Raw genomic sequence first — 54,211 nt, forward strand, 5'->3', positions numbered from 1 at the left:
GAAGCGGTCGGTCACCATGCCGAAGCCTTCGACCCAGAAGGTCTTCTCGAAGGGCATGCCGACCGAGCCGCCGTCGGCGAAGGCGTCGAAGATGCGCCGCGCCTCGGCCACGGTGTCGAGCGTGAGCGCCACGCCGAAGCCCTTCATGCCTTCATAGGACTGGCCGGGCATGCTGTCGGAGGCCATGAGCAGGCCCTCGCCGTAGGCCAGCGACGCATGCATGATCCGCTTCTTGGCGTCGGCCGGCATCTGCTCGGTGCCGGGCGCTTCGCCGACGGTCATCATCATCTGCATCGTGCCGCGCAGCGTCTTCTCGTAGAAGCGCATGGCCTCGGCGGCGTTGCCGTCGAACGTGAGGTAAGCGTTGATGGGGGACATGAGAGTTCCTTGGATGTGAGAGGGTGAGTCAACAAAAAAAGCAGGCGCGCACGTCACGCGACGGCCGGGTCTGCCACCAGCAGCCAGCCCACGCCGAAGCGGTCGCTGAGCATGCCGAAGCTGGTCGTGAAGAAGGTCGGCGTCAGCGGCTGGATCACCTGACCACCGTCGGCCAGCGCGTCGAACCACTTGCGGACGTCGGCGTCGTTGCCGGCCGACAGCGACAACATGATTCCCTTGAACTCCGCGTCGCCCGAGCAGCTGCCGTCGGACAGCATGAGTTCGGTTTGGCCGACGCGCAAGACCGAATGCATCACTTTGTCAGGGCTGGGCATGCCGCCGGCGCAACCGGCTTCGGCGTTGCCCTCGGGGTCGCCGGCCGGCGCCTCGCTGTAGCGCATCAGCTGCACGACTTCGGCGCCGAGCGCCTTTTTGTAGAAGGCAATCGCTTCGTCGCAACGACCTTCGAAGGACAGGTAAGACTGGACTTTCATGGCGTTTCCTTTTGGGTGGGTTACGGGCACAACGGGTCTGCGCGAAAACAATGGAATTACTTTGTGTACACCGTCCACAAAGAATAGCAGAGATAATGGACAGTGTCCACATGGAGTCGCGATGAAGCTCAACAACGTTCCCGAAAGCCTGCCGCCCGCGCGCAGCACCTACCGCCACGGCGACTTGCGCCGCGCGCTGCTGGATGCCGGCATCGAACTGGCGCGGGACGGCGGCCCCAGTGCCGTGGTGCTGCGCGAGGCCACGCGCCGCGTGGGCGTGGTGCCGAATGCGGCCTACCGCCACTTCGCGAGCCGACACGACCTGCTGCTGGCGGTGCGCGCCGCGGCGTTGTCGGAGGCGGCCAAGGCGATGGAAGGCGAACTCGCCGTGCTGCCCTGCGACCAGCCGCCCGCCGACTTCGCACGCGCCCAGGTGCGCGCCATCGGCACCGCCTACCTGCGCTTTGCGCAGGCGCAGCCGGGGCTGTTTCGCACGGCCTTCGTGGTGTCGGAAGACGCGCAGGGCGACGTCGGTCCCGACGGCGCGGGCGCCAGCGGCATGAACCCGTTCGAGCTGCTGGGCGCGGCCGTCGATCGGCTCGTGGACGCGGGCCTGCTCGACCCGGAGCGGCGTCCGGGCGCCGAGTACCTCGCCTGGTCGGCGGTGCACGGGCTGGCGCTGCTCATCATCGACGGCCCGCTGCGCGGGGTCGACGCGGCGGCCACGCATGCGCTCGGACAGCGCCTCATCGACATGGTGGAACGCGGCCTGTAATCGCCGCGTTCAAAGCTCAGAGATAGATCTTCTGCAGCAGCTTGATCAGCGTCTCACGCTCGCGCGCGCTGAGGCGGCTGCTGGCTTCGGTCTCGAGCTGCACCACGGCCTGCTCGGCCTCGCGAATGAGCGTCTCGCCGGTCGGCGTGAGGTGCAGGCCGACGGCGCGGCCGTCGTGCGGATGCGGCCGGCGCTCGATGAGGCCGCGGCTGTCCAGCGCGGCCACCAGGCTCACGAGGTTGGGCGGCAGGATGTCCAGCGTGTTGCACAGCTGCCGCGAGGTGGCGCCGGGGTTGTGCGCCAGCAGCGAGAGCACCGAGAAGTCGATCTGCTTGAGGCCGTAGGGCGCCATGCGGTCGGCGAACACGGTGCTCACGATCAGCCAGGCGCGGCGGGCGTTGTAGCCGACCAGTCCTTCGAGCACGCGGGCGTCGAGCCGATCCGACCGGGGGGGCGGCGCGGCGGCAGTGTCGGTCCTGGCGGACGTTTTTTTCGCGGGAGAAGGAGGCATGCGGCGAGCGTAACCGCGCGTTGCTTTCTCGGACAACTAGCGTGACGCCTCTTGTGCGGAATGCGCCAGTGCGACACCCTCACAAGCCCGTTTCACGATGCCCAGCCGCATCTCGAATTCGGGCAGCACCCAGCGCCGGAAGGCCGCCGCGGCGCGAACGCGATCCGCATCAGCTGGCGCGGCCACTTCGATGCGGGCCCAGGCCCACGCCATCAGCGTGAGCATCACCACGCGCAGGAAGTCGTCGGCCACCTCGTACGGCAGCACGGGGTTGGCATGCGCCGCCATCGCCACCGTGGTGCCGAGGTAACGCAGCTGCGCCAGCCGGCGCTGCACATCGGCATCAGCCTCGCGCGAGGCATCGAGCGTGTCGCGCAATTCGAGCAGCACGGCCGACAGGGCCGCGCCGCCGTCGGGCAGCACCTTGCGCACCAGCAGGTCGATGGCCTGGATCTCATTGGTGCCTTCGTAGATCATGGTCACGCGCGCGTCGCGCACCACTTGCTCCACGCCCCATTCGCGCACGTAGCCGTGGCCGCCGAACACCTGCAGGCATTCGCTCGCGCCGTGGAAAGCCTGGTGCGTGCAGGCGGCCTTGAGCACCGGCGTGACGAGCGAGCACCAGCGCTGCGCGCGTTCGTGCGCCTTGGGGTCGGCGTCGTGCGTGGCGATGTCGAGCATCAGCGCGCTGCGGTAGGCCAGCGTGCGCGCGCCGTCGATCCAGGCGCGCTGCGTGTCGAGGATGCGGCGCACGGCCGGGTGCTCGGCGATCAGGTCGGCCACTTCGCTGCCGCGGCTCGCGGGCATGGCGCCGGGCGCGCGCATCTGGCGGCGCTCGGCGGCGTAGGCGTCGGCCTTCTGCCACGCGGCGTCGAGCAGGCCGATGCCTTGCAGCGCGACATGCAGGCGCGCCGCGTTCATCATCACGAACATCGCGGCCAGCCCGCGCCCGGGCTCGCCGACCAGCCAACCGGTGGCGTCGTCGAAGCGCATCGTGCAGGTCGGGCTGCCGTGCAGGCCCATCTTTTCCTCGATGCGCTCGCAGTGCACCGCGTTGCGTGCGCCGTCGGGCAGCACCTTGGGCACGAGCGCCAGCGACAGGCCCTTGGGCCCAGCCGGTGCGTCAGGCAAACGGCACAGCAGGAGGTGCACGATGTTCGGCGTGAGGTCGTGCTCACCGCCCGAAATGAAGATCTTGCTGCCGTTCACGCGCACGCTGCCGTCGGCCTGCGCCGTGGCGCGCGTGCGCACTTGGCCGAGGTCGCTGCCGGCGTGGGCTTCGGTGAGGCACATGGTCGCGAGCCATTCGCCGGTCGCGATCTTCTGCAGATAGCGACCTTTCAATTCGTCGCTGCCGTGGTGCTTGAGGCAGGCGTAGGCGCCGTGCAGCAGCCCCGGCGCCATGGTGAAGCCGTGGTTCGCGGCGCTGAGCCATTCGTAAAGGACGGCTTCGAGCACCGCCGGCAGGCCCTGGCCGCCGTCTTCGGGTGCGGCCGATAGCGCAGGCCAGCCGCCATCCACGAAGGCCTGGTAGGCCGCGCGAAAGCCCGGTGGCGTGACGACTTCGCCGTTGTCGAAACGACAGCCGACTTCATCGCCCTCGCGATTGATCGGCGCGATCACCTCGCCGACGAAGCGCGCGGCTTCTTCGAGCACCTGTGACTGCAGCGCCTCGTCGACCTCCGAAAAGGGCGCGAGTGCACGCAGGCGCGTGGGCGCATCGAGCACCGCGTTCAAAAGAAAGCGGACGTCTTCGGGGCGGGGCTGGTAGTGCATCGGTCTCAGGACTCGGCAGTGAAGCCGATCTTCTTGACCAGCGGACCCCAGCGCTCGTATTCGGACTGCAGCGACTTCTTCATCTCCTCGGGCGAAGAGCCATGCGCGATGAGACCGACCGACAGCAGGCCGTCGGCCACGGCCTTGTCCTTCAGCGCGGCCTGGATCGCGGTGCTCGCGACAGCGATGGTCGCGGCCGGCGTCTTGGCCGGTGCGAAGAAACCGAACCACTCGTCGGCCACGATCTCGGGGAAGCCCTGCTCGGTGAAGGTGGGCACGTCGGGCAGGTAGGCGGGGCGCTGCGCACCCGAGGTGGCGAGCACGCGCAGCTTGCCGGCCTTGGCGAACGGCAGGCAGTCGCCGGCGGGTGTGAGGCAGGAGGCGATCTGGCCGCCCACCACGTCGTTGATGCCGGGCAGTGAACCGCGGTAGGGCACGTGGCGCAGATCGGCGCCGGTGCTCAGGCCCAGCAGCGCGCCCAGGAAGTGCGGCGTGGAGCCCGCACCCGGCGAGCCGTAGCTGGCCTGGCCAGGGTTGGCCTTGGCCCAGGTGATGTAGTCCTTGAGCGTCTTCACGCTGGCCGGCACCATCGGGCCGACGGCCAGGCCGTGCGTCATCACGGCGCCGATCGAGATGGGCGCGAAGTCGGCGATGCCGTAGCTGAGCTTGGTGTAGATGTGCGGATAGGTCGACAGCGCCGAAGCCTGCGCGAGACACAGCACCGAGCCGTCGGCCGGCGAGGTCTTGAGCGTGTCGAGCGCGATGCGCCCGCCCGCGCCGGGCTTGTTCTCGACCACCGGGTTGGTGGCGGTGAAGGGCGTGTTGCCCAGCTTGTCGGCCACGCGGCGGGCCACGCTGTCGCCCGCGCTGCCGGCCGGGAAGCCGTAATAGATCTTCACCTGCTGCTGCACCGCCTGGGCGAGTGCGGCAAGGGGATGCAATGCGGCGAGCGCGGCGGTGCCGCCGAGCGCCGTCATGAGTTGGCGTCGAGTGGTCATGGTCTTGTCTCCTGGTTTTTAGGTGCGGACGGGAATCAGCGCGGCGCCATGCGCAAGGCGCCGTCGAGGCGAATCACTTCGCCGTTGAGATGGCCGTTCGTCACGATGTGGCAGGCCAGCTCGGCAAATTCCGACGGCTTGCCCAGGCGCGGCGGGAACGGGATCGACGCGGCCAATGAGTGCTGCACGGCCTCGGGCAGCTCCAGCAGCAGCGGCGTGGCAAAGAGGCCGGGCGCCACGGTGCACACGCGGATGGCGTGCTGCGCGAGGTCGCGCGCCATCGGCAGGGTCATGCCGACCAGGCCGCCCTTCGACGCGCTGTAGGCCTGCTGCCCGACCTGCCCGTCGAAGGCTGCGACGGAAGCGGTGAAGAGCATCACGCCCTTCTCGCCGTTGTCGAGCGCGTCGAGCTTCGCGCAGCGCGCGGCGAACAGGCGCGCCATGTTGTAGCCACCGATCAGGTTGATGTTGACCACGCGCACGAAGTCTTCGAGGGGCGCGGGGTTGCCGTCCTTGCCGACGATGCGCTTGGCGCTTCCGATGCCGGCGACGTTCATCAAGATGCGCGCAGGGCCGTGTGCGGCGGCTGCCTTGTCGAGCGCGGCGTTCACGCTGTCGGTGTCGGTGATGTCGCAGACGCAGGCGACGCCGCCGATCTCCGCGGCCACCTTCTCCGCCAACGCGGCATTGCGGTCGAGCACGGCGACCTTGGCGCCCAGGCGCGCGAGTTCGCGCGCGGTGGCCTCACCGAGGCCCGAGGCCCCGCCGGTGACGAGTGCGGCTTGTCCTTCGATCTTCATGGGTGTGTCTCCTGACTGGGGTTAGCGGGGCTTGAGCGTGAAAGGCAGCGTGTCGGCGTGCAGCGCATCGGCCAGCGCGGCGCGGTGCTTGAGCACGGCGCGCTGGTTGATGGAGCCCTTGTCGGTCACTTCGCCCTTGTCGATCGACGGCGGCTCGGCCATCAGATGCAGCCGCGCGATGCGGTTGGCGCTGCCGGTGCCCATGGCGGCCAGGTCGTTGGCCACCTGCTGGAAGTGCGCCTGCACGGGCGCGCTTTCGAGCACCTGCTGCATCGTCGCGTCGGCGCTCAGCCCGGCGAGCTGGCGCACCTTCTGCGTCGGGAAGATCAGCGCGCCGACTTCCTTCAGGTTGATGCCCGTGAGCACCGCGTCCTGCACATAGGGCGAGCCGGCCGCGATGATCTTTGCGCGCAGCGGGCCCACGCTCACGAAGGTGCCGGTGGCGAGCTTGAAGTCTTCGGCGATGCGGCCGTCGAAGCGCAGGCCGCGGTGGATGTCGTCGTCGGCGATCCACTTCACCGCATCGCCGGTCGAGAAGAAGCCTTCCTCGTCGAAGGCCTCCGCCGTGGCCTCGGGCGCGCGCCAGTAGCCGGGCGTGATGTTGGGGCCGCGGTAGCGCACCTCGGTCTTGCCGTCGACCTCGATCAGCTTGAGCTCGATGCCGGGCGCGGGCAGGCCCACGTCGCCCGACTTCACATCGGGGCCGGTCACGTACAGCGCGAAGGGGCCCGACTCGGTCATGCCCAGGCCGGTGCCCATGACGATGCGCTCGCCGACTTCCGCTTCCTGCGTGCGGTGCAGGCTGTCCCACACGGGCTGCGCGAGTGCGGCACCCGAGTAAAAGAACATCTTCACGCGCGACAGCAGGTTGCGGCGCAGCACGCCGTCGGTTTCCATCGCGTTCGCGATCGCCTCGAAGCCGGTGGGCACGTTGAAGTAGATGGTGGGCGCGATCTCGCGCAGGTTGCGCAGCGTCTCGGCCATGCCGGCGGGCGTGGGCTTGCCGTCGTCGATGTACAGCGTGCCGCCGTTGTCCAGCACGATGCCCACGTTGTGGTTGCCGCCGAAGGTGTGGTTCCAGGGCAGCCAGTCGACCAGCACCGGCGGCTCGTCGCCCAAAGCGGGAATCGACTGGCGCAGCTGCTGCTGGTTGGCGCACCACATGCGGTGCGTGTTGATCACCGCCTTGGGCATCTTGGTCGAGCCCGAGGTGAAGAGGAACTTGGTGATGGTGTCAGGGCCGGTGGCCTGCATCGCCGCATCGATGGCGGGCGTGGCCGGCGTGGAAGCGAGCACGTCGAAGCGCGTGGTGGCGCGGCCCGCGAGCGTGCCTTCGGCGAGCACGACCTCGGTGCCGGCGGGCACGGTGGCTTCGATGGCGCGGGCGAAGCGTGCGGCGTCAGAAGCGAACACCAGGCCGGGCGTGAGCGTGTCGAACACGTGGCGCAGCTTGTCGAAGTCCTGGCTCACGATCGAGTAGGGCGGCGACACCGGGCAGTAGGGCACGCCGGCGTAGAGGCAGCCCAGCGCAAGCAGCGCGTGCTCGATGCCGTTCTCGCTGAGGATCGCAACCGGGCGCTCGGCGTTCAGGCCGCGATCGAGCAGGGCTTGTCCGATACCGCGCGCTTCTTCCAGCGCCTGCGCATAGCTCACGCGCAGCCAGTCGCCGGTGCGGCCGTCGGCCAGCCGTTCGCGGCGCGCGATGAAGGTGCGTTCGGGCGCGACCTGCGCCCAGTGCGCGAGCCGGTCGGTCATGCGTTCGCGGTAGGCCTGCAGCGGCGTCTCGGCCGTGAGGTAGCGCGTGCCCGGCGCGCCGTCGCGCAGCAGCGCGCGCGTCACGCCGAAGGCCAGCGGGCGGTAGCGGACGGCGGTCATCCCTTGCTCACCTTCGCGCCGCGGCCTTCGAGGAAATCGCGCACGCGTTCCTTGGCCTCGGGCGCGGCCTGGACGATGCCCGACATCAGCGCCTCGGTGAAGAAGCCGTGGTCGGCCGATTGCTCGGCGATGCGCGGCAGGGCGTGCATCAGCGCGTAGTTGGTGAGCGGCGCGTTGGTGGCGATGCGCTTGGCGAGCTCGAAGGCCTTGTCGAAGGCGGTGCCTTCGTCAACCAGGTACTGCGCGAAGTTGGCGCGCTCGCCGTCTTCGGCGTTGTAGACGCGGCCCGTCATCATCATGTCGGTCATGCGGGCCACGCCGATCAGCTTGGGGATGCGCACCGAGCCACCACCGCCCACGAAGATGCCGCGCGAGCCTTCGGGCAGCGCGTAGAAGGTCGAGCGGTCGGCCACGCGGATGTGGCAGGCGGTCGCCAGTTCGAGCCCGCCGCCCACCACCGCGCCGTGCAGCGCCGCCACCACCGGCACCGGGCCGTGCTGGATCAGGTCGAGCGCGCTGTGCCACAGGCGCGAGTGCTGCATGCCCTGGCCGGCGTCGCGCTCCTTGAGCTCGCTCAGGTCGAGGCCGGCGCAGAAATGCGGGCCCTCGCCGTCGAGCACGGCCGCGCGCACGGTGGCGGGCAGCGTCTCGAAGGTGTTGCGCAGCGCGAGGATCAGGCCGTCGGACAGCGCGTTGCGTTTGGCGCCGCGCGTGAGGCGAACGATGGCGACGTCGTCGCGGATGTCGAGGTGGAGGTCTGGATGGGTCATGAGGGTGTCCGGGGTTGCGTTGGATTATGGTTATGAGAAATAATCAATTCAAGGCATTGGAGCCTCCCGAATCCTAGGGATTTACCCGAACCGGAGACAACGACATGGACCCACGGAACCTGATTGCGATCGACATCCACACCCACGCCGAAGTGAGCTGCTGGAACCCTTTCGACAACTACGGCGAGGAATACGACCGCGCCGCCGACAAGTACTTCGGCTCGAGCGGGCGCCCCACCATCGCCGAGAGCGTGGCGTACTACCGTGAAAGAAAGATCGGGCTGGTGATGTTCATGGTCGACGCGGAATCGAACATGGGCCGCCGGCGCATCCCGAACGAAGAGATCGCCGAGGCCGCGGCGCAGAACAGCGACATCATGATTGCCTTCGGCAGCATCGATCCGCACAAGGGAAAGATGGGCGCGCGCGAGGCGCGGCGGCTCATCGAGGAGCACGGCGTGAAGGGCTTCAAGTTCCACCCGACCGTGCAGGGCTTTCATCCCTACGACCGCATGGCCTGGCCGATCTACGAGGTGATTGCCGAATACACGCTGCCGGCCATCTTCCACACCGGCCACAGCGGCATCGGCTCGGGCATGCGCTGCGGCGGCGGCCTGCGGCTGGAGTACAGCAACCCGATGCACCTGGACGACGTGGCCATCGACTTCCCCGACATGCAGATCGTCATGGCGCACCCCAGCTTTCCCTGGCAGGACGAGGCACTGAGCGTGGCCACGCACAAGCCGAACGTGTGGATCGACCTGTCGGGCTGGAGCCCCAAGTACTTTCCGAAGCAGCTGGTGCAGTACGCCAACACGCTGCTGAAAGACCGCATCCTGTTCGGCAGCGACTACCCGCTGATCACGCCCGACCGCTGGATGCGCGACTTCGAAGCGGCCGGCTTCAAGCCCGAGGTGATGCCCGGCATCCTCAAGGACAACGCGGTGCGGCTGTTGAAGCTCGAAACCCCGGCGGCCTGACGCTCAGGCGGCGCGGGGCGCCGCGTCGTTCCACTGCGGCTCCCACAGCGGCGCGCCGCGTTCGAACGCAACGGCCAGCTCTTTCTTGCGCCGTTGCGCCACCGCGGTGATCAACGCATTGCAGACCGACAGCGCCGCCGTGTACGAATCGAACGGCGACGCGCTGGAGGTGCGCACCAGCAGCAAATGATCGGCCGAGGTCGCGGCGGGCGCCGTGGGGCTGTCGGTGACCATGACGACCTTCGCGCCCCGCGCGCGAAAGTACGCCGCCGTGCGCGCGATGGTGAGCGAATGGCGGCGAAAGGTGGGCGTGAGCAGCAGGTCTTGTTCGTCGATGCGCAGCAGCTGGTCTTCGAGCGGCAGCGGGCCCGCGCCACCCAGCAGCCGCACGTCGGGCAGGCACAGGTTCAGGTGCAGCGCCAGGTGGCTGGCCAGTGGCACGCCATGCCGCTGCCCGAGCACATGCACGCGCACCTTGCGCTGCGTGAGCAGCTTCACCGCGGCCTCGAACGCGCCCACGTCGAGCGCCGCGAAGGTGGCGGCCAGGTTGTGCTGGTCGTGCAGCAGCGCGTTGTCCAGGCAGCTGCGCACGGAGGTGTCGTCGCCGATGACCGCGTCGGCGCGCGTGGCGGGCGAGGCGAGCAGGGCGGTGACTTCGGCGCGTGCTTCCATCTGCGCCTGCGCGTAGCTCGTGTAGCCCAGCTTGGCGAGCAGCCGCACCACGGTCGATGCGCTGGTGCCCACTTTCCTTGCAAGGCTCGTTGCAGATTCGAGCAGCCCCTGCGGGTGGTGCGCCTGCAACTCCTCGATGAGGCGTTGTTCGCTCTTCGTGAGCTTCTTGCCGTAGCCCGAGATGCGCTGGTTCAGGCTGGGGGCGGCGGGGGTGTCTGCGTGCGGCATCGGAGAAACCTCATGTTTGCAACGAGTATTGCAAAAATAGAGCCTCCTTGCAAGAATGAATGCACGATTTCGGCCGGACCTGTCCGCCCGATTGCCCGCTTCTTCTGCAGAAAGACCTTGCCATGCGCTCCATCACCCCCGCTGTGCCCGCCCTCCGCCGGCGCGAGATCCTCGGCGCCGGCCTGACGGCGGCGCTGCTGCCGCTGTCCGCGCGTGCGCAGGCCTTTCCGGCACGCCCCATCACGCTGGTGGTGCCGTTCCCGGCCGGCGGCTCCGTCGACCTGATCGCGCGGCTGTACGCCGAGCCGCTGTCGAAGGCGCTGGGCACGCCGGTGGTCATCGACAACCGCGCCGGTGCCGGCGGCTCCATCGCCAGCGCGCAGGTGGCGCGTGCCAAGCCCGACGGCTACACGCTCGTGGTGTCGTCGCAGAGCTCGCACCTGGCCAACCCGCTGACGCAGGCCAACCCGGGCTACGACCCGATCAAGGATTTCCTGTCGATCAGCCAGCTCGCACGCTCCATCAACGTGCTGCTGGTGAACCCGGCCGTGCCTGCCAAGACCTTCAAGGAGTTCGTGGCGCTGGTGAAGTCGCGCCCCGGTGAGCTCAACTTCTGCAGCGCCGGGCCGGGCAGCATGGGCCAGCTCAACGTCGAGCTGATGAAGTCGCAGCTGCAGCTCAACGCCACGCACGTGCCCTACCGCGGCGGCGGTCCGTTGGTGACCGCGCTGATCTCGAACGAAGTGCAGTTCGGCCTGGACAACCTCGCGCCCTTCCTGCCGCACATCCAGGCCGGCAAGCTGCGCGCGCTGGCCGTGGCCTCGCCCACGCGTGTCGCGGCATTGCCCGACGTGCCGACCTTCGCTGAACTGGGCTACCCGGTGCTGAACACCACGTCGTGGATCGGCCTGGCCGCGCCCGCGAAGACGCCGCCCGACGTCATCGCCGCGTTGCACAAGGCCGTGCGCACGGTGGCCGAGCAGCCGGCGATGGTCGAGGGGCTGGTGGCGCGTGGTTCGCTCGCGCCCGAGGCGCAGTCGCCCGCGCAGTTCACGGCCATGATGTCGGAGCGGCTCGCGCTGTACGGCGAGATGGTCAAGCGCGCCGGCATCCGCGGCGAGTGAGCGGGCGGCTGGTTTCATGACGCAGACATTGCAGGCCTTCGCGCCCGACTTTGCACCGGACACCGCACCGGTCGAGGTGCTGCCGCGCGACCTCTCGGCCTACCGGCAGGGCAACACCGGCATCGACTACGTGCACCGTTTCGCATCGGGCAAGCCCGGCCCGCACGTGCTCATCAACGCACTCACGCATGGCAACGAGATCTGCGGCATGGTCGCGGCCACGCACCTGCTCGACAGCGGCGTGCGCCCGAAGATCGGCACGCTCACCGTGAGCTTCGCGAACGTCGAGGCCTACGAGGCCTTCGACATCGAACGGCCCTACGAGAACCGCCAGCTGGTGCACAACCTGAACCGCATCTGGTCGCCCGAACTGCTCGACGGCACCGAGCAAAGCCCCGAGCTGCGCCGCGCGCGCGAGCTGCGGCCGGTGCTCGACGCGGCCGACTACGTGCTGGACATCCATTCCACGCGCGCCCCCGTGCAGCCTTTCTGGGTCTACCCGGAGTTCGAACGCAATGCAGGGTTGGCGCAGGCCGTCGGCGGTCCGCCGGTGCACCTCGTGATGCCTGTCGGCGCCGCGCCCGGCACGGGTGTCACCGCATACGGCCGCCACGGCGAGCCGGGCATCGACGGCGGTGCGGTGGTGGTCGAGTGCGGCCAGCACTTCGCGCAGTCGGCCGCCGACCTGGCCACCGACGTGTCGCTGCGCTTCCTGGCGCACCTCGGGCTCATCGACCCGGTGCCGCGCGTGGCGGTGTCCGCGCGCCGCTTCCGGCTGCTCGAGGTCCACATGGTGACTTCGGACGACTTCGCCTTCGTGCGGCCCGTGCTCGGCTTCGAGACCTTCGACCAGGGCGCGCTGATCGCGGTGCAGGCCGGGCGCGAGATCCGCTCGCCCTGCGACGGCTGCACGATCTTCATGCCGACCCGCGCGCCGGTGATCGGCCGCGAGGGCGTGTACCTGACCGTGCCGGTCTGACGCGGCCGGGAGGCGGGCCTCAGGGCGCCTTCGCGTCGCCCGGCTCGTCTTCGCCGAGCCGGTCCCAGTCCTGCCCCGAGCGCAGCTTGCGCTCTTCGCGCTCGCGCGCCATCTGCTCCTCGAACTGCTGGCGGCCCGCTTTGTTGGCGGCGATCAGCTTGGCGCGGTCTTTGTAGTGCGGATAGATCTCGTCACTGAGCTTGAGGTTTCGCTGGCGGAAACGCATCGACGCTTCGCGCGCCTCGGCCGCCGGCCAGCCCAGTGCTTCCAGCGTCGAACGTCCGCTGCGCAGCGACGACTCGAACACCTCGCGCTCGATGTCCTGCACGCCGCGGTCGCGCAGCTGGAACAGGTGCGTCACGTTGCGCGCGCGGGCCACGATGCGCGCCTGCGGGAAGTTCTCGCGCACCAGGTCGACGATGTCGAGCGACTGCTCGATGTCGTCCACCGCCACCACGATGGCGCGCGCCGTGCCCGCGCCCGCGGTGCGCAGCAGGTCGAGCCGCGTGGCGTCGCCGTAGAACACGCGAAAGCCGAACTGGCGCAGGCCCTCGACGGTGTCGGCGTCGTGGTCGAGCACCGTCACCTGCAGGCCTTGCGACATCAGCAGGCGACCGACGATCTGGCCGTAGCGGCCGAAGCCGCAGATCAGCACCTTGGCGTCCTGCTGCTCCGAGATTTCGTCGAGCTGCGGCCCGCCCGTGCGGCTGTAGCGCGGCAGCACGAACTTGTCGAGCAGCACCAGCAGCAGCGGCGACAGCAGCATCGACAGCGCCACCGCGCCGATCAGCAGCGAGGTGGTCTGCGGCGGCAGCACGTCGGGCCCGGCGGCCTGGAACACCACGAAGGCGAATTCGCCGCCCTGCGCCAGCAGCAGCGTGAACACCGGCCGCTCCTGGTAGGCCAGGCCCATGGCCTTGGCCAGCGCGTAGATCACGACCAGCTTGATCGCCAGGAAGCTCAGCACCAGCGCCGCCATGACCCAGGGGTTGGCCACCAGCACGCCGAAGTTGATCGACATGCCCACCGCGATGAAGAACAGGCCCAGCAGCAGGCCCTTGAAGGGCTCGATGTCGGTCTCGAGTTCGCGCCGGTATTCGCTCTCGGCCAGCAGCACGCCGGCCAGGAAGGCGCCCAGCGCCATCGACAGGCCGACGAACTGCATCAGCGCGGCGATGGCCACCACCAGCAGCAGCGCGGCGGCGGTGAAGATCTCGGGCGTGTCGCTGCGCGCGATCCAGCGCAGGATCGGGCGCAGCAGCAGCCGGCCGCCGAGGATGATGCCGGCGATCACGCCGACGATCTTCAGCGCTTCGAGTGCGCGGTCCAGGCCACTGATGGACTGCTCGGCCGCCGTGGCACTGGCCAGCAGCGGCAGCAGCGCAAGGATCGGGATCGCGGCCACGTCCTGGAACAGCAGGATCGAGAAGCCGGCCTGGCCGCTGGGCGTCTTCAGCAGGTTGCGTTCGCCGAACACCTGCAGCGCGATGGCGGTGGACGACAACGCCAGCCCGAGCGCGGCCACCAGCGCCACGCGCCACGGCGCGCCCACGGCCCAACCGACGGCGAACAGCACCGCCGCGCAGCTGAGCACCTGCGCCGAACCCCAGCCGAAGATCGGGCGGCGCAGGCTCCACAGGCGCTTGGGTTCGAGTTCCAGACCCACGAGGAACAGCATCAGCACCACGCCGAACTCGGCGAAATGCAGCACGTCTTCCACGCTGGACACGAGGCCCAGGCCCCAGGGGCCGATGGCGATGCCGGCCACGAGGTAGCCGATGATCGAACCCAGGCCCAGGGCCTTGGACAGCGGCACCACCAGCACGGCGGCGCTCAGATAGATCAGGCTGCTGGTCAGCCAGGCGGGTGCGTGTTCCATGCTCAGGCCGCCTTGTTGTTGGTGCTGTGGGTGCTGCCGTTGGCGACGGCCAGGCCGTGTGTCATCGCGTTGTGGAAGGCGCCGGCCACCAGCTTGTTCACGTCGTCCGATTCGGTCGGGCGGTCGGTTTCGGGCACCGGGCAGGCGATGCAGGCGTCGAGTTCGTCCATCTCCGGCCAGACCGGGTAGCTCTCCAGGCGCTGCACGAACACCTCGACATGCGCGGCCACCTCGGCCTCGCTGGCGCGGCGCGCGCCGTGCAGCAGCAGCGGCGGCAAAAAGCGCATGCCGCACAGCGCGGCGGTCTGCTCGTAGGGCGGCAGGAAGGCGTCGAAGAAATAGCGGTTGTAGCTTTGCGGGTGGTAGCTCGGCTCGGGGCCGCCGGTGGTGGCGACCAGCCAGCAGTCCTTGCCCTGCAGGGCGGTGCCGCCGGGGCCGTAGGCCCAGCCGTAGCCGAGCACGTCGTCGAGCCAGAGCTTCTGCAGCGGCGGCATCGAGTACCACTGGATCGGGTGCAGCAGCACGACCAGGTCCGCGCGGGCCAGCCGCTCGCGTTCGACCTCGACGTCGATGGCGAAATCGGGGTAGGTGCCGTAGAGGTCGTTCGCGTCGACGCCGGGCACGCGCTGTGACGCGGCGAACAAGCGGCGGTTCACGCGCGAGTCGCGCCAGTGCGGGTGGGCGGCCAGCACATAGATGCTGCCGGCCGCTTTCGCGGCGCCAGCGGGGTTCTCCGAGGATGTTGTTGTCGTCATGCCGCGAACATAACGCAGACGGCCCGCCGCCGCCGACGCGCAACCCGGGGCGACTACCATCCCCCCTGTCCCAGTTCTGGAGGAGATCCTCATGCCGGTGGTTCTGGTCGCCAATCCCAAGGGTGGCGTGGGCAAGTCGACGATTGCAACGAACATCGCGGGCTATTTCGCGAGCCGCGGCCATGCCGTGATGCTCGGCGACGTGGACCGCCAGCAGTCTTCCCGGATGTGGCTCGGCCTGCGCCCGCCGCAGGCCCGTTCCATCGCCACCTGGGAAGCCACCGGCGACAGCACCGTGGTGCGCCCGCCGCGCGGCACCACGCATGCGGTGCTCGACACGCCGGCCGGGCTGCACGGCTGGCGCTTCAAGGAGGTGCTGGCGCTGGCCGATCGCGTGATCGTGCCGCTGCAGCCGAGCATCTTCGACATCTACGCCACGCGCGATTTTCTCGACCGCCTGATGGAAAGCCGCCGCGCCGAGAAGACCCGCATCGGCCTCGTCGGCATGCGCGTGAACGCCCGCACGCTGGCGGCCGACCGGCTCCACGAGTTCATCGCCGGCCTCGGCGTGCCCGTGCTGGGCGAGCTGCGCGACACGCAGAACTACGTGCAGCTGGCGGCGCGCGGGCTCACGCTGTTCGACATCGCGCCGGGCCGCGTGCAGCGCGACCTGGAGCAGTGGCAGCCGATCTGCGAATGGCTCGACGCCTGACCCCTGGATTTCCCCGATTCCCGGTTGTCGCAAGCCCGACAGCCACCCTTGAGCCCTTGGCACCAGAATGCCCCGCATGACCAAAAAGACATTCCAGACCCTTCAGGATCTCGCCGCCTGCGTCGGCCAGGAAGTCGCCGTGAGCGACTGGATCAGCGTGACGCAGCAGCAGGTGAACCAGTTCGCCGAGGCGACCGGCGACCACCAGTGGATCCACGTCGATGTGGAGCGGGCCAAGTCCGGCCCCTTCGGCGCGCCGATTGCGCACGGTTTTCTCACGCTGTCGCTGCTGCCGAAGTTCTTCGAGACGGCCATCGACGTGGTCGAATCGCGCATGGGCGTGAACTACGGCCTGAACCGCGTGCGCTTCATGTCGCCGGTGCCCGTGGGCCAGCGCCTGCGCGCGCGCATGAAGCTGCTGAGCGCCGAGCCGATTCCCAACGACGGCCTGCAGATGACCTGGGAAACCACGATCGAACTCGAAGGCGCCGCCAAGCCGGCGTGCGTCGCCGAGTCGGTGGTGCGCCGTTTTCCCTGAGCGGTTTTTTCTTTTTCTCTTCTTCTCTTTACATGCGGCGGTCGGTGACCTCGCCGTAAGTGGCGGCGCCCTGTCGGGTGATGCCGACGGCGCTCGCGCGCACCGCGGCGCGGTCGACATTGCCCGAGGTCGGGCGGGCCACGCCGGTGCCGCCGTTGCTGATCTGCAGCGGCTGCATGGCTTGCGCCTGGACCTCGGCGCGCGTCAGCGACGACTGGAAGGGCGCGGGCGGCAGCGGGTTCTGTTCGCCCTGGAAAGCATGGGCGCCGCCGCCGAAGGCGAGGGCGGCGAGCGTGACGAGGCGCAGGGTGGTGGTGTGCATGGCGGGACTCCTTGGCAGTCAGCGTTGAGGGGACGGATGCCGGTGCGAATCACCAGCATGCCTTCTCATACGCTGCCCGGCGCCGATCGGATGTGCCCCTGCCGCGCGAAGGGAGAACGGCATCAGCCGAACCCGTTCTGCCGCCAGGCCTCGAACACCGTGACCGCCACCGCGTTCGACAGATTCAGGCTGCGCTGGCCGGCGCGCATCGGCAATCGCAGCCGCTGCGGCTCGGCAAAGCCGTCGCGGACCGGCGGCGGCAGGCCGGCGGTTTCCGAGCCGAACACCAGCCAGTCGCCGGGCTGGAAGCGCACGTCGTGCACGGCGCGGGTGCCGCGCGTGGTCAGCGCGAACATGCGGTCGGCCGGCGGTTGCTGCGTGCCCAGCAACGCGGCCCAGTCGGCGTGGCGCTTCACTTCGGCGTACTCGTGGTAGTCGAGCCCGGCGCGGCGCAGCAGGCGGTCGTCCATCGAAAAGCCGAGCGGCTCCACCAGGTGCAGCGTGCAGCCGGTGTTGGCCGCGAGCCGGATCACGTTGCCGGTGTTCGGCGGAATTTCGGGGTGGACCAGGACGATATGGAACATGCACCGATTGTCGCGGGCGCCGCCGGTGAGATCAGCGCGGCGGATCGGTTCGCGCCAGTACGACGCCGGTGATGTGCGCCGCGCCGGCGAGGCGCAAGGTGGCGGCCGCGGCGAACAGCGAGGCGCCGCTGGTCATCACGTCGTCCACCAGCACCACGCGCCGTCCCCGCAGGCCGTCGGCGCGCAGCGGCTCCACGGCGAAGGCCCCGCGCAGGTTGCGCAGCCGGTCGGCGCGCGGCAGGCCGCTCTGCGCGGGCGTGTCGCGCGTGCGCAGCAGCAGGGTGGCATCGGTCTTGGCCGGTGCCAGCCGGCGGGCAAGTTCGTGCGCCTGGTTGAAGCCGCGCTCGCCCAGCCGGCCGGGCGCCAGTGGCATCGGCAGCACGAGGTCGCACTGCTCCAGCGCCGGCTCCACCCACGGCGCGCTGCGCAGCAGGGTGGCCAGCGGGCCGGCCCAGCCCGCCTCGCCGCGAAACTTGAACTGGGCGATGCAGTCGGGCCACGGCCACGCATAGGTGCAAGCCGCCAGGCAGGCATCGAGCGGCGGCGGGTGCTTGATGCATTCGCCGCAGCGGGCCACGCCCTCGGGCATCGGCAGGGCGCAGCCGCCGCAGCGCGCGGTCGGCGGCGCAAAACGCGCCACGCAGGCGTCGCACACGCGCTGCGCGGGCCAGGCGCGGCACACCTCGCACTGGCTGGGCAGCCGGGCGAGCAGCGAGGTGAAAGGCCTCAGGGCCCGGCGGTTGTGCATGCCTCAATATACTCACGGCCCCATGGCCACCGACCCCGCAAGAAGACCGCCGACCATCGATCCCACGGCGGCCGACCGCTGGCACCGGCTCGCGCCCGCCGAGGGCTCGCCCTGGCTGCACGAGGAAATCGGCCGCCGGATGGAAGACCGGCTGCAATGGATCAAGGCCCAGCCCCGCACCTGGGCCGACTGGTCGCCGCTGCGCGGCGGCCTCGAAGCCCACGCGCTGCTGGCCCGCCGCTACCGCGATGCCGAGGTCTTCGTCATCGAACCCGAACCCGCACTGGCCGAACGGACCGGCGAGGCGCTGACCGCGCCCTGGTGGAGCGCGCGCCGCTGGCAGGGCGGCAAGGCCCGCTTCGACGCCACGCCCGAAGACGGCGTCGACCTGCTCTGGGCCAACATGTCGCTGCACATGGCAGCCGACCCCGAGGCGCTCATCGCGCAGTGGCACCGGCTGGTCGCGACCAACGGCTTCCTGATGTTTTCCTGCCTGGGCCCGGACACCGTGCGCGAGCTGCGGGCGCTGCATGCCCGCCTCGGCTGGCCCGCCGCCGGCCATGAATACACCGACATGCACGACTGGGGCGACATGCTCGTGCACGCCGGCTTCGCCGAGCCCGTGATGGACATGGAGCGCATCGTGCTCACCTGGGCCACGCCCGAGGCCGCGCTGGCGGAGCTGCGCACCCTGGGGCGCAACCTGCATCCGGCGCGCTTCCCCGCACTGCGCGGCAAGGCCTGGCACCGGTCGCTCAAGCAGGCGCTGCCCGAGCTGGCGCCGGCCGCGGAAGGCGAAGGCCGCATCGCGCTGACCTTCGAGGTCATCTACGGCCACGCCTTCAAGCCGACGCCGCGCGTCGCGCTGTCGCCCGAGAGCGCGGTGTCGTTGCGCGAGATGCGATCGATGCTCCAGCGCGACCGCCCTGGCGCCTGAGCGACGCGCCGGGCCTCATTCGGTGCGCGAGGGGCGCGCTCTACCCGCTACAATCCGCCGTTGCGTGAAACTCGCGGGTATTGTCCCGTGATCGAGGGGTGTCGGATCCTGTTTGTACGAGGGGTTTGGCCACCATCGACGCACCGATTTGCTGAACTCGCCCGTGTCGAATTCCGTGTTTCGTTTTGCCACCGTCTCAGGCCAGAACATCCACTGGTTCCTGAAACGAAATTGCTCGGTGACGCCGAGCCAGCTGGCCTGGCTCTACGCCTCGCTGTGCGTGGTATCTCTGGGAACGGGCATGGTGTTCTGGCTGCACGGTGCGCCGCTGGTATTGCCATTCGCCTGGCTCGAACTGGCCGCGGTGGGCTTTGCGTTCATGATGTACGCGCGGCATGCCACCGATGGCGAACGGATCGCGCTGCAAGGCGGACGCCTCGTCGTGGAGCTCGAGAACGGTGGGCACTACGAGCGCACAGAATTTCTTCCGCACCAGGTGCGGATCGAACCGCAGACCGGCGATCGTTCACTGATCGAGGTCTCGGGGCAGGGTCGATCGGTCAGGGTGGGGCGCTATGTACGCCCGGAGTTGCGAGCCGCATTGGCGCGCGAGATTCGCATGGCGTTGCGTGGCGCCTGAGGGGGCTCGCGCGGTGCTGCACGGTTGGGTTTTCGAAAAATTGAAGAAACGTGAACACGATGAAGAGCATTTGGCGCAATAAGTACAGGCCGGCGAATCTGTTGCTGGCGGCCGGCGCGGCGTTCAGCAACGCGGCGCACGCAGTCAACGATCTGCCCGGCGGCCCTTCGGTGCGCCAGCTGAATCTTCCGATCGGCGTGACCAAGATCGCGCAAGAGCAGCATCTGCTCCACACGATCATGATGATCATCTGCACGGTCATCTTCATCGCCGTGTTCGCGGTGATGTTCTATTCCATCTGGAAGCACCGCAAGTCGGTCGGCCACAAGGCCGCCAACTTCCATGAATCGGTGGTGGTCGAGGTCATCTGGACCATCGTTCCCTTCCTCATCGTGATCGTGATGGCGCTGCCCGCCACCAAGGTGCTGGTGGCCCAGAAGGACACCACCAACGCCGACCTCACGATCAAGACCACGGGCTACCAGTGGAAGTGGGGCTACGACTACCTGAACGGCGAAGGCGAGGGCCTGGCCTTCATCTCGACGCTCGACAGCTCGCAGCGCGCCATGTCCGACGCCGGTGCCAAGGGTGTCATGCCCGACGACTACCTGTTCAAGGTCGACAACCCGATGGTCGTGCCGGTGCAGAAGAAGGTCCGCATCATCACCACCGCGAACGACGTGATCCACGCCTTCGCCGTGCCGCAACTGGGCCTCAAGCAGGACGCCATTCCCGGCTTCGTGCGCGACACCTGGTTCCGCGCCGAAACCGTGGGCGACTACTACGGCCAATGCCAGGAACTGTGCGGCAAGGAACACGCCTACATGCCGATCCACGTGAAGGTGGTTTCGGCCGCCGACTACACGGCATGGGTCGACACCAAGCGCAAGGAAGCCGCCGCCAAGCTCGACGATCCGACCAAGGTCTGGACGCTGCCCGACATGCTGGCACGCGGCGAGAAGGTCTATGCCGCCAACTGCGCGGCCTGCCACCAGGCCAACGGCAAGGGCGCAGGCCCGATCAAGCCGCTCGACGGCGCAGCCAAGGTGACCGATCCTGACCACAAGGTGCAGCTGCTGGTGCTGCTCAACGGCCAGAACAACGGTGCCATGCCTGCCTGGAAGCAGCTGAGCGACACCGACCTCGCGGCCGTGGCCACGTACACCAAGAACAGCTGGTCGAACAAGACGGGTCAGCTGGTGCAGCCGGCTGAAGTGCTGGCCCTGCGCGGCAAGTGATCCGACGGCGCCCCGCGAAGAAGAAATTGCAAGGAACAACGACATGAGCGCAGTCCTCGACCCCCACGGTCACGCCCCCGGCGGCCACGCCCACGACGAGCACCACGACCACCACGCGCCCACCGGCTGGCGCCGCTGGGTGTTCGCGACCAACCACAAGGACATCGGCACGCTCTACCTGCTGTTCAGCTTCACGATGCTGATGATCGGCGGCGTGCTGGCTCTGCTGATCCGCGCCGAGCTGTTCCAGCCCGGCCTGCAGATGGTGAACCCCGAGCTGTTCAACCAGTTCACCACCATGCACGGCCTGATCATGGTGTTCGGCGCGATCATGCCGGCCTTCGTGGGCTTCGCGAACTGGATGATCCCGCTGCAGATCGGCGCATCCGACATGGCGTTCGCGCGCATGAACAACTTCAGCTTCTGGCTGCTGATCCCGGCGGCCATCATGCTGGCGGGTTCGTTCTTCATGCCCGGCGGCGCGCCCGCGGCCGGCTGGACGCTGTACGCACCGCTCACGCTGCAGATGGGCCCCTCGATGGACGCCGGCATCTTCGCGATGCACATCATGGGCGCCTCGTCGATCATGGGTTCGATCAACATCATCGTGACCATCCTCAACATGCGCGCCCCCGGCATGACGCTGATGAAGATGCCGATGTTCTGCTGGACCTGGCTCATCACCGCGTACCTGCTGATCGCCGTGATGCCCGTGCTCGCCGGCGCCATCACCATGACGCTGACCGACCGCCACTTCGGCACCAGCTTCTTCAACCCCGCCGGCGGCGGCGACCCGGTGATGTACCAGCACATCTTCTGGTTCTTCGGCCACCCCGAGGTCTACATCATGATCTTGCCGGCCTTCGGCATCATCAGCCAGGTGGTGCCGGCTTTCGCCCGCAAGCGCCTGTTCGGCTACGCCTCGATGGTGTACGCCACCTCGTCGATCGCCATCCTGTCGTTCATCGTGTGGGCCCACCACATGTTCACGACCGGCATGCCGCTCACGGGCCAGCTGTTCTTCATGTACGCGACGATGCTGATCGCCGTGCCCACGGCCGTGAAGATCTTCAACTGGATCGCCACCATGTGGCAGGGCTCGATGACCTTCGAGACGCCCATGCTGTTCGCGGTCGGCTTCATCTTCGTGTTCACGATGGGCGGCTTCACCGGCCTGATCCTCGCGGTCGCACCGATCGACACGCAGCTGCAGGACACCTATTACGTGGTGGCCCACTTCCACTACGTGCTGGTGGCCGGCTCGCTGTTCGCCATGTTCTCGGGCTTCTACTACTGGGCGCCCAAGTGGACCGGCGTGATGTACAACGAAACGCGCGGCAAGGTCCACTTCTGGTGGTCGCTGATCTCGTTCAACGTCACCTTCTTCCCGATGCACTTCCTGGGACTGGCCGGCATGCCGCGTCGCTACGCCGACTACCCCATGCAGTTCGCCGACTTCAACGCCATCGCCTCGGTGGGCGCGTTCTTCTTCGGCTTCGCGCAGGTCTATTTCTTCCTGTTCATCGTGCTGCCTTCGATGCGCGGCAAGGGTGAAGCAGCGGCTCAGAAGCCCTGGGAAGCGGCCGAAGGCCTCGAGTGGGAAGTGCCGTCGCCGGCCCCGTTCCACACCTTCGAGAACCCGCCCAAGCTCGACGCGACCGCCACCAAGGTGATCGGCTGATCACCCGCGCAAGCCGGACAAGCACAGCGACTGCACGACGATGACAACGCCTGACCAAAGAAAGAACAACCGACGCATGGGGCTCACGCTGGCCTCCATCGCGGTGATCTTCTTCATCGGCTTCATCGTCCGCATGGTCTGGTTCAGCGGTCGCTGACCGCGCCACATCGCACGCCCTGAACGGAAGTAACAGCATGAGCCTCGGCCAACGCATCCGCCGCGCCAACGTCCGCATGGTCGGCAAGCTGGCCGTGGTGACCTGCGGCATGTTCGCCTTCGGTTATGCGCTGGTGCCGATGTACCGCGCGATCTGCGAAATGACCGGCATCAACATCCTCGCGCTCTCCGAACTGCAGGTGCCGGGCGGCGCGAGCGGCGCCAAGAACGTGCGCGTTCCGGATAACACGCAGGTCGACATGACCCGCACGATCAAGGTCGAGTTCGACTCCAACGTGCGCGGCGGTCTCTGGGACTTCAAGCCGGCCGAGCGCTTCATCGAAGTGCATCCGGGCCAGCTGAACACGGTGATGTACGAGTTCCAGAACACGCAGAACCGCCGCATGGCCGCGCAGGCCATCCCGAGCTATGCGCCGCAGCAGGCTGCGGCGCATTTCAACAAGCTCGAGTGCTTCTGCTTCAACCAGTACACGCTCGACGCGGGCGAGAAGAAGCAGTGGCCGGTCGCCTTCGTGATCGACCCCAAGATCTCGAAGGACGTCAAGACCATCACGCTGTCGTACACCTTCTTCGAGGTGGGCGGCAAGACGCCTCCGGCCCCGGTGGCCGCCGTTTCGCATGTTGTCGCCGATGAGCCGCGCTCGTGAGTTCGCCGCCGCCCGATGCCCCGCGCCGCAAGCCCACGCTGTGGGACACGATGAAGGCGGTGGGCTGGTCGTTCTTCGGGGTGCGCCGCAACAGCGCCTACAAGGAAGACCTGGGCAAGCTCAATCCGCTGCACGTCATCGTGGTGGCGTTTGCCGCAGTGATCGTCTTCGTGGTCGGGCTGGTGCTGCTGGTGCGGCATGTGGTCGCGGCCGCCTGAGCGTTGCCTGCTGAGCCGAAGACAAAAAAACACGATCTCCAGAATCATTGAATCGAGAGAAGAAAGAAAGCCAGGAGCTGATATGAGTTCAACCACCCACGGCACCACGCCCTACTACTTCGTGCCCGGACCCTCGGCCTACCCGGTCGTGTCCGCGATCGGCTTGTTCTTCGTGATCCTCGGCGCGGGGCAATGGATCAACAGCCACCAGTGGGGCGCCTGGTCGCTGCTGCTGGGCATGGTGATCTGGCTCGGCACGCTCTTCGTGTGGTTCCGTGCCGCCGTCGGCGAGAGCGAGAGCGGCCAGTACGGCCACAAGATCGACCTCTCGTACCGCTGGAGCATGAGCTGGTTCATCTTCTCGGAAGTGATGTTCTTCGGCGCCTTCTTCACGGCGCTGTGGTGGGCCCGCACCCACGCGCTGCCGACGCTCGGCAGCCTGGACAACGCGATCCTCTGGCCCGACTTCAAGGCCGTGTGGCCCAGCGTCGCCGCCGGTGTCACCGGTTCGCCGGCCGGCATCATCGAGCCCTTCCAGACCGTCGGCCCGTTCTGGCTGCCGACCATCAACACCGCGCTGCTGCTGAGCTCGGGCGTGACGCTGACCATCGCCCACCACGCGCTGCGCGCCGACCACCGTGCACAGTGCATCCGCTTCATGTGGCTCACCGTGGTGCTGGGCGTGATCTTCCTGGGCGTGCAGGGCTACGAGTACTACCACCTGTACACCGAACTGAACCTCAAGCTCAGCTCGGGCACCTACGGTTCGACCTTCTTCATGCTGACCGGCTTCCACGGCCTGCACGTGTTCATCGGCATGCTGATGCTGCTGTTCATCACGCTGCGCCTGCAGAAGGGCCACTTCACGGCCGAGCGTCACTTCGGCTTCGAAGGCGCGGCCTGGTACTGGCACTTCGTGGACGTGGTCTGGCTGGGCCTCTACGTGCTGGTCTATTGGCTTTGAGCGACAAACCTCACGGCATTCCAGAAAAAAGGCGCCGTAAGGCGCCTTTTTCATGGTTCTCGTGGAACGAGCACCATCTGTTACTTCCCGAGCGGGAGCCCGGTGGGCTGGATGTAGCCGAGTTTCCAGGCCAGCAGCATGCACAGGAACAAAAAGACCGACAGGCCGATCCGAAAGGTGAGCGCGCGGGCCATGCCGCCGCGCTTGTTTTGCCCGTCGCGACCGTCCTTCAGCATGAAGTAGAGCGCGAAGGCGAGGCTCGCGAAGATGCCCAGAAAGATCAGGGCGACGAAGTATTTCATGACCCGCATTATCGGCCGCACGCCCCGTCCGCTCCAGTGACCCCCGCGCCTTCCGAGCCCCTTGTTTCCTCTGTCACGCCGCGCAGACGCGCAGGCCGGGGCCGTTTTCTGATCGTCACGTTGGCGGCTGTGCTGGCGCTGGGAGCGACGGTGTCGCTGGGCCGCTGGCAGCTCTCGCGCGCCGCACAGAAAGAAGCGCTGCAGGCCCGCATCGACGCGCAGAAGCAAAAAGCCCCGCTGTCGCAGGCGGAGTTCTTGGCGCTGGGCGAAGCGGTCGGCGAGCTGCACCGGCCGGTGCAGCTGCGCGGCCTGTGGCTCACGGCGCAGACGGTCTACCTGGACAACCGTCAGATGCACGGCACGCCGGGCTTCTACGTGCTGACGCCGTTCGCACTCGAAGGCAGCGAGCAGACCGTGATGGTCCAGCGCGGCTGGGTGCAGCGCAATTTTGTCGACCGCACACAGCTCGGCGTGGTCGAGACGCCGCCCGGCATCGTCGAACTCACGGCGCTGATCGAGCCGCCGCCGAGCCATCTGTTCGAACTCGGCGCCAAGGCCGCACCGGCGCCCGTTGCATCGGCCCCCGCGCCGGCCCCGGCGGCGCAGGCCACGTCCGGCCCCACCGCTCCGGCACCGGGCATTCAGGGGTCTTCCCCCATCCGGCAAAATCTCGACCTGGAGGCATTCCGTGCCGAGACCCAGCTGCCGCTGCGCACCGACGTGTCGCTGCAGCAGAGCGGGCCGGCGTCCGAGGGCCTGCAGCGCGACTGGCCGGCCCCGGCGTTGGGCCTGGAGAGGCACTACGGTTACGCATTCCAGTGGTTCGGCCTCTCGGCCCTCGTTGTCATCCTCTATGTCTGGTTCCAATTCATCTCCCCCTTCCGGCGCGCGCGGCGCCGCGCACGCGATGGCCGCAGCCTCTGACGAGCCGCTGGGCCTGACGGTGCACTCGATGCCGTCGCCGGGCCAGGCGCTCGACGAAGCCGAGAACCGCCGCACGGTCCACGGGCGCTGGAAGATGATCGCCGTGCTGCTGATGTGCGCGGCACCCGTCATCGCCTCGTACTTCACCTACTACGTGATCCGGCCCGAGGGCCGCAGCGTGTACGGCGAGCTGATCGATCCGCAGCACGAGATGCCCCGCCTCACGGCGACCGACCGCAACGGCGCGCCGGTCGAGCTGGCCACGCTCAAGGGCCAGTGGCTGCTGGTGGCGGTGGCCGACGCAGCTTGCGACGCGCTGTGCGAGCAGCAGCTGTACCTGCAGCGCCAGTTGCGCGAGAGCCTGGGCCGCGAAAAAGACCGCCTCGACCGCGTCTGGCTCGTGAGCGACGCGGCGCCCGTGCCCGAGCGCCTGACCAACGGCCTGCACGGCGCGACCGTGCTGCGCGTGCCGGCCGACCAACTCGCCCGCTGGCTCGCGCCCGTGAAGGGCCACACGCTGCCCGAGCACCTCTACGTGGTCGATCCGATGGGCAACTGGATGATGCGTTTCCCGGCCCGCATGGACGCCGCCGGCGCGAGCCGCGCCAAGCGCGACATCGACCGCCTGCTGCGTGCCTCGTCCTCGTGGGACGAAGCGGGCCGCTGAGCCCCGCACGAACAATCGCCCGATGGACACGCGCTCCCTCTACGACCTCACGCCGATCGCCTGGATGATGGCCGCCGGCGTGCTGCTCGCGCTCGGCCCGCTGGTCTGGGTGTGGCGCCGCAACCCCGGCTCCGGCCCGGCGCGGCGGCTGCATGCGCTGACCGTGCTCACGCTGTTCCTTACCTTCGACCTCACGCTCTTCGGCGCCTTCACGCGGCTCACCGATTCGGGTCTGGGCTGCCCCGACTGGCCCGGCTGCTACGGCAACGCCAGCCCGGCCGGCGCGCGCCACGAGATCGCCATGGCGCAGGCGGCCCAGCCGACCGGCCCGGTGACGCACAGCAAGGCCTGGATCGAGATGGTCCACCGCTACCTCGCGACCGGCGTCGGGGTGCTGATCCTCACGCTCGCGGGCGCCACTTGGATCGTGCGCCGCCGCCAGCGGCGCCAGCCCGCGCCGCCGGTCGACAGCGCGCACCACCACGTCGTGCTCAGCGCCTGGTGGCCCGCGGCCACGCTGGTCTGGGTCTGCCTGCAGGGTGCCTTCGGTGCCATGACCGTCACCTGGAAGCTGTTCCCCGCCATCGTCACGATGCACCTGATGGGCGCCATCGTGCTGCTCGCGCTGCTGTGCATCCAGGCCGTGCGCTACCGCCAGGTGGCGGCGCAGCGCTTGCCCACGGCCGTGTCGCCGGCGCTGCGCAACGGGCTGATCGCCACGGCGGTGCTGCTGGTGCTGCAGATCGCGCTCGGCGGCTGGGTCAGCACCAACTACGCGGTGCTGGCCTGCACGCAGTTCCCGACCTGCCAGGACAGCTGGTGGCCGTCGATGAATTTTGTGCAGGGCTTCGAGATCTGGCGCCATCTGGGCGTGACCGGCGATGGTCAGCCGCTCGACTTTTCCGCGCTCACCGCTATCCACTACGCGCACCGCCTCATGGCGTACGTCGTGTTCGTGGCGCTCGGCCTGCTGGCCTGGCGCCTGCGCCGCCTCGAGGCGCTGCGCGCACAGGCGCACTGGCTGGCCGGCCTGGCGCTGCTGCAGCTGGCCACGGGCCTGGGCAACGTGCTGCTCGGCTGGCCGCTGGCCGCGGCCGTGCTCCACACCGGCGGCGCCGCGGCGTTGGCGGTAGCCTTGACCTGGGCGCTGTGCGAAAGCCGCCGCGAAAGCGTTGTCGCTGGATCGGCTGCACCGATTCCGCGCGCCGTCGACAATGCGCGCGGCACCCCCAACCCGAAGAAAGCCACCGCGTGAGCACCCCGATTCCTGTTCAGCACGCCAGCACCGCCAACGTGCTGCGCCAGTTCTACGCGCTCACCAAGCCGCGCGTGGTGCAGCTGATCGTGTTCTGCGCGCTCATCGGCATGGTGCTGGCCGTGCCCGGCCTGCCGTCGTGGGCCGACGTGCAACGCGGCGTGCTGGCCTGCATCGGCATCTGGCTCGTGGCCGGCGCGGCCGCGGCGTTCAACTGCCTGGTCGAGAAGGGCATCGACGCCAAGATGAAGCGCACCGCCTGGCGTCCCACGGCGCGCGGGCAGCTCAGCGACATGCAGGCGCTGGTGTTCTCGGCCCTGCTGTGCGCGGCCGGCTCGGCGCTGCTGTGGTTCACGGTCAACCCGCTCACCATGTGGCTCACCTTCGCCACCTTCGTCGGCTACGCGGTGATCTACACCGTCATCCTGAAGCCGCTGACGCCGCAGAACATCGTGATCGGCGGCGCCTCGGGCGCCATGCCGCCGGTGCTGGGCTGGTCGGCCATGACGGGTGACGTCGGTCCCGAGGCGCTGATCCTGTTCCTCATCATCTTCCTGTGGACGCCGCCGCACTTCTGGGCGCTGGCGCTGTACCGCGTCGAGGACTACCGCAAGGCCGGCCTGCCGATGCTGCCCGTGACGCACGGCAACGAGTTCACGCGGCTGCAGGTGCTGCTGTACACCTTCATTTTGTTCGCGGCCTGCCTGATGCCCTTCATCTACGGCATGAGCGGCTGGCTCTACCTCGCGGTGGCCATCGGCGTGAGCATCGGCTTCACCGGCTATGCCTTCGCGCTGTGGCGCAACTACTCCGACGCATTGGCGCGCAAGACCTTCCGGTTTTCGCTCATCCACCTGAGCGTGCTGTTCGCGGCGCTGCTCATCGACCATTACCTCCGCTGACCGGACCGTCTGCCCATGAACAAGCGCAATGCCCTGAAATCGATCGCCGCCACCGCCGGCTGGGTGGCCGCCTCGGCCACTTTGGGCTTGGGCCTGTCGGCCTGCGGCGAGCAGCAACCGAAGCAGAGCTTCCAGGCGGTCGACATCACGGGCGCCGACTACGCCAAGGACTTTTCGCTCACCGACGCCGACGGCAAGGTGCGCACGCTGGCCGACTTCAAGGGCAAGGCGGTCGTGCTGTTCTTCGGCTATGTCCAGTGCCCCGACGTCTGCCCGACCACCATGACCGAGATGGCGCAGGTCAAGCAGCAGCTCGGCGCCGATGGCAGCAAGCTGCAGGTGCTGTTCGTCACCGTCGATCCGGCGCGCGACACGCCCGAGGTGCTCAAGGCCTACATGGGCGCGTTCGACCCGAGCTTCGTGGCCCTCATCCCCACGCCCGAGCAACTCGTCGCTCTCGCGAAAGACTTCAAGGTCTATTACAAGAAGGTCGATGGCAAGACGCCGACCAGCTACGCGATGGACCACTCGGCCGCGAGCTACATCTACGACCCGCAAGGCCGCCTGCGGCTCTACGCGCGCTACGGCGCGGGCGTGCCGGCCATGGTGTCGGACCTGAAGACGCTGCTCGCTTCCTGAGTCGGGTGTGCAAGCCATGGCATCGGTCGACCATCTGAAGTCGCGCAAGGGCGCGTTCCGCATCGCGCTCATTCCACCCGAGGTGCTGGGCGCGCTGAACGGCGGGCTGCTCGAGACCGTCAACCTCAACGAATTTCTTGCACTCGAACTGCCGCTGCTCGCACGCAGCGTGGCGGGCCATGTCGGCCTCGACGCGGCGCACGAACGGCTGGACGACACGCTCGCCATGCTGGCCGCCTTCAAGCCCATGCAGCGCCACAGCCACATCGCGCGGGCGCTGTACGACATGACCGCCGCGCATGCCGAGCGCGACGCCGTCGCGCACCGGCTGGCCACGCACGCGAGCGACGTTGCGCGCTGCTGGGCGGTGCAGTGGATCACGCTGTCGGACCTGCCGCTCGCAGAGCAGCTCGTCGCCGTGCGCCGCTTCGCCGCCGACCCGCACTTCGGCGTGCGCGAGTTCGCATGGATGGCCGTGCGCGACAGCGTCATCGGCGCGCTCGACGAGGCGCTGGCGCTGCTGCAGCCCTGGGTGGCCGATGCCGATCCGAACGTGCGCCGCTTCGCCAGCGAACTCACGCGCCCGCGCGGCGTGTGGTGCGCGCAGATCGAAGCGCTGAAGGCCGAGCCCTGGCTGGCCCTGCCGCTGCTGGAGCCGCTGCGCGCCGACGGCCACCGCTACGTGCAGAACTCGGTGGCCAACTGGCTCAACGATGCCAGCAAGACGCAGCCTGAATGGGTCGAGACGCTGTGCACGCGCTGGGTGGCCGAGTCGCCGGTTGCCGAGACGCGCTACATCGCGAAGCGGGCGCTGCGCACGCTGACCAAGTCGACGCCCTGACGCCCTGAACGAAAAAAAGCCCGGCACTGCCGGGCTTCTTCGTGGAGGAGGGCGGTCGCTGCGCTTACGCGTACTCGGCCAGCGCCTTCTTCATCTTCTTCATCGCCGCCACTTCGATCTGGCGAATGCGCTCGGCGCTCACGCCGTACACCGCGGCCAGGTCGTGCAGCGTCATGCCGCCCGAACCGTCGTCGTTCACCTTGAGCCAGCGCTCTTCGACGATGCGGCGGCTGCGGTCGTCCAGCGCCTCGAGGGCGGTGGCGATGCCGTCGCTCGACAGGCGGTCGCGCTGCTGCGATTCGAGCAAGGCGGTCGGTTCCTGCGTGGCGTCGGCCAGGTAGGCGATGGGGCCGAAGCCCTCGTCGCCGTCATCGGACGGACCCGGATCGAGCAGCACGTCACCACCCGACAGGCGGGTTTCCATCTCGAGCACTTCCTCGGGCTTCACGTTCAGGCGCGTGGCCATCTGCGAGACCTCGTCGGGGCTCAGCGTTTCCCGGTGCGTGCCGTTGTCGGCCGCGGCCGAGTCGGCCTTGAAACTCTGCTTCATCGAGCGCAGATTGAAGAACAGCTTGCGCTGGGCCTTGGTCGTCGCGACCTTGACCATGCGCCAGTTCTTCAGGATGTACTCGTGGATCTCGGCCTTGATCCAGTGCATGGCGTAGCTCACCAGCCGCACGCCCTGGTCGGGGTCGAAACGCTTCACGGCCTTCATGAGACCGACGTTGCCTTCCTGGATCAGGTCGCCGTGCGGCAGCCCGTAGCCCAGGTACTGGCGGGAAATGGAGACGACCAGGCGCAGGTGCGACAGGATCAGCGCACCGGCAGCTTCGAGGTCGTTCTGGTCGCGCAACTTGCGTGCGAAGCCCTGCTCTTCTTCGAGCGTGAGCAGCGGCAGGCGGTTGGCGGCCGAAATGTAGGCATCCAGGTTACCCAGCGGGGGGACCATCGACCATGGGTTGGCGACGGCCAGCTGGTTGGCAGAGACTCCAGACAGCGTTGTCATCAGGGGAAACTCCTTTGTGGCGGTCATATTAGCACTCGGTTAGAGGGAGTGCTAAGCCAAGGGTTCCCTTGCATTTCTATCGTTGCGATAGCTTTTGTCGCGAATTGCTGGATATTTGTATGCCATTTGGCGTTTTTCAAGTCCGTGCCGCTTGTCCGAGCAGCCAATCCTGGAACGCCAGGATGCGCGGGTCCCGGGCACTGCCTTCCGGGTAGACCAGGTGGTAGGCGTAGCCCGCCGCCATGGGCACGCCGATGTCGAACAGCCGCACCAGCCGGCCCTGGGCGAGGTCGGCGGCGATCATGTCCAGGTCGGCCAGGCCGACCATGCCGCTCTCGGTGACGGCGCGCACCACGTCGCTCGAATCGGCGAAGCCGATGCAGCGGCTGTCGTCGAAGCCCTCGATGCCGGCGGCGGCCATCCACATCGGCCAGTTCGGCCAGACCATGCCGTCGGTCTTCCAGTCGACGTAGCCCAGCGTGTGCTGGAACAGGTCGCGCGGCGTTGCCAGCGGGGGGCCGCTGGCGAGCAGCCTGGGGCTGCAGACCGGCACGATCACGGTGTCGAACAGGCGCTGCGAGCGCGTGCCCGCGTCGTGCCCGTTGCCGAAGCGGATCGCCACGTCGATGTCGTCGGCGTCGAAGTCCCGCAGGGCGTCGGAAATGTCGAAACCCAGCTCCAGCCCCGGGTTCGCGGCGCGGAACTGCGGCAGCCGGGGCAGCAGCCAGTTGGTCGCAAAGCGGGCGCTGGTCGACACGCGCAGCGTCGCCGCCCCGCGCGCCATGCGCCGGGCGCGGCCGGCGGCGCGGCGCAGGGTGTCGAGCGCGTCGGTGGTGGCCTCGAACCACACGGCGCCGGCGGACGTCAGGCGGATGCTGCGGCTGGTGCGCGTGAACAGCACCACGCCCAGCTGGTCTTCGATTTCCTTGATCTGGTGGCTCACGGCCGCCGGCGTCAGCCCGACTTCTTCGGCGCCCGCGTGAAGTTCAGGTGCCGCCCGGCGGCCTCGAAGGTGCGCAGGGCGCGGGTGCCGGGGATCAGTTGGAGGTTCATTGATCTTCAAATGATTTTTGATGATTCTCCAAAAACTATTCGTTTCTCAGAGGGAAGTCAACGCGGGATAGTTCAGGAACTTGATGATCCATCCGCAACGGTCCCCCCTCAGAAGCAACGAAACCATGTCCGCCAGCACCCCTTCTTCTTCCACTTTCGTCGTGCAACGCAACGGTCAGCCCGCACCCGCCGAGGCCCTGGCGTCGCTGGCCTTCGCCGGCCACGCCCATTTCACGGCCATGCAGGTGCGCGGGGGCCGGGTGCGGGGCCTCGACCTCCATCTGGCGCGGCTGCGCTTCGCCTCGCAGACCCTGTTCGGCCAGGCGCTGCCCGACCACACGGTGCGCGCCCATCTGCGGGCCGCGCTCGCGGCCGGCCCGGCGGACCTGTCGCTCACGGCCACCGTCTACTCCCCGGCCGGCGAGTTCACCGTGGCCGACGCGGTGCCCGAGCTGCTGATCCGCACCGGCCCGCCCGCCAACGGCCCCGCAGGCCCGCTGACCCTGGCCGCGATCGAACACGAGCGCTTCCTGCCATCCGTGAAGCACGTCGGCGAAGGCGCCAAGACGCAGCTGCTGCGCCAGGCCGCCGCGCAGGGCTTCGACGACGCGGCCTTCCTCGACCGGCATGGCCGGCTCGGCGAGGCGTCGATCTGGAACCTGGCTTTCTGGGACGGCCAAGGGGTGGTGTGGCCCGAGGCCGAGATCCTCACCGGCACCACGATGGGCATCGTGCGCCGCCAGCTCGATCGCCTCGGCGTTCCGCAGCGCAGCCAGGTACTGCGGATGACCGACCTGCCCACGCTGGCCGGCGCCGTGGTCATGAACTCGTGGACGCCGGGCGTGGCGGTGCACCGCATCAGCGACGTGGCGTTGCCGGCAGCGCCGGCTTTCGTGGAGCTGCTGCACCGGGCTATGAGGCCGAGCCGTTCGTGTCGCCTTGAATGGACCCTTGTGCTCGGGCGCTGCGCGCCGCATCAGAGAACGCGAGGGAAGCCATCCCTCTCAGAGGCCGCTGTTTTGTTTACCAGCGGATGCCGAGCTTCAGGAACAGCTTCGACAGCACGAACAGCGGGCCGACCCAGAGGTACTGGATGTCCTCGAAGAACGACGGCTTCTTGCCTTCGATCTTGTGACCGACGAACTGGAAGATCCACGCCACCACGAAGATCGCCGCCGACACCGGCAGCACCGCGGCGCCCATCGCATGCACCGCCACCAGCGCCAGCACCGTGAGCGCGAGCATGGTGGCGAGGAAGGCCGGCGAGCGCAGCAGCGCGTAGTACACGAGGCTGGCCGCCACGAAGGCGTAGGCCACCCACGGATGGATCGCGAACAGCAGCCCGACGATGCTCAGCATGATCGCGGGAATGGCCACGAAGTGGATCAGCTCGTTGGTCGGATGGCGGTGGCTCTCCTCGTAGTGGGCGAGCAGGCGGTCGACCTTGCGCTCGCTGGTGGCGAGCGGGGCGGCGGCGGTGTGGGTCATGGCAGGTCTCCGGGGCGCCGTGCGTTGCGGCAGGACTTCCATGGTGCCCACGGCGCGGCACCATGGCAAGTAGCGCTGTCCCGGCGCCATGACTAAGGGCACTGTCGCCCGGGGCTTGCGCCGCTAAGATCAAATCCGTGGCCTCTTTCGACTCCCCCTCCGCACCCCCGCTGCCCCTCACCGACACCGGTGCGCCCGCGGGCGTGTCCGGCGCGATCCTGGTGGTGGACGATCACGACCTGCTGCGCCTGGGCGTGAGCGCGCTGGTGCAGGCCCAGGCCGCCACCTCGGGCGCGCGCATCTCGGTGTTCGAGGCCGGCAACATCGCTGACGCGCTCGCGCTCTACGCAGCGAACGAGGCGGCCATCGGTCTCGTGCTGCTCGACCTCGCGCTGCCCGACACGCACGGGCTCAGCGGCCTGGCCGAGTTCCGGCTGCGCTTTCCGGCGGCGCGCGTCGTCGTGCTCTCGGGCACCGCCAACAGCACGCTGGCGCAGGGCGCGCTCGCACTCGGTGCCAGTGCCTTCCTGCCGAAGTCCGCCGACCTGAAGGAGATGGTGGGCTTCATCCGCGCGTGCGGCCTGTTCGAGGCCGACGGCACGCCGCCGCAGCCGTTGCCGCCCGCGGCGCTGCCCAAGTCGCTCTCGGGCTATGCGGAGTTCGCGCATGCCAGCGCCTGGCAGGAACTCACGCCGCGCCAGATGCAGGTGCTGCAGTGGGTGCTCGAAGGCAAGGCGAACAAGGAGATCGCACAACTGGCCAACCTGAGCGAAGGCACGGTGAAGAACCATGTCTCGACCATCCTCCTGCTGTTCGGCATGCGCTCGCGCGCCCAGCTGATCAGCATGCTGCGTTGAGCGGCGCCACGCTGGCGGGCCGCGGCGATGCCGCTGCCGGCCAGCTGCTGAGCCAGCGCGTGCTGCGCGAGCACGTCGGCTCGGTCTACGACACCTACGGTATTTCCACGCTGACCCACCTGGGCTTCGTGATCGTGTTCGGCTGCATCATCTACTCGCAGCTCAGCGACGCACGCCTGCTGTTCTGGATGGCGGCGCTGGTGGCGGTCGACATCTACATCTTCTTCACGCCGCGCTGGACATCCGCCCGCCCGCCCTCGGAGAGCCCGTACTGGGCGCGCAAGATCTCGCGCATGGTCACGCTGGTCAGCATGATCACGGCGGTGGTGCCCTGGTTCATCGTGCCGCACGAGAACATGCCCATGACCTCGCTGTTGATGGCCGTGATCGTCGGCAGTTGCGCGCGCGCCGCGCAGTCGCTGTGGCCGCTCAAGCCCGCGCTGTTCGGCTACACGCTGCCCATGTCGCTGGGCATGATCATCGCGCTGGCCTGGCAAGGCGACGGCCTGCACCTGTTCCTGGCCGCAGCCGGCTCGGCCTACTTGATGCTCACGCTGCACGCCGGCGTGCGCCAGCACCGGCTGCTGACCGACTCGCTCATGCTGCGTTTCGAGAACGAGGCACTGGCCGCACGCCTGGGCGAGCAGATCGCCGCCACCGAACGCGCCAGCGAAGAAAAGACCCGCTTCCTCGGCGCCGCCAGCCACGACCTGCGCCAGCCGCTGCACGCCATCGCGCTGTTCGGCGCCGCGCTCGAGAACGAACTGCGCGGCCGTCCCGAGAGCCGCAACGCCGAGCGCCTGATGCGCGCCGTGAACGCGCTGGGCGCATCGCTCGACACCATGCTCGATGTGTCCCGGCTCGACGCGGGCGTCATCACGCCGTCGCCGCAGCCGGTCGAGCTCGATGCGCTGTTCCTGCCGCTCAACCACACCTTCTCGGCGCAGGCCGAGCAGAAGGAGCTGCAGCTGCGCGTGCGCGCCAGCGGCCTGTGGGTGCGCAGCGATCCGCAGCTGCTGCACCGCATGCTGTCCAACCTGATGGACAACGCCCTGAAGTACACCGTGCAGGGCGGCGTGACCGTCACGGCGCGCGACCGTGGCGACACCGTGTGGATCGAGGTGCGCGACACCGGCATCGGCATCGCGCCCGAGCAGTCGCACCGCATCTTCGAAGAGTTCTATCAAATCGATAACCCGGGCCGCGACCGTGCGCGCGGGCTGGGCATCGGCCTGTCGATCGTGCGTCGCCTGTCGCGGCTCCTGGGCCACCCGGTGCAGATGCATTCGCGTCCGGGCCGGGGCACGCACTTCCGCGTCGTGCTGCCGACCGTGCCGCCGCAGGTCAGCGCGCTCGTGGGTCCGTTCCCGGCCGGCAGCGTCGAGCTGGCTGCGCGCCGCCGCGCCGCCACGCTGCCCGGTCGCGTGCTGCTGATGGACGACGAACTCGAAATCCGAGAAGCCATGACCGGCCTGCTGCGCTCGCACGCGATCGACGCACACGCCGTCGCCGACGAAGCTGCCGCGGCCGATGCGCTGCACCAGGCCCGCGCCGAGGGCCGGCCCTTTGGCCTCTTGATGTGCGACTACCGCCTGGCCGACGGCGTCGACGGCCTCGACGCCGGCCTGCGCCTGAGACGGCACGCGGGCACCGAGCTGCCGCTGCTGCTGATCACCGGCGAGACCTCGCCCGACCGTCTGCAGCGCGTGCGTGAGTCGGGCGTGCCGGTGCTGTTCAAGCCCGTGGCGCCCGACGCGCTGCTGCAGGCCATGGCCGAGCTGGTGCCGACACCGTAGCGTTTCGCACACAGCCTGCGGCTGAAAGTGAATACGTTGTAGTTCATTGCGTACCGATCGGTTCCGATGGGCACAGGTGCAATGACTTTTGGCACTGCCGGGCTTTCGCTTCCCGTCGTAATTTCGGTTCTCAGGGAAGCGAAATCAGGGGTATTGCAGGCGTCGACCACCGGTGCCTTCGCACACGAAGAGCGACGCCGCACAGGCCACACGCAGGGGGAATACAAGGGAGAAATAAGAAAGACAGGGAGCTGACGGCCTCCGGCGAAAGCCGGGGGCCGTTTTTTTTATCCGAAGCGAAAAGCGAAAGCTTCTTCGCTCAGCCCAGCAGTGCTTGCGCGAACTCGCGGGCGTTGAAGGTCTCGAGGTCTTCGAGCTTTTCGCCCACGCCGATGAAGTACACCGGAATGGGCCGCTCACGCGCGATGGCGCACAGCACGCCGCCCTTGGCGGTGCCGTCGAGCTTGGTCACGATGAGGCCCGTGAGGCCCAGCGTTTCGTCGAAGGCCCTGACCTGCGCGAGCGCGTTCTGGCCGGTGTTGCCGTCGATCACCAGCAGCACCTCGTGCGGCGCGGTGGCGTCGGCCTTGGTGACGACGCGCTTGATCTTCTTCAACTCGTCCATCAGGTGCAGCTGCGTCGGCAGGCGGCCCGCCGTGTCGACCAGCACCACGTCCTTGCCGCGCGCCTTGCCGGCGTTCACGGCATCGAAGCTCACGGCCGACGGATCGCCGCCTTCGTTGCTGACGATCTCGACGGTGTTGCGGTCGGCCCAGACCAGCAACTGCTCGCGCGCCGCGGCGCGGAAGGTGTCGGCCGCGGCCAGCAGCACCGAGGCGCCTTCGGTGGCCAGGTGCTTGGTGAGCTTGCCGATGGAGGTGGTCTTGCCCGCGCCGTTGACGCCGGCCACCATGATCACGGTGGGCGTGTACTCGCCGATGACCAGCGGCTTCTCGAGCGGCTTGAGCAGGTCGGTGACGGCATCGGCCAGCAGCAGCTTGACCTGCGCGGCGTCGGTGGCCATCTGGCGCTTGACGCGCACCTTCAGGTCGTCGAGCAGGTACTCGGTGGCCTTGACGCCGGTGTCGGCCATCAGGAGCGCCGATTCGAGTTCTTCATACAGCGCGTCGTCGATCTGCGCATTGACGAACACGGCCTGGATGCCGGTGCCGGTCTTGCGCAGGCCGGTCTTGAGCTTGTCGAACCAGCTCTTGCGTTCGGTGGCGATAGCGGGCGGCTCGACAACAACGGCGACAGGTGCGGGAGGCGGTGCGGGCACGGGCGCCGGAGGGGGCGGCGGTGCGATGACGGGTGCGGGAGCAGGTGCCGGAACGGGTACTGGCGCAGGGATCGGCGCCGGTGCGGCGACTGGAACTGGCGCGGGCGTCGGCACAGGCAGCGACGCGGGCGCTGGTGCCACCACGGGCGCCGGAGCAACTGCAGGCGCGGCAGGCGTCGGCTCGGGAATCGGTGCGGGTGTGGGGGGCGGCGCAGGAACAGGCGCAGGCGCTTCCGCCGTCGGCTTCGACCCGAACCAGCTCGACGGCGAGAACACCGAGCGTGCCGGTGCGGCTTCCGCGGCCGGGGGCGGCGCGGGTTCGGTGGTCGGCGGCGGGGCCGGTGTCACCTGGGCATCGGCAGGTGGTTTTTTCTTGAAGAAACTGAACATCGGGAGCTTTTTACAATCCGACCCATTCTATGAAACACCTCTCGCCACGCCGCGCTGCGTCTGGTGCGGTGCTGGCCCTGGCGCTTTCGGCGCTGTGGACCGTGCCCGCGCTGGCCCAGTCCACCCCCGCTTCCGCCGCGTCGGCCTCCGCCGCCGCGGCCCCGGGCCCCCAGCAATTCACCCTCGCCAACGGCATGACCGTGATCGTGCAGCCCGACCGGCGCTCGCCGACCGCGGTGCAGATGGTCTGGGTGCGAGTCGGCTCCATGGACGAGGTCGATGGCACCACCGGCGTGGCGCACGTGCTGGAGCACATGCTGTTCAAGGGCACGAAGACTGTGCCGCCCGGCGAGTTCTCGCGCCGCGTGGCGGCGCTGGGCGGGCAGGAAAACGCCTTCACCATGCGCGACGCCACGGGCTACTACCAGCAGATTCCGGTCGGCAGCCTCGAACAGGTGATGAAGCTCGAATCGGACCGCTTCGCCAACAACCAGTGGCCCGACGACGAGTTCAAGCGCGAGATCGAAGTGGTCAAGGAAGAGCGCCGCCTGCGCACCGAGGACCAGCCGCGCGCGCTGCTCGGCGAGCAGCAGAACGCGGCCGTCTTCACCTCGTCGCCCTACCGCCGCCCGGTGGTGGGCTGGATGAGCGACCTCGAATCGATGACGCCCGCCGACGCGCGCGCCTTCTTCCAGCGCTGGTACGTGCCGGCCAACGCCGTGCTCGTGGTGGCCGGCGATGTCGACGTGGCGCGCGTGCGTGCGCTGGCCGAGAAGTACTACGGCAGCATCCCCGCGCGCGCCGTGCCGGAGCGCAAGCCGCGCACCGAGCCCGCGCAGCGCGGCATCCGCCGCCTCGAGTTCAAGGCCCCGGCCGAGCAGGCGTACGTGTCGCTCGCTTTCCGCGTGCCGCAGCTCACGAACATCGACGACGCCAGCAGCGACGCCTGGGCGCTGGTGGTGCTCTCGGCCGTGCTCGACGGCTACGCCGGTGCGCGGCTCGACCGCGCGCTCACGCAAGGCCCCGGCCGCGTGGCCGATTCGGCGGGCGCGTACGCGGGCTTCGTCGGTCGCGGTCCGCAGCTCTTCATGCTCGACGGCGTGCCGGCCGCCGGCAAGACGGCCGAGACGGTCGAGGCCGCACTGCGCGCCCAGGTGGCGCGCGTGGCGAAAGAGGGCGTCGGCGAGGCCGAGCTGGCCCGCGTCAAGACGCAGTGGGTGGCGAGCGAAACCTACAAGCGCGATTCGGTGATGGCGCAGGCGCGTGAACTCGGCAGCAACTGGATCCAGGGCCTGCCGCTCGACGCCAGCGAGCGCATCGTCGCCCGGCTGCAGGCCGTGACGGCGGCGCAGGTGCAGGCGGTGGCCGCCAAGTACTTCGGCGATGACCAGCTCACCGTCGCCACGCTGCGGCCCCTGCCGCCCGAACCCAAGCGCGGCCGCGGCTTCGCCGCCCCCGCTGGCGAGATGCGCTGAAAGGCACCGGATTCCCTCCATGAAGAACCTCCACAAATTTGCAAGCACCGCCCTCCTGGCGGGCATCACCGCGCTGTTCGGCATGGGCAGTGCGCAGGCCGCGCTGCCCATCGAGCACTGGACGCTGGCCAACGGCGCCAAGGTGTACCTGGTGTCGACCAACGCGCTGCCGATCGTCGACGTGCAGATCGATTTCGACGCCGGCAGCCGGCGCGATCCGGCCGTGCAGGCCGGGCTGGCCAGCACCAGCGCCGCGATGGTCGAGAAGGGCGTGCGCGCCGGCCGCAACGGCGAGCCCGCGCTCGACCAGAACGCGCTGGGCGAGGCCTGGGCCGATCTGGGCGCCAGCTTCGACGTGAGCGCCGGCACCGACCGCACCAGCTACACGCTGCGCACGCTGTCCGACCCGGCGCTGCTGACCAAGGCCGTGGCCCTGGCCGCGCGCGAGATCGGCGAGCCCTCGTTCCCCGACGACATCTGGACGCGCGAACGCGAGCGCATCAACGCCGCCATCAAGGAAGCCAACACCAAGCCCGCGACCGTGGTCGGCCGCGCCTTCGCACAGGCCGTGTACGGCACGCATCCCTATGGCCAGGAAGTGACCGAAGAGACGCTGGCGCGCATCGACACCGCCGCCATGCGCCAGCGCTACGAGCAGCTGATCCTGCCGTGCCGCGCCAAGCTCAGCATCGTGGGCGCGGTCACGCGCGCCGAGGCCGAGTCGCTCGCGACCACGCTGCTGTCGCGCCTGCCCAGCCCCGCCGCCTGCGCACCGCTGCCGGCCGTCGCGCCGGTGGTGGCGCTCACGGCGCCGAAGGACGAGCGCATTGCGTTCGACTCGGCGCAGGCCCACGTCTTCATCGGCCAGCCCGGCTACCCGCGCCAGGACCCGGACCACTTCGCGCTCACGCTCGGCAACTACGTGCTCGGCGGCGGTGGCTTTGTCTCGCGGCTGACCGAAGAGGTGCGCGAGAAGCGCGGCCTGGCCTACAGCGTTTACAGCGGCTTTGCGCCGGGGCTCGACGCAGGTGCTTTCCGCATCGGCTTCCAGACCCGGCCCGACCAGGCCGACGCGGCGACCAAGGTCTCACGTGAGGTGCTTGCCAAGTTCGTGGCCGAAGGCCCGACCGAGAAGGAGCTGAAGGCCGCGAAGGACAACCTGATCGGCGGCTTCCCGCTGCTGCTGGACAGCAACCGCAAGCTCATCGGCAACGTCGCCAACATCGCCTGGTACGGCCTGCCGCTGGACTACCTCGACACCTGGACCGCGCGCATGAACGCGGTCACGGCCGCCGACATCAAGGCCGCGTTCGGCCGCAAGCTGCAGCCGCAGCGCATGGTGACGGTGGTGGTGGGCGGCAAGCAGGCCGCGCCCTAATAAGCGATCAAGCCAGCGCGTGCGGCCCGCTGCGCGCGGCGGCGCGCACGGCGGCGCCGAGCTGCTCCAGCAAGCGGGGCGCCGCGCGCGCCTGCTGCCAGTACAGCGGCACCTGCAGCGTCGCGCCGGGCACCAGTTCGACCAGCGTGCCGTCGCGCAAGGCGTCGGCCACCATGCTGGTCGGGTGCATGCCCCAGCCCATGCCGCGGCAGGCCGCCTCGACGAAGGCGGCGGGGGAGGGCACCCAGTGGCGCGGCGTTTCCACGTTGCGATGGCAGATGCGGCGCACCCAGCGCGCCTGCAGCCGGTCCTTGCGGTCGAACACCAGGTTCGGCGCGTCGGCCAGCGTGCGCGCTCCCACGCCCTTGGCGAAATACCGTTCCACGAATCCGGGGCTCGCGGCGGCCACGTAATGCACGGTGCCCAGCGCCTCGCTGTTGCAACCGGTGACCGGCTGGGCCAGCGCGGTGACAGCCGCGAGCACGGCGCCGCTGCGCAGCCGTTCGGCCGTGTGATCCTGGTCGTCGGCCGTGAGGTCGAGCAGGGCGTCGGGTGCCTGCGCGGCAAAGGCCGCGGCCCCCGCCATGAACCAGGTCGCGAGGCTGTCGGCATTGACCGCCACCCGCACCGTGACCCGCTCGTGCGCCTCGCCGCTGCCCATGCCGAGCGCGGGCAGCGCCTCGCGCAGCTCGTGCTCCAGCATGCCCACGCGTTCGACGTGTCGGCACAGCTGCAGGCCGGCCTCGGTCGCCACGCAGGGCTGGCCGCGCACCAGCAGCGCGCCGCCGGTGCGCTCTTCGAGCAGTTTCACGCGCTGCGACACCGCCGAGGGCGTGACGTGCAGCGCGCGGGCGGCGCGCTCGAAACTGCCTTCGCGCACCACGGCGGCGAGGGCGTGCAGGGCGGCGTAGTCGAGCATCGTGGCGAATGAAGTAAAACTGAATTGAAGTTAGAAAGTTTAGTTTGATTTAACGATGTGCGGGCGGCAAGCTCGGACCATGACCGCCGTCCACATCTCCACCGCTTTCCTCAACGGGCTCTTCATGAGCCTGGTGCTCATCGTCGCCATCGGCGCCCAGAACGCGTACGTGCTGCGCCAGGGCTTGCGCCGGGAGCACGTGAGCGCGGTGGTGCTGTTCTGCGCCGCCTGCGACGCGGTGCTGGTCGCGGCGGGCGTGGCCGGCATGGCGCAGGCGCTGAAGGGGCGGCCGATGCTGGCGACGCTGCTCGCGGCCTTCGGCGCGGCCTTTCTTTGCGGCTACGGCCTGCGCGCGCTGTGGCGCTCGCGCCAGCCGGGCGCGCTGCAGACGGCGGCGCAGGGCGCCTCGCACTCGCGCGCCGCGGTGGTCGCGCAGGCCGCCGGCTTCACGCTGCTGAACCCGCACGTCTACCTGGACACCGTGTTGCTCGTGGGCAGCGCCGGGGCGCAGTACCCGGGCGCGCTCAAGCTCTGGTTCGTGGCCGGGTCGACGCTGGCCAGCGTGCTGTGGTTCACCGCGCTGGGCTTCGGCGCGCGGCTGCTGGCGCCGGTGTTCGCACGGCCGCGCGCCTGGCAGATGCTCGATGCGCTCATCGGCGGCACGATGCTCGTGCTGGCGGCCTTCCTTGCCCGGCGCGCGTTCACGGGCTACTGAGTGAAGTGGGGCCACCTGCGGCGTTAAGCTCGCCGCATGCCCCAGAAGCCCACAAAAAAGAACGCCGCCGCGCCCGTCTCGCGCGCCCCTGCCGCCAAGCGCCCGTCGCGGCCCAGCGAGGTCCGCATCATCGGCGGCGAGTGGAAGCGCACCCGCCTCGCCGTGGCCGACAAGCCCGGCCTGCGCCCCACGCCCGACCGCGTGCGCGAAACGCTGTTCAACTGGCTCGCGAGCCTGGCCGGCGTGGGCGGTGGTGCGCTGCCGGGCTGGCACTGCATCGACGCCTTCGCAGGCACCGGCGCGCTCGGCCTCGAAGCCGCCTCGCGCGGCGCGGCCAACGTGCTGCTGTGCGAGCAAGATGCCGCGCTGGTCGCTCAACTGGAGGCCGCCAAGACCAAGCTCTCGGCCAAGGCCGTGCGCGTGGAGCGCGGCAATGGTGTCACCGCGCTCGAACGTGCGGCGGCGGGCAGCCTGCAGGCCGTGTTTCTCGATCCGCCCTTCGAGACCGTCGCGCTGTACGAGCCGGCCCTGCGCGCCGCCGCGCGCGCGCTGCATGCCGATGGCGCGATCTACCTGGAGGCGCCGCGCCGCTGGGCCGCCGAAGAACTCGCTGCGCTGGGCCTCGTGGAATTCCGCTACCTGAAGGCCGGCGCCGTGCATGCCCATCTGCTGCGGCGCGCCGAGTCCGTGCCTGCATAATCCGCCGGACAAGCCGCACCGGCAGCATGAGGAAGAACCAACCATGGCCAGCAACGTGATCGCGGTTTATCCCGGCACTTTCGACCCCATCACCCTCGGTCACGAGGACGTGGTGCGGCGTGCAACCCAACTCTTCTCCAAGGTGATCGTCGCTGTCGCGGCGGGCCACCACAAGAAGGCGCTGTTCACGCTCTCCGAGCGCATGGACATGGCCCGCGAGGCGGTGAAGCCCTACAGCGACCAGGTGACGGTCGAGAGCTTCTCGGGCCTGCTGCGCGACTTCGTCGTCGCGCGCGGCGGCAAGGCCATGGTGCGCGGCCTGCGCGCCGTGACCGACTTCGACTACGAGTTCCAGCTCGCCGGCATGAACCGCTCGCTGATGCCCGACGTCGAGACTGTGTTCCTTACGCCAAGCGACAAGTACCAGTTCATCTCCAGCACCTTCGTGCGCGAGATCGCCATGCTCGGCGGCGAGGTCAACAAGTTCGTCTCGCCGAACGTCGAGCAGCAGCTCACGGCCAAGGTTCGCAGCCTGGGCAGAGAATGACCCGCGCCCAGGCTTTGCGCTGAGGTGAACAACGCCCCCTTGCCCCGCCTGCATCCGCTGGGCGATGCGGCGCTGGTGTGCGACCTGCCTGCGCCCGCCACGCTGGCGCAGCAGCAGCGCATCTGGGCGCTGGCCGCCGAGGTGCTGGCCTGGCCCGGCGTCGGCGAGGCGCTGCCGGGCATGAACAACCTCACGCTGACCTTCGACCCGACCGCCGTGGCGTTCGAGGAACTCGCGGCGCGCGTGCTCCAGGCCTGGCCGGGGCTCGCGGCCCATGCCGCCGAAGGGCGGCGCATCGAGATTCCCGTGGCCTACGGCGGCGAGCACGGCCCCGACCTCGCCGACGTGGCCGCCCACACCGGGTTGTCGGCGGCCGAGGTGGTGCGTCGCCACAGCGGCGGCGACTACGTGGTCTACCTGCTCGGATTCCTGCCGGGCTTCGCCTTCATGGGCGGGCTGTCGCCCGAGCTCGCGACACCGCGCCGCGCCGAACCGCGCACCGCCGTGCCCGCGCGCTCCGTCGGCATCGGTGGCGAGCAGACCGGCATCTACCCGCTGGTGTCGCCGGGCGGCTGGCAGCTCATCGGCCGCACGCCGCTCGAGCTGTTCGATCCGTCGGCGGAGTCACCGACGCTGTTGCGTCCCGGCGACCGCGTGCGCTTCGTCGTCGAAAGCTTGCAGACATGATCCTCGTGCGCAAACCCGGCGTGCATGCCTCGGTGCAGGACCTCGGACGGCCCGGCCTGCGCCAGCTCGGCATCTGCCCGGGCGGCGCGCTCGACATGCTCGCGCTCACGCTGGCGAACCGGCTGGTCGGCAACGCCGACGCGGCGGCGGGCATCGAATTCACCATGGGCGGCTGCGAGCTGCAGTTCGAGTCCGACACCCGCATCGCGCTCACCGGCGACGACTTCGGTGCCACGCTCGACGGCATGCCGCTGTGGCCCTGCTGGAGCGTGCCCGTGCGCGCCGGCCAGACGCTGCGGCTCGCCGGCGCCAACGCGCCCGGCACGCCGAAGGCCGGCCTGCGCAGCTGGCTCGCGGTGGCGGGCGGCATCGACGTGGCGCCCGTGCTCGGCTCGCGCAGCACCGACCTCAAGGCCGGCTTCGGCGGCCACGAAGGCCGCGCGCTGCGCAAGGGCGACCGGCTCGCACTGGGCGCTTCGCGGCTCGATGCCGATCAAGGCGGGCGCCGTCCTTTCGGCTTGCGCGCGCCCGACTGGGGCACGGCCGAGGCCGACGGCGCGCTCGCGCTGCGCGTGCTGCCCGGCCCCGAGTTCGAGTTCTTCACACCCGACGCGCAGGCGCTGCTGTGGAACGAGCGCTGGCGCATCACGCCGCAGAGCAACCGCATGGGCAGCCGGCTGGCCGGCGCTGAATTGCAACGCAAGGCGGCCGGCGACATGCTGTCGTCGGGCGTGATTCCCGGCACGATCCAGGTGCCGCCCTCGGGCCAGCCGATCATCCTCATGGGCGACGCGCAGACCACCGGCGGCTACCCGCGCATCGGCGTGGTGATCCGCGCCGACCTCTGGAAACTCGCGCAGGCGCCGCTCGGCGGCCGGCTGCGGCTGGTGCGCACCGACCTCACGCATGCGCTTGCGGCCTGGGCCGAGCAGCAGCGCTACCTGGCGCAGGTGGCGCAAGGGCTCGCCGCTGCGGGCTGGCCCGGCGCGGCTTAGGGCCTGCTCACGCTATTTCTGGCGTCGCGTTGGCCGGCAAAGGGGCTGGCTGCAAGGCGCGCGTGCGCAGCAAGGCTTCTGCCTTGCAAGCGCGGGCAACGCCGCAGACGGCCCCTTTGCCGGCCAACCCGGAGGGAAGGTCTGCCACAGCGGGCCACTCGGCGTTGCGCTCCTTGCGTGTGCGCATGCACACGCGGCGTCACGCGCCTTGATTGGCCCGCTGTGGCAGACCTTCGCGACGCCAGAAATAGCGTGAGCAGGCCCTAGACTGTCGGTCAGCGCAGGTTGCTCCCCGCACCTGCCCCACGAGACGGAGAACATCCCATGCAGATCGACCTGAACGCCGACCTCGGCGAAGGCGCCGGCAGCGACGAAGCGCTGCTCGGCCTCGTGAGTTCCGCCAACATCGCCTGCGGCTGGCACGCGGGCGACGCCAAGACCATGCAGCAGTGCGTGCGCTGGGCCATGGCGCACGGCGTGGCGATCGGTGCGCACCCGAGCTTTCCCGACCGCGAGAACTTCGGTCGCAGCACCATGCACCTGCCACCCGACGAGATCGTGGCGAACGTGCTCTACCAGGTCGGCGCGCTGGCCGCGATCGTCAAGGCCGAGGGCGGCCGGCTCGCGCACGTGAAGCCGCACGGCCAGCTCTACAACCAGGCGGTGAAAGAGCCCGAACTGGCCGAGGCGCTGTGCGAGGCGGTGCGCCGCTTCGATCCCTCGCTCAAGTTCTTCGGCCTCGCGGGCAGCAACATGATCGACGCGGCCCGCCGTGCCGGATTGCAGCCCGTCGAGGAGGTGTTCGCCGACCGCGGCTACATGCCCGACGGCAGCCTCGTGCCGCGCAGCCAGCCCGGCGCGCTCATCGAGAGCGAAGAGCAGTCGCTGGCGCAGACCCTGTCGCTGGTGCGCGACCACCGCGTGGTCGCCATCGACGGCAGCACCGTGGCGGTCAACGCCCAGAGCGTGTGCCTGCACGGTGACGGCGCGCACGCGCTGGCTTTCGCGCGGCGCATCCGCGAGCGGCTGCAGCAGGAAGGCATCACCGTCCGCGCGATGGCCTGAACGCGATGCTGGCGAAGCGCGCTTCTCCCACCGTTTTGCTGACGGGCTTCGAGCCCTTCGAGCAGGAGCTGCTCAATCCGTCATGGGAGGCCGTGCGCACGCTCGACGGCTGGAAGTGCGGCCGCGCCACGGTGCATGCGCGCCTCGTGCCCTGCGTCTTCGGCGAGGCGCTCGACGCGCTCGACCGCGCGATGGACGAGCTTCAGCCGACGCTGGTGATCTGCATCGGCCAGGCCGGTGGCCGTGCCGAGTTCACGCCGGAGCGCATCGCCATCAACGTCGACGACGCCCGCGTGCCCGACAACCTCGGCCGCCAGCCGATCGACGTGCCGGTGGTGACCGGCGCGCCGGCCGCCTACTTCTCGACCTTGCCCGTGAAGGCCATCGTGCGCGAACTGCGCGCGGGCGGCGTGCCGGCTTCGGTGTCGAACAGCGCGGGCACCTTCGTGTGCAACCACCTCTTCTACGGGCTGATGCACCGCATCGCGACGCATGCGATCGCAAAGGGCGTGCGCGGTGGCTTCATCCACATTCCCTACCTGCCGGCGCAGGCGGCGCGCTTTCCGGGCGCGCCGAGCATGGCGCTCGAGACGCTGGTCGATGCCTTGCGCATCACCGTGAAGACCGCACTCGCGGTGAAGCAGGACGTCGCGGAAACCGGCGGCCAGTTGCACTGACCGAGGCTCTCAAGTGCTTGGGAAGTGCTTGCCCAGCCAGGCGTTGAGCGCCGTGTTGACGAAGGCAGGCTTCTCCATCGTCAGCATGTGGCCGCACTGCGGCACCCACACCACCTCGGCGCGCGGCAGCAGCGCCGCCATCTCGCGGGTGCATTCGGGCGGCGCGAGGCGGTCGTCGTCGCCGCACATCAGCAGCACCGGTGCGCGCAGCAAGGCCAGGTGCGTGCGCGCGTCGGGGCGGCGCATCACGGCGTGGTTCTGTCGGATGAGCTGGGCCGCGCCGGCGCCGAGCACGATGTCGAGATAACGCTGCACCAGCGCCGGGTTGGCAGCCTGCACGGCATGGAAGGCGAAGGCGACGTTGGGCTCGATGATCTCGCGCACCTCGCCGCGCTCGAACCATTCGATGGCGCCTTCGCGCAGCGTGAACATGTCGGGCGTCTCGGGCCGTGCGCTGGTGCCCAGCAGCATCAACCCGGCGATGCGCTCAGGCGCTTGGCGCGCCGCTTCCATCGCGACCATGCCGCCCATCGACGCGCCGCACAGCACCAGCGGGCCGTCGTGTTCGCGTAGCACGGCGCTGGCCATGCCTTCGATGGTGTCGTGGCGCGTCTGGACGTCGCTCACGCGGGCGCCGAAGGCGGCGGGCAGGGCGGGCAACTGGGCCTCCCAGAGGCGTTCGTCGCAGGCAAGGCCGGGCAGCAGGACAAGTTGAGGCATGGGCCGATTCTGCGCGATCGGACGGCGTGTGCGAGGTGGCAGTCGTGCAACAGCGGGTTGGCACGAAGCCGGCATGTCATGCACTCGGGGGACAATGCATGCAATGTCCACCAACACCCCAGACTCCGCCTCCACCGACCTCATCCTGATCCGCCACGGCGAAACCGCCTGGAACCGCGAGCTGCGCTTCCAGGGCCATGCGGACGTCCCGCTCAACGACATCGGCCATGAGCAGGCGCGCCGCCTCGGCCTGCGTCTGGCGGGCGAGACGGCACAGCACCTCATCAGCAGCGACCTCATGCGCGCCCAGCAGACCGCGGCGCCCGCGGCGCAGCAGCTGGCGCTGGAGGTGGTCACTTCGGTGGCGCTGCGCGAGCAGCACTTCGGCGTGGTCGAAGGCATGCGGGCCGACGAGATCCAGAGCCAGCATCCGCGCGCCTGGGAAGAGTGGCTGGAGTTCCGCGAAGACCATGCCATGCCGCAGGGCGAGAGTGCGCGAGAGTTCCATGCGCGCGTGATCGGCGCGCTCGGCACGGTCGCCGCCGCGCACCGCGGCCAGCGCCTGATCGTCGTCACCCACGGCGGCGTGCTCGACATGGTGTGGCGCACCGCACGCGGGCTGAGCCTCAGCGGCCCGCGCCAGAGCGAGATCCCGAACGCGGGCTTCAACCGCATCCGCATCGCCGACCCGGCCGCGCCGGACGCCATCGAGATCGTCGAGTGGGCCGACACGCGCCACCTCGCCGACCTGCCGCCGCAGCCGACCTACGACCAGCGGCGACACCTGAAGAAAGACTGAGTCTTCGGATCAGGCCGGGCAGCTGCCCGACTTCGGCGTGCGCAGCAGCGGCACGCCGGCGCCCACGCCTGTGGGCTGGCCGCCGTCCACCGCAAGGCGGCCGTTCACCAGCACCGTGACCACGCCTTCGGACAGCAGCGTCGGCTGCGTGTAGGTGGCCTTGGCCGCGAAGCGCTTCGGATCGAACACCACCACGTCGGCGTGATAGCCGGGGCGCAGGTGGCCGCGCTGCACCAGCCCCAGCGTGTCGGCCGTGAGCGAGGTGCTGCTTCGGATGAACTGCGCCAGCGAGATCGCGCGCTCCTTCACCACGTACTGGTCGTACTTGCGCGCAAAGGTGCCGTAGGCGCGCGGATGGCCCAGCGACGAGTCGGACGAGGTCATGACCCAGGGCCGCTTCATGAAGGCGCGCACGTCGTCGTCGCTCATGTTGAACGAGGCGATCATGAGGTCGCCGTCGCGCAGCACGGCGATGGCGGCGTCGACCGGGTCGGCGTTGGAGGCCTTGGCCACGTCGGCCAGCGTCTTGCCCACGTACTTCGTGCTGCCGGCCGAGAACAGGATGGCCTCGGGCCCGCCGCGCAGGCGCAGGTTCTCGCGCATGTCCTTGCGCAGGCGCTCCTGCTGCGCCGCGTCGTCGAAGCGCTGCAGCGTCGCGGCACGGCCGCCTTCGTTGGCCCAGGGCGGCAGCAGCGCGGCCGAGAAGCGCGTGCTCGACGCGGTCCAGGGGTAGTGGTCGGCCGTGATGTCCAGGCCCGCGGCGCGCTCCTTCTCGATGCGCCGGATGATGTCGCCGCTCTGGCCCTGTACGGCCACGCCGAGCGCCTTGATGTGCGCCACGTGCACCGGCAACTTCGCCTCGTGGCCGATGCGGATCACCTCGTCGATCGAGCCCTTCAGGCCCACGTTGTACATGGCCTCGTCGCGGATGTGGCTGTCGTACAGGCCGCCGTGCGCGGCCGCCACCTTCGCGAGTTCGATGACCTCCTCGGTCTTCGAGAAATTCTGCGGTGGGTAGAACAGGCCGGTCGACAACCCGAGCGCGCCATCGCACATCGCGCGGCTCAGGTGCTGCTTCATCGCGTTCATCTGCGCGGGCGTGGGGGCGCGGTTGGCCTCGCCGAGCTGGCTGATGCGCAGGGGGCCGAAGCCCGCGTACATCGCGACGTTGGTGCCGACCGGCACGGCGCGCAGCTTCTGCGTCTGCGCCGCGATGTCGTAGCCGCCGAAGCCGTCGTTGCCGATCACCGCCGTGGTCACGCCTTGCGTGACGAACGGAATGTTCAGGCGCTTGCGTGCGTCGTTCGAGAGCAGGTCGGCGTCGGCATGCGTGTGGGCGTCGATGAAGCCGGGCGCCACCACGAGGCCGGTGGCGTCGATGGTGCGGCGCGCGCGGAACTGCGCCGGCATGGCGCGGCCCGCGAACACGATGCGGTCGCCCGCGATGCCGACGTCGCCGACCACGGGCGTGTCGCTGTCGCCCGTGTAGACGGTGCCGCCGCGCAGCAGCAGGTCGAGTTCGACGGGGGCGTCGGCGGCTGTGGCGGTGGTGTGAAAGGGCGAGGCGAGGGCCGCGAGAACGGCCAGCGTGACGAGAGAGCGCTGCATGGGCGAACAGGAGGAGAGGGGAGGAGCGGCCAGTTTAGGAGTCGCTCCCGCGCGGCCGTTAATTCCTTTTGCGCCACGCCCCATGACCGGAAGGCATGGGTGGCGAACCGCTCACGCCCTGGTGAGCTGCCCCAGACCCAACCGCGCGTAGACCGCATCAGCCTGCCGCCGCAGCCGCAGCGATTCGGGCTGGCCGTTGAGCTGTTGCTGCAGCAGGCCCTGCGCGCCTGCGAGTGCGGACTCGGTGCCCGTGCGCACCAGCGCGTCGAGATAGAGCTGCTCGAACAGGTCGCGCTGCGCGTGGCTGCCGCCGATCTCGATCATGCGCGGCAGGGCGATGCCCAGGCCCTCGACCGCGCCCGCGACATCGCCGCGCGCATGGGCCACGAGGCCGCGCGCGGCCGGCACGCACACGCGCTGCCACGCGGCGCGCGTGGACGCCGGCGCGACGGGCGCGAAGGCCTCGATGTTGTGCAGCAGCACTTCGGCCTCGGGCCGGCCGGCGCGCGCCAGGCCGTAGAGGTACTGCAGGTCGAGAAAGGGCAGCACATGGTCGGTCTGGCGCTGCCGCAGGTGGTCGGCCACGTCATCCCAGCGCGCACCGACGTCGATGCCCGCGAGCTCAAGCCGCGCGAGCAGCGACACGGCGCCGATCTGGTCCTGCGAGTAGTCCTTCACCACGCCCCAGGCGTGCTCGTCGTACACGGCGAGCGCTTCGGCGTCGCGGCCCAGGTCGATGAGGAACAGCGCCACGTGCCACCAGTTGTGCGTGACCATGAAGGAGTTGAGCCCGGTCCAGGTGTCGCTCACACTGTGCATGAACGCCAGCCCCTCGGCCAGCCGGCCTTCGGTGAGCATCACGTGCGCCAGCGCATGGTGCGCCCACGGCTCCTTGCGGCACAGGCCGATCGCGCGGCGCGCGCTGGCCTCGGCCTCGCGCAGCAGGTGGCACTGCTCGTAGCCGAAGGCCGCCATGCCGTGCACGTAGGGCACCTCGGCCGCGGCCGGCAGCGCCGCGAGCGCGAGCCGCAGCATGCCGGGGCAGTCGCCGGTGTTGAAGCAGTGGTACTGGCCGAGCTTGACCGACACCAGGTCGCGCGGATGCTCGCGCGCCTGCTCGGCATGCAGCGTGATGGCGCGCGCGATGTCGTCGTCGGCCCAGGCTTCGACCGCGGCGATGTAGCGCTGCTCGCGCGGCGTGGCGCGCGCAGCGCCGGCGCGGGCCTTGTCGAGGAAGGGCCGCGCATTGGCGGCGGCTTCGCGCGATTCGGCGAACAGGTGCAGCGTCGCGCAGTAGGCCTGCACGATCGGGCTGGCATCGCGCTCGGCCAGCGCCAGCAGGTTCACGGCGCGCGCCTCGGTCGAAATGAAGCCCATGACGAAGTCGTCGACCAACGCAAGGCTGGCGGCGTCGTCGAGCGTGAGCGGATTGCCGAGGCTGTCGGCGGCGTGCGGGGTTCCGTGAGAGGGCATGGCGGCATGGTGCCACGCCCTCTCGGCGTCTTTCAAGTCTTCTCAGACACCTGCTTGCTGGTGGCGGTACTCCTGGGTCTTGCCGCCATAGCCGTAGGCTGCACCGCGCGCATCGATCACGTGGATGTACGAGACCTCGTGCAGGGTGGGCCGCAGCGCCGCCATGGCCGCGTACACCTCGCGCAGGTAGCGCGCCTTCTCGGCCTTGGTGTTGGTCTCGTCGGTCACGCTGATGTCGAGGTGAAAGGCCGACTTGCCGAGTTCGGCCAGCGACTGCCCCCCGATGAACCAGCTGTCGGCGGCGATGTACTGCACCGTGATGGCGATGACCGGCAGCGCCTTGCCGAGCACGCTCTGCGTGAGCTCGGCGACCGTGTCGACGGTCTTGCGGGTGAGGGTGGCGTCAGGCTGGCCGGAGAGGTGGACGACGATGTGGGGCATGGTGAACTCCTTTGGGGGGTGAAGATCGGGTGGTCGATGGGGTGATTGTGGGCACTGCCTGGTCATCGGAAAAGCGGGAAGATATGATGGAATCCATCGGATAATAGAATGGATAGGCAGACACCATGCAAGGCTTCGACCTCGAACAGTTGCGCACCCTGGTGGCGGTGGCCGACGCCGGCAGCCTCACGGCCGCGGCGCCGCGCGTGTGCCTGTCGCAGTCCTCGGTGAGCGAGCAGATCCGCAAGCTCGAGGAGCGCGCCGGCCAGTCGCTGCTGACGCGCAGCAAGGCCGGCGTGGTACCCACCGAAGCGGGCATGCGGCTGCTGGGCCATGCGCGGCGCCTCCTCGCGCTGAGCGACGAGGCCTTTCGCGACCTGCGCGGCGAAACCTTGCAGGGCGAACTGCGGCTGGCCGTGACCGACTACTTCCGCCCCGGCGACCTCACGCGCCTGCTGGGCCGGCTCGGCGAGCGCTATCCGCAGGTGCGGCTGCACGTGACCATCCTGAAGAGTGATGCGCTGCGTGCCGCCTATGCGCATGGCGATTTCGACGTGGGGCTGGCGATGAACATCGCGGGCGCCAATGCAGCAGCGGCCGGCAATGGTGCGGTGTTGTGGCGCGAATCGCTGGCCTGGCTCGGTGCGGCCGGCTTGCGCGTGGTGCGCGGCGAGCCCGTGCGGCTGCTGGCGCTGCCCGACACCTGCTCGCTGCACCAGTTCACCGTGGCCCTGCTGCGCCGCCGCCGCGTGCCCTACGTGCTGGCGCACGTGGCGTCGGGCGTGGCGGGTCTGCAGTCGGCCCTGGCCGCGGGCCTGGGCGTGGCCTGCCTCAACGAATCGGCGATCGCGGAGGGCATCGCGCGGCTCGCGCCGCCGCATGGGCTGCCGGCGTTGCCTCGCGTGGCGTTCCAGTGGTTGCCCGCGCGGCGGGGCGAAACCGCGTTCGTGACGCGGGCGCGGGAGATGCTGTCGTCGCAGCTGGGGTAAGCCAACAGGAAGTGGGTGAGGAAATCAATTCAGCTGGATGTTGGAACCGTCGAGCTTGGCTTGACCTTTGGCGAGGTGTTGCACCTTGCTTTTCTTGGCTTGAGTGCCGGTGAAGTTCACCGAGCGGGTGATCGTGTTGCCCGTGATTTCCAATGAATCGAGGCGGCCCTTCTGAAGGTCAAGCGACTCGATGGTGTTGCCCTCGATCACGACATCACCTGCATTGAGATATCCGGAGCAGAGAAAGGGAATCCTGTTGTCGCGTAGCGTAAGGCGTCGTGTCATCACCGGCTGAGTTTCCTTGTTGTCCGGGTCGAAGCCGCCTGCGATGATCACTGGCTTGGTGACGTCGCCGCCGAAGATGCAACGTTCTATGAGAACGGAGTCAAAGGCTCCGGCATAGACATAGCAGACGGAGATCCCGTTGCCGTGAATCTGACTGTCCTTCATGGAAAAGGCACGCGCGGCTTCCTTGATGCCGACTTGAATGGCGCCACCCCTGACTCGCTCGATCACCAGATCGTCTTTGATCGTGGCATTGGTGAGGTCGAGATGGTCTAGCACGGTGTCACGGATGGTCAGAGACTGAAGGTCGGCTGCAACCAGATCGAACGTTCCGCGTAGCTTGCAGCTCTCGATCAGAACATCCGACCGCTGAAAGTTGGGGCCACTGTTGGCATCACTGTCCGTACGTATTTCGCCCTCTTCGACGACGCAATCGCGGAGGGATGTTCGGGAAAATCCGAACATCGAGAACCATCTTGCGCTGCATTTGATGAACTCTGTCTGGCCGTAGGTGCCGATGGTCCCCCATTGATTGGGGTCCGATCCTGGTCCTTGAAAGTTGCAGCTCTCGAATCGAACATCCTTGCTTCCAACATCACCGGCGATATTGCTGTCTCCTGTGACATGGCAGTCGAAGAAAGTCACTTGCTCTGCGGTGCCCCATCCAATTACAGCATCGTGAAATCGGCAGCGTTCGAATCGACATTCCTGCAAGCCGGAAAGTCGAATCTCATACGCACCAGAGAACTCGCAATCAACGAATCGAATGTTCTTCCATATTTGATCGTCAAACTGCTCACCGGAGAACATTGCTTTTTCAATGAGAAGCGGTGCATTCCCCATCTCCCGTGTGCGGTGCTCCGGGTCTTTCAGATAGGTGAATGTCTTGCCGAAGCTGCGAATGTTTCGAGTAGTCATATTGCATCCGAAGAGAGGAATG

General features: G+C 68.8%; 57 protein-coding genes and 2 pseudogenes (2 of these 59 cut by a window edge). 34 read left to right on the forward strand and 25 right to left on the reverse strand.

Translation table 11 applies throughout. The annotated features are described in order from the left end of the window. Positions 1 to 378 carry the 5' portion of a VOC family protein gene (locus tag GFK26_RS11990; protein WP_153282163.1) on the reverse strand. Its footprint begins 42 nt before the window's first position, so 378 of the gene's 420 nt are visible here — the first part of the coding sequence; it begins with the start codon at positions 376 to 378; the stop codon falls past the left edge of the window. Positions 379 to 431: 53 nt separating this feature from the next. Then, positions 432 to 872: a VOC family protein gene (locus tag GFK26_RS11995; protein WP_153282164.1), complete on the reverse strand. Its 441-nt coding sequence runs from the start codon at positions 870 to 872 to the stop codon at positions 432 to 434. Between the two features lie 121 nt (positions 873 to 993). On the opposite strand from GFK26_RS11995, the gene GFK26_RS12000 reads away from it, so the two are divergent. Beyond that, a complete protein-coding gene (locus GFK26_RS12000) occupies positions 994 to 1,647 on the forward strand; it encodes a TetR/AcrR family transcriptional regulator (RefSeq protein WP_153282165.1) in 654 nt (217 codons plus the stop codon). Between the two features lie 16 nt (positions 1,648 to 1,663). Here GFK26_RS12000 and GFK26_RS12005 read toward each other — a convergent pair whose 3' ends face one another. The 6 genes from GFK26_RS12005 to GFK26_RS12030 are packed head-to-tail and all read right to left on the reverse strand — an operon-like array spanning position 1,664 to position 8,377. Beyond that, positions 1,664 to 2,158 carry a MarR family winged helix-turn-helix transcriptional regulator gene (locus GFK26_RS12005; protein WP_153282166.1) on the reverse strand — a complete coding sequence of 165 codons (495 nt, stop codon included), beginning with the start codon at positions 2,156 to 2,158 and terminating at the stop codon, positions 1,664 to 1,666. 36 nt (positions 2,159 to 2,194) lie between these two features. Continuing rightward, a complete protein-coding gene (locus GFK26_RS12010; protein WP_153282167.1) occupies positions 2,195 to 3,934 on the reverse strand; it encodes an acyl-CoA dehydrogenase family protein in 1,740 nt (579 codons plus the stop codon). A 5-nt stretch (positions 3,935 to 3,939) separates the two neighbouring features. Further along, positions 3,940 to 4,932, reverse strand: a complete 993-nt coding sequence (locus tag GFK26_RS12015) for a Bug family tripartite tricarboxylate transporter substrate binding protein (RefSeq protein WP_153282168.1) — start codon at positions 4,930 to 4,932, stop codon at positions 3,940 to 3,942. A 35-nt stretch (positions 4,933 to 4,967) separates the two neighbouring features. Continuing rightward, a complete protein-coding gene (locus tag GFK26_RS12020; protein ID WP_153282169.1) occupies positions 4,968 to 5,732 on the reverse strand; it encodes an SDR family NAD(P)-dependent oxidoreductase in 765 nt (254 codons plus the stop codon). Between the two features lie 21 nt (positions 5,733 to 5,753). Then, complete coding sequence (locus tag GFK26_RS12025; RefSeq protein WP_153282170.1) at positions 5,754 to 7,607, reverse strand: feruloyl-CoA synthase; 1,854 nt, start codon at positions 7,605 to 7,607, stop codon at positions 5,754 to 5,756. Next, on the reverse strand, positions 7,604 to 8,377 hold the full coding sequence (locus tag GFK26_RS12030; RefSeq protein WP_099792730.1) for a crotonase/enoyl-CoA hydratase family protein: 774 nt from the start codon (positions 8,375 to 8,377) through the stop codon (positions 7,604 to 7,606). Before GFK26_RS12030 ends, GFK26_RS12025 begins: the two co-directional genes overlap by 4 nt. A gap of 104 nt (positions 8,378 to 8,481) precedes the next feature. Here GFK26_RS12030 and GFK26_RS12035 point away from each other — a divergent pair, with 104 nt between their 5' ends. Beyond that, positions 8,482 to 9,357 (forward strand): amidohydrolase family protein, encoded by an 876-nt coding sequence (locus tag GFK26_RS12035; protein WP_153282171.1) that lies wholly within the window; start codon positions 8,482 to 8,484, stop codon positions 9,355 to 9,357. Positions 9,358 to 9,360: 3 nt separating this feature from the next. On the opposite strand, the gene GFK26_RS12040 is transcribed toward GFK26_RS12035, so the two are convergent. Further along, on the reverse strand, positions 9,361 to 10,257 hold the full coding sequence (locus GFK26_RS12040; RefSeq protein ID WP_153282172.1) for a MurR/RpiR family transcriptional regulator: 897 nt from the start codon (positions 10,255 to 10,257) through the stop codon (positions 9,361 to 9,363). A 122-nt stretch (positions 10,258 to 10,379) separates the two neighbouring features. On the opposite strand from GFK26_RS12040, the gene GFK26_RS12045 reads away from it, so the two are divergent. Next, a complete protein-coding gene (locus tag GFK26_RS12045) occupies positions 10,380 to 11,381 on the forward strand; it encodes a Bug family tripartite tricarboxylate transporter substrate binding protein (protein WP_153282173.1) in 1,002 nt (333 codons plus the stop codon). A gap of 16 nt (positions 11,382 to 11,397) precedes the next feature. Further along, positions 11,398 to 12,360, forward strand: coding sequence for a succinylglutamate desuccinylase/aspartoacylase domain-containing protein (locus GFK26_RS12050; RefSeq protein ID WP_153282174.1), 963 nt, complete (start codon positions 11,398 to 11,400; stop codon positions 12,358 to 12,360). Between the two features lie 19 nt (positions 12,361 to 12,379). Here the strand turns inward: GFK26_RS12050 and kefC are convergent, their stop codons facing one another. After that, complete coding sequence (kefC, locus tag GFK26_RS12055) at positions 12,380 to 14,239, reverse strand: glutathione-regulated potassium-efflux system protein KefC (RefSeq protein ID WP_153282175.1); 1,860 nt, start codon at positions 14,237 to 14,239, stop codon at positions 12,380 to 12,382. A 2-nt stretch (positions 14,240 to 14,241) separates the two neighbouring features. Further along, the gene (locus tag GFK26_RS12060; RefSeq protein ID WP_153282176.1) at positions 14,242 to 14,994 is read right to left on the reverse strand and encodes an NAD(P)H-dependent oxidoreductase; all 753 of its coding nucleotides are present in this window, start codon (positions 14,992 to 14,994) and stop codon (positions 14,242 to 14,244) included. 91 nt (positions 14,995 to 15,085) lie between these two features. On the opposite strand from GFK26_RS12060, the gene GFK26_RS12065 reads away from it, so the two are divergent. Further along, positions 15,086 to 15,706 (forward strand): ParA family protein, encoded by a 621-nt coding sequence (locus GFK26_RS12065; RefSeq protein ID WP_153282177.1) that lies wholly within the window; start codon positions 15,086 to 15,088, stop codon positions 15,704 to 15,706. A gap of 67 nt (positions 15,707 to 15,773) precedes the next feature. Then, the gene (locus tag GFK26_RS12070) at positions 15,774 to 16,244 is read left to right on the forward strand and encodes a MaoC family dehydratase (RefSeq protein ID WP_099792714.1); all 471 of its coding nucleotides are present in this window, start codon (positions 15,774 to 15,776) and stop codon (positions 16,242 to 16,244) included. A 28-nt stretch (positions 16,245 to 16,272) separates the two neighbouring features. Here GFK26_RS12070 and GFK26_RS12075 read toward each other — a convergent pair whose 3' ends face one another. The 3 genes from GFK26_RS12075 to GFK26_RS12085 all read right to left on the reverse strand — a co-directional run bounded on the left by GFK26_RS12075 (position 16,273) and on the right by GFK26_RS12085 (position 17,898). After that, complete coding sequence (locus tag GFK26_RS12075) at positions 16,273 to 16,566, reverse strand: DUF4148 domain-containing protein (protein WP_153282178.1); 294 nt, start codon at positions 16,564 to 16,566, stop codon at positions 16,273 to 16,275. Positions 16,567 to 16,688: 122 nt separating this feature from the next. Then, a complete protein-coding gene (trmL, locus tag GFK26_RS12080; RefSeq protein WP_153282179.1) occupies positions 16,689 to 17,150 on the reverse strand; it encodes a tRNA (uridine(34)/cytosine(34)/5-carboxymethylaminomethyluridine(34)-2'-O)-methyltransferase TrmL in 462 nt (153 codons plus the stop codon). 31 nt (positions 17,151 to 17,181) lie between these two features. Next, entirely contained in the window at positions 17,182 to 17,898 is a 717-nt protein-coding gene (locus GFK26_RS12085) for a ComF family protein (protein ID WP_153282180.1), read from the reverse strand. 22 nt (positions 17,899 to 17,920) lie between these two features. Between GFK26_RS12085 and GFK26_RS12090 the strand changes: the two genes are divergently transcribed. The 8 genes from GFK26_RS12090 (at position 17,921) to GFK26_RS12120 (ending at position 24,400) form a co-directional block, all read left to right on the forward strand. After that, a complete protein-coding gene (locus GFK26_RS12090) occupies positions 17,921 to 18,835 on the forward strand; it encodes a class I SAM-dependent methyltransferase (RefSeq protein ID WP_153282181.1) in 915 nt (304 codons plus the stop codon). Positions 18,836 to 18,998: 163 nt separating this feature from the next. Then, complete coding sequence (locus GFK26_RS12095) at positions 18,999 to 19,475, forward strand: DUF2244 domain-containing protein (RefSeq protein ID WP_099792703.1); 477 nt, start codon at positions 18,999 to 19,001, stop codon at positions 19,473 to 19,475. A 59-nt stretch (positions 19,476 to 19,534) separates the two neighbouring features. After that, positions 19,535 to 20,713, forward strand: a complete 1,179-nt coding sequence (coxB, locus tag GFK26_RS12100; protein WP_153282182.1) for a cytochrome c oxidase subunit II — start codon at positions 19,535 to 19,537, stop codon at positions 20,711 to 20,713. 43 nt (positions 20,714 to 20,756) lie between these two features. Next, complete coding sequence (ctaD, locus tag GFK26_RS12105) at positions 20,757 to 22,394, forward strand: cytochrome c oxidase subunit I (RefSeq protein WP_153282183.1); 1,638 nt, start codon at positions 20,757 to 20,759, stop codon at positions 22,392 to 22,394. Between the two features lie 40 nt (positions 22,395 to 22,434). After that, positions 22,435 to 22,551, forward strand: a complete 117-nt coding sequence (locus GFK26_RS34220; protein WP_228121980.1) for a cytochrome oxidase small assembly protein — start codon at positions 22,435 to 22,437, stop codon at positions 22,549 to 22,551. A gap of 37 nt (positions 22,552 to 22,588) precedes the next feature. After that, positions 22,589 to 23,218, forward strand: coding sequence for a cytochrome c oxidase assembly protein (locus GFK26_RS12110; RefSeq protein WP_095950886.1), 630 nt, complete (start codon positions 22,589 to 22,591; stop codon positions 23,216 to 23,218). Positions 23,219 to 23,268: 50 nt separating this feature from the next. Next, positions 23,269 to 23,436, forward strand: a complete 168-nt coding sequence (locus tag GFK26_RS12115; RefSeq protein ID WP_082818316.1) for a DUF2970 domain-containing protein — start codon at positions 23,269 to 23,271, stop codon at positions 23,434 to 23,436. 82 nt (positions 23,437 to 23,518) lie between these two features. Further along, positions 23,519 to 24,400 (forward strand): cytochrome c oxidase subunit 3, encoded by an 882-nt coding sequence (locus tag GFK26_RS12120; RefSeq protein WP_153282184.1) that lies wholly within the window; start codon positions 23,519 to 23,521, stop codon positions 24,398 to 24,400. 80 nt (positions 24,401 to 24,480) lie between these two features. Here the strand turns inward: GFK26_RS12120 and GFK26_RS12125 are convergent, their stop codons facing one another. Next, the gene (locus tag GFK26_RS12125) at positions 24,481 to 24,711 is read right to left on the reverse strand and encodes a twin transmembrane helix small protein (protein WP_062481367.1); all 231 of its coding nucleotides are present in this window, start codon (positions 24,709 to 24,711) and stop codon (positions 24,481 to 24,483) included. 27 nt (positions 24,712 to 24,738) lie between these two features. Between GFK26_RS12125 and GFK26_RS12130 the strand changes: the two genes are divergently transcribed. From GFK26_RS12130 to GFK26_RS12155, 6 genes are read left to right on the forward strand one after another with little or no spacing between them, the layout of a single operon-like run. After that, on the forward strand, positions 24,739 to 25,626 hold the full coding sequence (locus GFK26_RS12130) for an SURF1 family protein (protein ID WP_416222552.1): 888 nt from the start codon (positions 24,739 to 24,741) through the stop codon (positions 25,624 to 25,626). Continuing rightward, positions 25,610 to 26,293, forward strand: a complete 684-nt coding sequence (locus GFK26_RS12135) for a hypothetical protein (protein ID WP_153282185.1) — start codon at positions 25,610 to 25,612, stop codon at positions 26,291 to 26,293. Before GFK26_RS12130 ends, GFK26_RS12135 begins: the two co-directional genes overlap by 17 nt. 22 nt (positions 26,294 to 26,315) lie before the next feature. Beyond that, positions 26,316 to 27,548, forward strand: a complete 1,233-nt coding sequence (locus GFK26_RS12140; RefSeq protein ID WP_153282186.1) for a COX15/CtaA family protein — start codon at positions 26,316 to 26,318, stop codon at positions 27,546 to 27,548. Continuing rightward, entirely contained in the window at positions 27,545 to 28,450 is a 906-nt protein-coding gene (gene cyoE, locus GFK26_RS12145) for a heme o synthase (RefSeq protein ID WP_153282187.1), read from the forward strand. Before GFK26_RS12140 ends, cyoE begins: the two co-directional genes overlap by 4 nt. A 15-nt stretch (positions 28,451 to 28,465) precedes the next feature. Further along, entirely contained in the window at positions 28,466 to 29,089 is a 624-nt protein-coding gene (locus GFK26_RS12150) for an SCO family protein (protein ID WP_153282188.1), read from the forward strand. A 16-nt stretch (positions 29,090 to 29,105) separates the two neighbouring features. Further along, entirely contained in the window at positions 29,106 to 29,930 is an 825-nt protein-coding gene (locus tag GFK26_RS12155; RefSeq protein ID WP_153282189.1) for a DNA alkylation repair protein, read from the forward strand. 64 nt (positions 29,931 to 29,994) lie between these two features. Here GFK26_RS12155 and rpoH read toward each other — a convergent pair whose 3' ends face one another. Both rpoH and GFK26_RS12165 read right to left on the reverse strand, forming a co-directional pair. Next, on the reverse strand, positions 29,995 to 30,936 hold the full coding sequence (rpoH, locus tag GFK26_RS12160) for an RNA polymerase sigma factor RpoH (protein WP_099792678.1): 942 nt from the start codon (positions 30,934 to 30,936) through the stop codon (positions 29,995 to 29,997). A 136-nt stretch (positions 30,937 to 31,072) separates the two neighbouring features. Further along, positions 31,073 to 31,989, reverse strand: a pseudogene (locus GFK26_RS12165) (LysR substrate-binding domain-containing protein). 125 nt (positions 31,990 to 32,114) lie between these two features. Here GFK26_RS12165 and GFK26_RS12170 point away from each other — a divergent pair. Continuing rightward, positions 32,115 to 32,932: pseudogene (locus GFK26_RS12170) on the forward strand (aminotransferase class IV family protein). A gap of 80 nt (positions 32,933 to 33,012) precedes the next feature. Here the strand turns inward: GFK26_RS12170 and GFK26_RS12175 are convergent. Continuing rightward, entirely contained in the window at positions 33,013 to 33,477 is a 465-nt protein-coding gene (locus GFK26_RS12175) for a DUF962 domain-containing protein (RefSeq protein WP_153282190.1), read from the reverse strand. A gap of 137 nt (positions 33,478 to 33,614) precedes the next feature. On the opposite strand from GFK26_RS12175, the gene GFK26_RS12180 reads away from it, so the two are divergent. Then, on the forward strand, positions 33,615 to 34,334 hold the full coding sequence (locus tag GFK26_RS12180; protein ID WP_153282191.1) for a response regulator transcription factor: 720 nt from the start codon (positions 33,615 to 33,617) through the stop codon (positions 34,332 to 34,334). Then, positions 34,331 to 36,130, forward strand: a complete 1,800-nt coding sequence (locus GFK26_RS12185; protein WP_228121983.1) for a hybrid sensor histidine kinase/response regulator — start codon at positions 34,331 to 34,333, stop codon at positions 36,128 to 36,130. Before GFK26_RS12180 ends, GFK26_RS12185 begins: the two co-directional genes overlap by 4 nt. Before the next feature lie 319 nt (positions 36,131 to 36,449). Here GFK26_RS12185 and ftsY read toward each other — a convergent pair whose 3' ends face one another. Next, positions 36,450 to 37,799, reverse strand: coding sequence for a signal recognition particle-docking protein FtsY (gene ftsY / locus GFK26_RS12190; RefSeq protein WP_194274072.1), 1,350 nt, complete (start codon positions 37,797 to 37,799; stop codon positions 36,450 to 36,452). Positions 37,800 to 37,828: 29 nt separating this feature from the next. Here ftsY and GFK26_RS12195 point away from each other — a divergent pair, with 29 nt between their 5' ends. Together GFK26_RS12195 and GFK26_RS12200 are read left to right on the forward strand one after the other, a co-directional pair. Then, positions 37,829 to 39,274: a M16 family metallopeptidase gene (locus GFK26_RS12195; protein ID WP_153282192.1), complete on the forward strand. Its 1,446-nt coding sequence runs from the start codon at positions 37,829 to 37,831 to the stop codon at positions 39,272 to 39,274. 19 nt (positions 39,275 to 39,293) lie between these two features. Beyond that, positions 39,294 to 40,652 (forward strand): M16 family metallopeptidase, encoded by a 1,359-nt coding sequence (locus GFK26_RS12200; RefSeq protein ID WP_153282193.1) that lies wholly within the window; start codon positions 39,294 to 39,296, stop codon positions 40,650 to 40,652. A 7-nt stretch (positions 40,653 to 40,659) separates the two neighbouring features. On the opposite strand, the gene GFK26_RS12205 is transcribed toward GFK26_RS12200, so the two are convergent. Continuing rightward, entirely contained in the window at positions 40,660 to 41,571 is a 912-nt protein-coding gene (locus GFK26_RS12205; RefSeq protein WP_153282194.1) for a LysR family transcriptional regulator ArgP, read from the reverse strand. A 79-nt stretch (positions 41,572 to 41,650) separates the two neighbouring features. Between GFK26_RS12205 and GFK26_RS12210 the strand changes: the two genes are divergently transcribed. The 7 genes from GFK26_RS12210 to pcp all read left to right on the forward strand — a co-directional run bounded on the left by GFK26_RS12210 (position 41,651) and on the right by pcp (position 46,956). Next, complete coding sequence (locus tag GFK26_RS12210) at positions 41,651 to 42,286, forward strand: LysE/ArgO family amino acid transporter (RefSeq protein WP_153282195.1); 636 nt, start codon at positions 41,651 to 41,653, stop codon at positions 42,284 to 42,286. Between the two features lie 36 nt (positions 42,287 to 42,322). Next, positions 42,323 to 42,985 carry an RsmD family RNA methyltransferase gene (locus GFK26_RS12215; protein WP_153282196.1) on the forward strand — a complete coding sequence of 221 codons (663 nt, stop codon included), beginning with the start codon at positions 42,323 to 42,325 and terminating at the stop codon, positions 42,983 to 42,985. A 43-nt stretch (positions 42,986 to 43,028) separates the two neighbouring features. Then, positions 43,029 to 43,532: a pantetheine-phosphate adenylyltransferase gene (coaD, locus tag GFK26_RS12220; protein ID WP_062481439.1), complete on the forward strand. Its 504-nt coding sequence runs from the start codon at positions 43,029 to 43,031 to the stop codon at positions 43,530 to 43,532. Positions 43,533 to 43,571: 39 nt separating this feature from the next. Further along, complete coding sequence (pxpB, locus tag GFK26_RS12225; protein ID WP_101490189.1) at positions 43,572 to 44,219, forward strand: 5-oxoprolinase subunit PxpB; 648 nt, start codon at positions 43,572 to 43,574, stop codon at positions 44,217 to 44,219. Next, positions 44,216 to 45,214: a biotin-dependent carboxyltransferase family protein gene (locus tag GFK26_RS12230; protein ID WP_153282197.1), complete on the forward strand. Its 999-nt coding sequence runs from the start codon at positions 44,216 to 44,218 to the stop codon at positions 45,212 to 45,214. The genes pxpB and GFK26_RS12230 overlap by 4 nt, the downstream gene beginning before the upstream one ends. A 324-nt stretch (positions 45,215 to 45,538) precedes the next feature. Further along, the gene (gene pxpA, locus GFK26_RS12235) at positions 45,539 to 46,279 is read left to right on the forward strand and encodes a 5-oxoprolinase subunit PxpA (RefSeq protein WP_153282198.1); all 741 of its coding nucleotides are present in this window, start codon (positions 45,539 to 45,541) and stop codon (positions 46,277 to 46,279) included. 5 nt (positions 46,280 to 46,284) lie between these two features. Further along, positions 46,285 to 46,956 (forward strand): pyroglutamyl-peptidase I, encoded by a 672-nt coding sequence (pcp, locus tag GFK26_RS12240; protein ID WP_194274073.1) that lies wholly within the window; start codon positions 46,285 to 46,287, stop codon positions 46,954 to 46,956. Positions 46,957 to 46,965: 9 nt separating this feature from the next. Here the strand turns inward: pcp and GFK26_RS12245 are convergent, their stop codons facing one another. Further along, the gene (locus GFK26_RS12245; protein WP_194274074.1) at positions 46,966 to 47,676 is read right to left on the reverse strand and encodes an alpha/beta fold hydrolase; all 711 of its coding nucleotides are present in this window, start codon (positions 47,674 to 47,676) and stop codon (positions 46,966 to 46,968) included. Between the two features lie 103 nt (positions 47,677 to 47,779). On the opposite strand from GFK26_RS12245, the gene GFK26_RS12250 reads away from it, so the two are divergent. After that, the gene (locus tag GFK26_RS12250) at positions 47,780 to 48,475 is read left to right on the forward strand and encodes a histidine phosphatase family protein (protein WP_153282199.1); all 696 of its coding nucleotides are present in this window, start codon (positions 47,780 to 47,782) and stop codon (positions 48,473 to 48,475) included. Between the two features lie 9 nt (positions 48,476 to 48,484). Here the strand turns inward: GFK26_RS12250 and GFK26_RS12255 are convergent, their stop codons facing one another. The 3 genes from GFK26_RS12255 to GFK26_RS12265 all read right to left on the reverse strand — a co-directional run bounded on the left by GFK26_RS12255 (position 48,485) and on the right by GFK26_RS12265 (position 51,997). Beyond that, entirely contained in the window at positions 48,485 to 50,083 is a 1,599-nt protein-coding gene (locus tag GFK26_RS12255) for an N-acyl-D-amino-acid deacylase family protein (protein ID WP_153282200.1), read from the reverse strand. 111 nt (positions 50,084 to 50,194) lie between these two features. Next, positions 50,195 to 51,556: a tetratricopeptide repeat protein gene (locus GFK26_RS12260; RefSeq protein WP_153282201.1), complete on the reverse strand. Its 1,362-nt coding sequence runs from the start codon at positions 51,554 to 51,556 to the stop codon at positions 50,195 to 50,197. A 42-nt stretch (positions 51,557 to 51,598) separates the two neighbouring features. Continuing rightward, positions 51,599 to 51,997, reverse strand: coding sequence for a tautomerase family protein (locus GFK26_RS12265; protein ID WP_153282202.1), 399 nt, complete (start codon positions 51,995 to 51,997; stop codon positions 51,599 to 51,601). 125 nt (positions 51,998 to 52,122) lie between these two features. On the opposite strand from GFK26_RS12265, the gene GFK26_RS12270 reads away from it, so the two are divergent. Next, complete coding sequence (locus GFK26_RS12270) at positions 52,123 to 52,986, forward strand: LysR family transcriptional regulator (protein ID WP_153282203.1); 864 nt, start codon at positions 52,123 to 52,125, stop codon at positions 52,984 to 52,986. 24 nt (positions 52,987 to 53,010) lie between these two features. On the opposite strand, the gene GFK26_RS12275 is transcribed toward GFK26_RS12270, so the two are convergent. After that, on the reverse strand, positions 53,011 to 54,211 hold the 3' portion of the coding sequence (locus tag GFK26_RS12275) for a hypothetical protein (protein ID WP_153282204.1). Its footprint extends 56 nt past the window's final position; only the last 1,201 of its 1,257 coding nucleotides appear in the window; its start codon lies beyond the right edge, outside the window; the stop codon is at positions 53,011 to 53,013.

The sequence above is a fragment of the Variovorax paradoxus genome, assembly GCF_009498455.1.
In the GTDB taxonomy this organism is placed as follows: domain Bacteria; phylum Pseudomonadota; class Gammaproteobacteria; order Burkholderiales; family Burkholderiaceae_C; genus Variovorax; species Variovorax paradoxus_H.

Coding starts and splice junctions, on each gene's coding strand:
- GFK26_RS12210 (WP_153282195.1), top strand. CDS start 41,651: ATGACCGCCGTCCACATCTCCACCGCTTTCCTCAACGGGCTCTTCATG.
- GFK26_RS12255 (WP_153282200.1), bottom strand. CDS start 50,083: ATGCAGCGCTCTCTCGTCACGCTGGCCGTTCTCGCGGCCCTCGCCTCG.
- GFK26_RS12155 (WP_153282189.1), top strand. CDS start 29,106: ATGGCATCGGTCGACCATCTGAAGTCGCGCAAGGGCGCGTTCCGCATC.
- GFK26_RS12065 (WP_153282177.1), top strand. CDS start 15,086: ATGCCGGTGGTTCTGGTCGCCAATCCCAAGGGTGGCGTGGGCAAGTCG.
- GFK26_RS12205 (WP_153282194.1), bottom strand. CDS start 41,571: ATGCTCGACTACGCCGCCCTGCACGCCCTCGCCGCCGTGGTGCGCGAA.
- GFK26_RS12070 (WP_099792714.1), top strand. CDS start 15,774: ATGCCCCGCATGACCAAAAAGACATTCCAGACCCTTCAGGATCTCGCC.
- GFK26_RS12045 (WP_153282173.1), top strand. CDS start 10,380: ATGCGCTCCATCACCCCCGCTGTGCCCGCCCTCCGCCGGCGCGAGATC.
- GFK26_RS12150 (WP_153282188.1), top strand. CDS start 28,466: ATGAACAAGCGCAATGCCCTGAAATCGATCGCCGCCACCGCCGGCTGG.
- GFK26_RS12025 (WP_153282170.1), bottom strand. CDS start 7,607: ATGACCGCCGTCCGCTACCGCCCGCTGGCCTTCGGCGTGACGCGCGCG.
- GFK26_RS12050 (WP_153282174.1), top strand. CDS start 11,398: ATGACGCAGACATTGCAGGCCTTCGCGCCCGACTTTGCACCGGACACC.
- GFK26_RS12020 (WP_153282169.1), bottom strand. CDS start 5,732: ATGAAGATCGAAGGACAAGCCGCACTCGTCACCGGCGGGGCCTCGGGC.
- GFK26_RS12115 (WP_082818316.1), top strand. CDS start 23,269: ATGAAGGCGGTGGGCTGGTCGTTCTTCGGGGTGCGCCGCAACAGCGCC.
- pxpA (WP_153282198.1), top strand. CDS start 45,539: ATGCAGATCGACCTGAACGCCGACCTCGGCGAAGGCGCCGGCAGCGAC.
- GFK26_RS12005 (WP_153282166.1), bottom strand. CDS start 2,158: ATGCCTCCTTCTCCCGCGAAAAAAACGTCCGCCAGGACCGACACTGCC.
- GFK26_RS12090 (WP_153282181.1), top strand. CDS start 17,921: ATGGCCACCGACCCCGCAAGAAGACCGCCGACCATCGATCCCACGGCG.
- GFK26_RS12260 (WP_153282201.1), bottom strand. CDS start 51,556: ATGCCCTCTCACGGAACCCCGCACGCCGCCGACAGCCTCGGCAATCCG.
- GFK26_RS12215 (WP_153282196.1), top strand. CDS start 42,323: ATGCCCCAGAAGCCCACAAAAAAGAACGCCGCCGCGCCCGTCTCGCGC.
- ftsY (WP_194274072.1), bottom strand. CDS start 37,799: ATGTTCAGTTTCTTCAAGAAAAAACCACCTGCCGATGCCCAGGTGACA.
- GFK26_RS12040 (WP_153282172.1), bottom strand. CDS start 10,257: ATGCCGCACGCAGACACCCCCGCCGCCCCCAGCCTGAACCAGCGCATC.
- GFK26_RS12075 (WP_153282178.1), bottom strand. CDS start 16,566: ATGCACACCACCACCCTGCGCCTCGTCACGCTCGCCGCCCTCGCCTTC.
- GFK26_RS12125 (WP_062481367.1), bottom strand. CDS start 24,711: ATGCGGGTCATGAAATACTTCGTCGCCCTGATCTTTCTGGGCATCTTC.
- GFK26_RS12140 (WP_153282186.1), top strand. CDS start 26,316: ATGGACACGCGCTCCCTCTACGACCTCACGCCGATCGCCTGGATGATG.
- GFK26_RS12270 (WP_153282203.1), top strand. CDS start 52,123: ATGCAAGGCTTCGACCTCGAACAGTTGCGCACCCTGGTGGCGGTGGCC.
- GFK26_RS12060 (WP_153282176.1), bottom strand. CDS start 14,994: ATGACGACAACAACATCCTCGGAGAACCCCGCTGGCGCCGCGAAAGCG.
- pcp (WP_194274073.1), top strand. CDS start 46,285: ATGCTGGCGAAGCGCGCTTCTCCCACCGTTTTGCTGACGGGCTTCGAG.
- GFK26_RS12175 (WP_153282190.1), bottom strand. CDS start 33,477: ATGACCCACACCGCCGCCGCCCCGCTCGCCACCAGCGAGCGCAAGGTC.
- GFK26_RS12230 (WP_153282197.1), top strand. CDS start 44,216: ATGATCCTCGTGCGCAAACCCGGCGTGCATGCCTCGGTGCAGGACCTC.
- GFK26_RS12120 (WP_153282184.1), top strand. CDS start 23,519: ATGAGTTCAACCACCCACGGCACCACGCCCTACTACTTCGTGCCCGGA.
- trmL (WP_153282179.1), bottom strand. CDS start 17,150: ATGTTCCATATCGTCCTGGTCCACCCCGAAATTCCGCCGAACACCGGC.
- GFK26_RS34220 (WP_228121980.1), top strand. CDS start 22,435: ATGACAACGCCTGACCAAAGAAAGAACAACCGACGCATGGGGCTCACG.
- GFK26_RS12265 (WP_153282202.1), bottom strand. CDS start 51,997: ATGCCCCACATCGTCGTCCACCTCTCCGGCCAGCCTGACGCCACCCTC.
- GFK26_RS12010 (WP_153282167.1), bottom strand. CDS start 3,934: ATGCACTACCAGCCCCGCCCCGAAGACGTCCGCTTTCTTTTGAACGCG.
- GFK26_RS12030 (WP_099792730.1), bottom strand. CDS start 8,377: ATGACCCATCCAGACCTCCACCTCGACATCCGCGACGACGTCGCCATC.
- GFK26_RS11995 (WP_153282164.1), bottom strand. CDS start 872: ATGAAAGTCCAGTCTTACCTGTCCTTCGAAGGTCGTTGCGACGAAGCG.
- GFK26_RS12135 (WP_153282185.1), top strand. CDS start 25,610: ATGGCCGCAGCCTCTGACGAGCCGCTGGGCCTGACGGTGCACTCGATG.
- kefC (WP_153282175.1), bottom strand. CDS start 14,239: ATGGAACACGCACCCGCCTGGCTGACCAGCAGCCTGATCTATCTGAGC.
- GFK26_RS12015 (WP_153282168.1), bottom strand. CDS start 4,932: ATGACCACTCGACGCCAACTCATGACGGCGCTCGGCGGCACCGCCGCG.
- GFK26_RS12085 (WP_153282180.1), bottom strand. CDS start 17,898: ATGCACAACCGCCGGGCCCTGAGGCCTTTCACCTCGCTGCTCGCCCGG.
- coaD (WP_062481439.1), top strand. CDS start 43,029: ATGGCCAGCAACGTGATCGCGGTTTATCCCGGCACTTTCGACCCCATC.
- GFK26_RS12000 (WP_153282165.1), top strand. CDS start 994: ATGAAGCTCAACAACGTTCCCGAAAGCCTGCCGCCCGCGCGCAGCACC.
- GFK26_RS12200 (WP_153282193.1), top strand. CDS start 39,294: ATGAAGAACCTCCACAAATTTGCAAGCACCGCCCTCCTGGCGGGCATC.
- ctaD (WP_153282183.1), top strand. CDS start 20,757: ATGAGCGCAGTCCTCGACCCCCACGGTCACGCCCCCGGCGGCCACGCC.
- GFK26_RS12110 (WP_095950886.1), top strand. CDS start 22,589: ATGAGCCTCGGCCAACGCATCCGCCGCGCCAACGTCCGCATGGTCGGC.
- GFK26_RS12250 (WP_153282199.1), top strand. CDS start 47,780: ATGTCCACCAACACCCCAGACTCCGCCTCCACCGACCTCATCCTGATC.
- GFK26_RS12035 (WP_153282171.1), top strand. CDS start 8,482: ATGGACCCACGGAACCTGATTGCGATCGACATCCACACCCACGCCGAA.
- GFK26_RS12195 (WP_153282192.1), top strand. CDS start 37,829: ATGAAACACCTCTCGCCACGCCGCGCTGCGTCTGGTGCGGTGCTGGCC.
- GFK26_RS12245 (WP_194274074.1), bottom strand. CDS start 47,676: ATGCCTCAACTTGTCCTGCTGCCCGGCCTTGCCTGCGACGAACGCCTC.
- rpoH (WP_099792678.1), bottom strand. CDS start 30,936: ATGACAACGCTGTCTGGAGTCTCTGCCAACCAGCTGGCCGTCGCCAAC.
- coxB (WP_153282182.1), top strand. CDS start 19,535: ATGAAGAGCATTTGGCGCAATAAGTACAGGCCGGCGAATCTGTTGCTG.